The organism is Nocardia sp. NPDC051570 (assembly GCF_044454005.1).
Classification (GTDB): Bacteria; Actinomycetota; Actinomycetes; order Mycobacteriales; family Mycobacteriaceae; genus Nocardia.
Genome location: NZ_JBITDI010000018.1, coordinates 57672 through 112777, shown reverse-complemented (window position 1 = coordinate 112777; position 55106 = coordinate 57672). Strand labels below are relative to the sequence as shown.

At 67.5% G+C, this 55106-nt stretch carries 58 protein-coding genes (2 of these 58 cut by a window edge); 25 read left to right on the top strand and 33 right to left on the bottom strand.

Annotation, left to right across the window (positions count from 1 at the left end):
- The 3 genes in view from ACIA76_RS34675 to ACIA76_RS34665 are tightly spaced (at most 29 nt apart) and all read right to left on the bottom strand, a layout consistent with a single transcriptional unit that may run on beyond the window.
- Positions 1–335, bottom strand: the 5' portion of a protein-coding gene (locus ACIA76_RS34675) for a phospholipase D-like domain-containing protein (protein WP_397158127.1). Its footprint begins 229 nt before the window's first position; 335 of the gene's 564 nt are visible here — the first part of the coding sequence; it begins with the start codon at positions 333–335; the stop codon falls past the left edge of the window.
- A gap of 29 nt (positions 336–364) precedes the next feature.
- Positions 365–1081, bottom strand: a complete 717-nt coding sequence (locus tag ACIA76_RS34670; RefSeq protein WP_397158125.1) for a L,D-transpeptidase family protein — start codon at positions 1079–1081, stop codon at positions 365–367.
- An 18-nt stretch (positions 1082–1099) separates the two neighbouring features.
- Positions 1100–2044 carry an NAD(P)/FAD-dependent oxidoreductase gene (locus ACIA76_RS34665; protein WP_397158123.1) on the bottom strand — a complete coding sequence of 315 codons (945 nt, stop codon included), beginning with the start codon at positions 2042–2044 and terminating at the stop codon, positions 1100–1102.
- Positions 2045–2117: 73 nt separating this feature from the next.
- Here ACIA76_RS34665 and ACIA76_RS34660 point away from each other — a divergent pair, with 73 nt between their 5' ends.
- Both ACIA76_RS34660 and ACIA76_RS34655 read left to right on the top strand, forming a co-directional pair.
- Positions 2118–2642, top strand: coding sequence for a MarR family winged helix-turn-helix transcriptional regulator (locus tag ACIA76_RS34660; protein WP_397158121.1), 525 nt, complete (start codon positions 2118–2120; stop codon positions 2640–2642).
- 28 nt (positions 2643–2670) lie between these two features.
- On the top strand, positions 2671–3162 hold the full coding sequence (locus ACIA76_RS34655) for a hypothetical protein (protein ID WP_397158119.1): 492 nt from the start codon (positions 2671–2673) through the stop codon (positions 3160–3162).
- Between the two features lie 21 nt (positions 3163–3183).
- On the opposite strand, the gene ACIA76_RS34650 is transcribed toward ACIA76_RS34655, so the two are convergent.
- Positions 3184–3348, bottom strand: a complete 165-nt coding sequence (locus tag ACIA76_RS34650) for a hypothetical protein (protein ID WP_397158117.1) — start codon at positions 3346–3348, stop codon at positions 3184–3186.
- A 157-nt stretch (positions 3349–3505) separates the two neighbouring features.
- Between ACIA76_RS34650 and ACIA76_RS34645 the strand changes: the two genes are divergently transcribed.
- On the top strand, positions 3506–4036 hold the full coding sequence (locus tag ACIA76_RS34645; protein WP_397158115.1) for a GNAT family N-acetyltransferase: 531 nt from the start codon (positions 3506–3508) through the stop codon (positions 4034–4036).
- Between the two features lie 9 nt (positions 4037–4045).
- On the opposite strand, the gene ACIA76_RS34640 is transcribed toward ACIA76_RS34645, so the two are convergent.
- From ACIA76_RS34640 to ACIA76_RS34630, 3 genes are all read right to left on the bottom strand, one after another.
- The gene (locus ACIA76_RS34640; RefSeq protein ID WP_397158113.1) at positions 4046–4354 is read right to left on the bottom strand and encodes a hypothetical protein; all 309 of its coding nucleotides are present in this window, start codon (positions 4352–4354) and stop codon (positions 4046–4048) included.
- Positions 4355–4387: 33 nt separating this feature from the next.
- Positions 4388–6946, bottom strand: a complete 2559-nt coding sequence (locus ACIA76_RS34635) for a hypothetical protein (protein ID WP_397158111.1) — start codon at positions 6944–6946, stop codon at positions 4388–4390.
- A 235-nt stretch (positions 6947–7181) separates the two neighbouring features.
- Positions 7182–8186 (bottom strand): Gfo/Idh/MocA family protein, encoded by a 1005-nt coding sequence (locus ACIA76_RS34630; RefSeq protein ID WP_397158109.1) that lies wholly within the window; start codon positions 8184–8186, stop codon positions 7182–7184.
- Positions 8187–8573: 387 nt separating this feature from the next.
- Here ACIA76_RS34630 and ACIA76_RS34625 point away from each other — a divergent pair, with 387 nt between their 5' ends.
- Positions 8574–10265 carry a hypothetical protein gene (locus tag ACIA76_RS34625; RefSeq protein ID WP_397158107.1) on the top strand — a complete coding sequence of 564 codons (1692 nt, stop codon included), beginning with the start codon at positions 8574–8576 and terminating at the stop codon, positions 10263–10265.
- 140 nt (positions 10266–10405) lie between these two features.
- On the opposite strand, the gene ACIA76_RS34620 is transcribed toward ACIA76_RS34625, so the two are convergent.
- From ACIA76_RS34620 to pheS, 4 genes are all read right to left on the bottom strand, one after another.
- Positions 10406–12265: a Xaa-Pro dipeptidyl-peptidase gene (locus ACIA76_RS34620; RefSeq protein WP_397158105.1), complete on the bottom strand. Its 1860-nt coding sequence runs from the start codon at positions 12263–12265 to the stop codon at positions 10406–10408.
- Positions 12266–12676: 411 nt separating this feature from the next.
- Entirely contained in the window at positions 12677–12955 is a 279-nt protein-coding gene (locus tag ACIA76_RS34615) for a hypothetical protein (protein WP_397158103.1), read from the bottom strand.
- Between the two features lie 53 nt (positions 12956–13008).
- A complete protein-coding gene (gene pheT / locus ACIA76_RS34610) occupies positions 13009–15510 on the bottom strand; it encodes a phenylalanine--tRNA ligase subunit beta (protein ID WP_397158101.1) in 2502 nt (833 codons plus the stop codon).
- Positions 15511–15541: 31 nt separating this feature from the next.
- On the bottom strand, positions 15542–16603 hold the full coding sequence (gene pheS, locus ACIA76_RS34605; protein WP_397158098.1) for a phenylalanine--tRNA ligase subunit alpha: 1062 nt from the start codon (positions 16601–16603) through the stop codon (positions 15542–15544).
- A 188-nt stretch (positions 16604–16791) separates the two neighbouring features.
- Here pheS and ACIA76_RS34600 point away from each other — a divergent pair, with 188 nt between their 5' ends.
- Positions 16792–17508 carry a FadR/GntR family transcriptional regulator gene (locus ACIA76_RS34600; protein WP_397158096.1) on the top strand — a complete coding sequence of 239 codons (717 nt, stop codon included), beginning with the start codon at positions 16792–16794 and terminating at the stop codon, positions 17506–17508.
- 45 nt (positions 17509–17553) lie between these two features.
- Here the strand turns inward: ACIA76_RS34600 and ACIA76_RS34595 are convergent, their stop codons facing one another.
- Positions 17554–18972 carry an MFS transporter gene (locus ACIA76_RS34595; protein ID WP_397158094.1) on the bottom strand — a complete coding sequence of 473 codons (1419 nt, stop codon included), beginning with the start codon at positions 18970–18972 and terminating at the stop codon, positions 17554–17556.
- Positions 18973–19080: 108 nt separating this feature from the next.
- On the opposite strand from ACIA76_RS34595, the gene ACIA76_RS34590 reads away from it, so the two are divergent.
- Positions 19081–19650 (top strand): TetR/AcrR family transcriptional regulator, encoded by a 570-nt coding sequence (locus tag ACIA76_RS34590; RefSeq protein ID WP_397158092.1) that lies wholly within the window; start codon positions 19081–19083, stop codon positions 19648–19650.
- A gap of 239 nt (positions 19651–19889) precedes the next feature.
- Here the strand turns inward: ACIA76_RS34590 and ACIA76_RS34585 are convergent, their stop codons facing one another.
- A complete protein-coding gene (locus tag ACIA76_RS34585; RefSeq protein ID WP_397158090.1) occupies positions 19890–21047 on the bottom strand; it encodes a cytochrome P450 in 1158 nt (385 codons plus the stop codon).
- A gap of 114 nt (positions 21048–21161) precedes the next feature.
- Between ACIA76_RS34585 and secY the strand changes: the two genes are divergently transcribed.
- Positions 21162–22472, top strand: coding sequence for a preprotein translocase subunit SecY (gene secY, locus ACIA76_RS34580; RefSeq protein WP_397158088.1), 1311 nt, complete (start codon positions 21162–21164; stop codon positions 22470–22472).
- Positions 22473–22548: 76 nt separating this feature from the next.
- Entirely contained in the window at positions 22549–23379 is an 831-nt protein-coding gene (locus ACIA76_RS34575; RefSeq protein ID WP_397158086.1) for a LuxR C-terminal-related transcriptional regulator, read from the top strand.
- On the opposite strand, the gene ACIA76_RS34570 is transcribed toward ACIA76_RS34575, so the two are convergent.
- A complete protein-coding gene (locus tag ACIA76_RS34570; protein WP_397158084.1) occupies positions 23369–24685 on the bottom strand; it encodes an LVIVD repeat-containing protein in 1317 nt (438 codons plus the stop codon). The two genes, ACIA76_RS34575 and ACIA76_RS34570, sit on opposite strands and share 11 nt — an antisense overlap.
- 168 nt (positions 24686–24853) lie before the next feature.
- On the opposite strand from ACIA76_RS34570, the gene ACIA76_RS34565 reads away from it, so the two are divergent.
- Positions 24854–26326, top strand: coding sequence for an ABC transporter substrate-binding protein (locus tag ACIA76_RS34565; protein ID WP_397158082.1), 1473 nt, complete (start codon positions 24854–24856; stop codon positions 26324–26326).
- An 8-nt stretch (positions 26327–26334) separates the two neighbouring features.
- Here the strand turns inward: ACIA76_RS34565 and ACIA76_RS34560 are convergent, their stop codons facing one another.
- A complete protein-coding gene (locus tag ACIA76_RS34560) occupies positions 26335–26760 on the bottom strand; it encodes a hypothetical protein (protein WP_397158079.1) in 426 nt (141 codons plus the stop codon).
- Positions 26761–26781: 21 nt separating this feature from the next.
- On the opposite strand from ACIA76_RS34560, the gene ACIA76_RS34555 reads away from it, so the two are divergent.
- Both ACIA76_RS34555 and ACIA76_RS34550 read left to right on the top strand, forming a co-directional pair.
- Positions 26782–27189 carry a hypothetical protein gene (locus tag ACIA76_RS34555; protein ID WP_397158077.1) on the top strand — a complete coding sequence of 136 codons (408 nt, stop codon included), beginning with the start codon at positions 26782–26784 and terminating at the stop codon, positions 27187–27189.
- A 108-nt stretch (positions 27190–27297) separates the two neighbouring features.
- Positions 27298–27654: a hypothetical protein gene (locus ACIA76_RS34550; RefSeq protein ID WP_397158075.1), complete on the top strand. Its 357-nt coding sequence runs from the start codon at positions 27298–27300 to the stop codon at positions 27652–27654.
- Between the two features lie 287 nt (positions 27655–27941).
- Here ACIA76_RS34550 and ACIA76_RS34545 read toward each other — a convergent pair whose 3' ends face one another.
- The 3 genes from ACIA76_RS34545 to ACIA76_RS34535 all read right to left on the bottom strand — a co-directional run bounded on the left by ACIA76_RS34545 (position 27942) and on the right by ACIA76_RS34535 (position 31099).
- Positions 27942–28784, bottom strand: a complete 843-nt coding sequence (locus ACIA76_RS34545; RefSeq protein WP_397158072.1) for an SAM-dependent methyltransferase — start codon at positions 28782–28784, stop codon at positions 27942–27944.
- A 38-nt stretch (positions 28785–28822) separates the two neighbouring features.
- Positions 28823–30442 carry a prenyltransferase/squalene oxidase repeat-containing protein gene (locus ACIA76_RS34540; RefSeq protein WP_397158070.1) on the bottom strand — a complete coding sequence of 540 codons (1620 nt, stop codon included), beginning with the start codon at positions 30440–30442 and terminating at the stop codon, positions 28823–28825.
- Between the two features lie 198 nt (positions 30443–30640).
- Positions 30641–31099, bottom strand: coding sequence for a MarR family winged helix-turn-helix transcriptional regulator (locus ACIA76_RS34535; RefSeq protein WP_397158068.1), 459 nt, complete (start codon positions 31097–31099; stop codon positions 30641–30643).
- 114 nt (positions 31100–31213) lie between these two features.
- Here ACIA76_RS34535 and ACIA76_RS34530 point away from each other — a divergent pair, with 114 nt between their 5' ends.
- Positions 31214–32344, top strand: coding sequence for a hypothetical protein (locus tag ACIA76_RS34530; RefSeq protein WP_397158066.1), 1131 nt, complete (start codon positions 31214–31216; stop codon positions 32342–32344).
- An 89-nt stretch (positions 32345–32433) separates the two neighbouring features.
- Here the strand turns inward: ACIA76_RS34530 and ACIA76_RS34525 are convergent, their stop codons facing one another.
- Positions 32434–32910 carry a hypothetical protein gene (locus ACIA76_RS34525; protein ID WP_397158064.1) on the bottom strand — a complete coding sequence of 159 codons (477 nt, stop codon included), beginning with the start codon at positions 32908–32910 and terminating at the stop codon, positions 32434–32436.
- Positions 32911–33393: 483 nt separating this feature from the next.
- On the opposite strand from ACIA76_RS34525, the gene ACIA76_RS34520 reads away from it, so the two are divergent.
- Entirely contained in the window at positions 33394–33987 is a 594-nt protein-coding gene (locus tag ACIA76_RS34520) for a hypothetical protein (RefSeq protein WP_397158062.1), read from the top strand.
- 2 nt (positions 33988–33989) lie between these two features.
- Here the strand turns inward: ACIA76_RS34520 and ACIA76_RS34515 are convergent, their stop codons facing one another.
- Together ACIA76_RS34515 and ACIA76_RS34510 are read right to left on the bottom strand one after the other, a co-directional pair.
- Positions 33990–34985, bottom strand: a complete 996-nt coding sequence (locus ACIA76_RS34515; RefSeq protein ID WP_397158060.1) for a Gfo/Idh/MocA family protein — start codon at positions 34983–34985, stop codon at positions 33990–33992.
- A complete protein-coding gene (locus ACIA76_RS34510; RefSeq protein WP_397158058.1) occupies positions 34982–35677 on the bottom strand; it encodes a CPBP family intramembrane glutamic endopeptidase in 696 nt (231 codons plus the stop codon). The genes ACIA76_RS34515 and ACIA76_RS34510 overlap by 4 nt, the downstream gene beginning before the upstream one ends.
- Positions 35678–35769: 92 nt before the next feature.
- Here ACIA76_RS34510 and ACIA76_RS34505 point away from each other — a divergent pair, with 92 nt between their 5' ends.
- The 3 genes from ACIA76_RS34505 (at position 35770) to ACIA76_RS34495 (ending at position 39024) form a co-directional block, all read left to right on the top strand.
- Positions 35770–36609 (top strand): LLM class F420-dependent oxidoreductase, encoded by an 840-nt coding sequence (locus ACIA76_RS34505; protein ID WP_397158056.1) that lies wholly within the window; start codon positions 35770–35772, stop codon positions 36607–36609.
- Positions 36610–36682: 73 nt separating this feature from the next.
- Positions 36683–37162 carry a hypothetical protein gene (locus ACIA76_RS34500; protein ID WP_397158054.1) on the top strand — a complete coding sequence of 160 codons (480 nt, stop codon included), beginning with the start codon at positions 36683–36685 and terminating at the stop codon, positions 37160–37162.
- Positions 37163–37488: 326 nt separating this feature from the next.
- Entirely contained in the window at positions 37489–39024 is a 1536-nt protein-coding gene (locus ACIA76_RS34495; RefSeq protein ID WP_397158052.1) for a S8 family serine peptidase, read from the top strand.
- A gap of 162 nt (positions 39025–39186) precedes the next feature.
- On the opposite strand, the gene ACIA76_RS34490 is transcribed toward ACIA76_RS34495, so the two are convergent.
- The gene (locus ACIA76_RS34490) at positions 39187–39870 is read right to left on the bottom strand and encodes a hypothetical protein (RefSeq protein ID WP_397158050.1); all 684 of its coding nucleotides are present in this window, start codon (positions 39868–39870) and stop codon (positions 39187–39189) included.
- A gap of 500 nt (positions 39871–40370) precedes the next feature.
- On the opposite strand from ACIA76_RS34490, the gene ACIA76_RS34485 reads away from it, so the two are divergent.
- Complete coding sequence (locus ACIA76_RS34485) at positions 40371–41255, top strand: helix-turn-helix domain-containing protein (RefSeq protein ID WP_397158048.1); 885 nt, start codon at positions 40371–40373, stop codon at positions 41253–41255.
- A 224-nt stretch (positions 41256–41479) separates the two neighbouring features.
- Here the strand turns inward: ACIA76_RS34485 and ACIA76_RS34480 are convergent, their stop codons facing one another.
- Entirely contained in the window at positions 41480–42967 is a 1488-nt protein-coding gene (locus ACIA76_RS34480) for an alpha/beta hydrolase (protein ID WP_397158046.1), read from the bottom strand.
- 547 nt (positions 42968–43514) lie between these two features.
- Here ACIA76_RS34480 and ACIA76_RS34475 point away from each other — a divergent pair.
- On the top strand, positions 43515–44033 hold the full coding sequence (locus ACIA76_RS34475; RefSeq protein WP_397158044.1) for a cupin domain-containing protein: 519 nt from the start codon (positions 43515–43517) through the stop codon (positions 44031–44033).
- 75 nt (positions 44034–44108) lie between these two features.
- On the top strand, positions 44109–44786 hold the full coding sequence (locus tag ACIA76_RS34470; RefSeq protein WP_397158042.1) for an HNH endonuclease family protein: 678 nt from the start codon (positions 44109–44111) through the stop codon (positions 44784–44786).
- An 87-nt stretch (positions 44787–44873) separates the two neighbouring features.
- On the opposite strand, the gene ACIA76_RS34465 is transcribed toward ACIA76_RS34470, so the two are convergent.
- Entirely contained in the window at positions 44874–45344 is a 471-nt protein-coding gene (locus ACIA76_RS34465) for a GNAT family N-acetyltransferase (RefSeq protein ID WP_397158040.1), read from the bottom strand.
- Positions 45345–45426: 82 nt separating this feature from the next.
- Positions 45427–45555: a hypothetical protein gene (locus ACIA76_RS34460; RefSeq protein WP_397158038.1), complete on the bottom strand. Its 129-nt coding sequence runs from the start codon at positions 45553–45555 to the stop codon at positions 45427–45429.
- A gap of 167 nt (positions 45556–45722) precedes the next feature.
- Between ACIA76_RS34460 and ACIA76_RS34455 the strand changes: the two genes are divergently transcribed.
- Positions 45723–46334: a CAP family protein gene (locus ACIA76_RS34455; RefSeq protein WP_397158036.1), complete on the top strand. Its 612-nt coding sequence runs from the start codon at positions 45723–45725 to the stop codon at positions 46332–46334.
- A 42-nt stretch (positions 46335–46376) separates the two neighbouring features.
- Here ACIA76_RS34455 and ACIA76_RS34450 read toward each other — a convergent pair whose 3' ends face one another.
- From ACIA76_RS34450 to infC, 4 genes are all read right to left on the bottom strand, one after another.
- Positions 46377–47198 (bottom strand): TrmH family RNA methyltransferase, encoded by an 822-nt coding sequence (locus ACIA76_RS34450; RefSeq protein ID WP_397158034.1) that lies wholly within the window; start codon positions 47196–47198, stop codon positions 46377–46379.
- 35 nt (positions 47199–47233) lie between these two features.
- The gene (gene rplT / locus ACIA76_RS34445) at positions 47234–47614 is read right to left on the bottom strand and encodes a 50S ribosomal protein L20 (protein WP_397158032.1); all 381 of its coding nucleotides are present in this window, start codon (positions 47612–47614) and stop codon (positions 47234–47236) included.
- A gap of 67 nt (positions 47615–47681) precedes the next feature.
- Complete coding sequence (rpmI, locus tag ACIA76_RS34440; RefSeq protein WP_397158030.1) at positions 47682–47876, bottom strand: 50S ribosomal protein L35; 195 nt, start codon at positions 47874–47876, stop codon at positions 47682–47684.
- A 67-nt stretch (positions 47877–47943) separates the two neighbouring features.
- Positions 47944–48630: a translation initiation factor IF-3 gene (infC, locus tag ACIA76_RS34435; RefSeq protein ID WP_397158250.1), complete on the bottom strand. Its 687-nt coding sequence runs from the start codon at positions 48628–48630 to the stop codon at positions 47944–47946.
- 337 nt (positions 48631–48967) lie between these two features.
- Here infC and ACIA76_RS34430 point away from each other — a divergent pair, with 337 nt between their 5' ends.
- Complete coding sequence (locus tag ACIA76_RS34430; protein WP_397158028.1) at positions 48968–49318, top strand: DUF1844 domain-containing protein; 351 nt, start codon at positions 48968–48970, stop codon at positions 49316–49318.
- A gap of 1 nt (position 49319) precedes the next feature.
- Here ACIA76_RS34430 and ACIA76_RS34425 read toward each other — a convergent pair whose 3' ends face one another.
- Entirely contained in the window at positions 49320–49481 is a 162-nt protein-coding gene (locus ACIA76_RS34425; protein WP_397158026.1) for a LuxR C-terminal-related transcriptional regulator, read from the bottom strand.
- Positions 49454–50257, bottom strand: coding sequence for an alpha/beta hydrolase (locus ACIA76_RS34420; RefSeq protein WP_397158024.1), 804 nt, complete (start codon positions 50255–50257; stop codon positions 49454–49456). The genes ACIA76_RS34425 and ACIA76_RS34420 overlap by 28 nt, the downstream gene beginning before the upstream one ends.
- Positions 50258–50387: 130 nt before the next feature.
- Here ACIA76_RS34420 and ACIA76_RS34415 point away from each other — a divergent pair, with 130 nt between their 5' ends.
- Genes ACIA76_RS34415 through ACIA76_RS34405 form a run of 3 tightly spaced genes read left to right on the top strand, consistent with a single transcriptional unit; the run spans position 50388 to position 52616 of the window.
- Positions 50388–51086, top strand: a complete 699-nt coding sequence (locus ACIA76_RS34415; protein WP_397158022.1) for an alpha/beta fold hydrolase — start codon at positions 50388–50390, stop codon at positions 51084–51086.
- A 37-nt stretch (positions 51087–51123) separates the two neighbouring features.
- Positions 51124–51348: a hypothetical protein gene (locus ACIA76_RS34410; protein WP_397158020.1), complete on the top strand. Its 225-nt coding sequence runs from the start codon at positions 51124–51126 to the stop codon at positions 51346–51348.
- Positions 51345–52616: a hypothetical protein gene (locus tag ACIA76_RS34405; RefSeq protein WP_397158018.1), complete on the top strand. Its 1272-nt coding sequence runs from the start codon at positions 51345–51347 to the stop codon at positions 52614–52616. Before ACIA76_RS34410 ends, ACIA76_RS34405 begins: the two co-directional genes overlap by 4 nt.
- 1 nt (position 52617) lies before the next feature.
- Here ACIA76_RS34405 and ACIA76_RS34400 read toward each other — a convergent pair whose 3' ends face one another.
- Complete coding sequence (locus ACIA76_RS34400; protein WP_397158016.1) at positions 52618–53001, bottom strand: hypothetical protein; 384 nt, start codon at positions 52999–53001, stop codon at positions 52618–52620.
- A gap of 17 nt (positions 53002–53018) precedes the next feature.
- On the bottom strand, positions 53019–54671 hold the full coding sequence (gene murJ, locus ACIA76_RS34395; RefSeq protein WP_397158014.1) for a murein biosynthesis integral membrane protein MurJ: 1653 nt from the start codon (positions 54669–54671) through the stop codon (positions 53019–53021).
- Positions 54672–54781: 110 nt separating this feature from the next.
- Here murJ and ACIA76_RS34390 point away from each other — a divergent pair, with 110 nt between their 5' ends.
- Positions 54782–55106: the 5' portion of a pyridoxamine 5'-phosphate oxidase family protein gene (locus ACIA76_RS34390; protein WP_397158012.1), read on the top strand. Its footprint extends 185 nt past the window's final position; only the first 325 of its 510 coding nucleotides appear in the window; its start codon is at positions 54782–54784; the stop codon falls past the right edge of the window.

The window sequence follows — 55106 nt, the reverse complement described above, 5'->3', positions numbered from 1 at the left end:
GTGGCGTCGGTGACGAAACCCTTGGTGTGGCAGATGTATTTGGCTCCCGCGGTACTGGTCCCGATGGTCACCTCGATCCCGGCATCGACCAGTCGCTGGATCAGCGGCCGTTCGGTCGCGCCCGCGGACTGGGTGTGATCGAGGTACAGATGCAGCAGCACGCCTTTGCCATGAGCGGTGATCAGCTCATCGATCGCGCCGGGCAGGGTGAATCCGTAGGCGATGATCCAGGTCTCGCCGGGTCCGGCGACCAGATCGAGGAACCGCTGCCGGGCCTCGTCGTGATCAGCGGGCATGAGATAGCACGTGAACGAACCGTCGATGACGAAGCTCATGGCTGCAGGCTACTGCGTGGACGACTCGATCAGGTGTAGCCGATGCTGATTGCCGGTGTGCGCGCGGGATCGAGCCAGCGCAGCAGCGCGACCATCGACGCGCGCGGCACCTCCACACACCCCTCCGACGACTCGCCCGCGTCGACGTGCACGAAGAACGCCGATCCCGCGCCCGGCGCCGGATGATCGGTGTTGTATCCGATCACCACCGCGTAGTCGTAGCTGTCGCCCGCATCGCCCAGGTTCTCCCCCACGCGCTCGTCGAACGGGCAACTTCCCCGCGCACAGTGCTGATAGGTGTTGTAGTCCGCGCTCGCGGAATCGCTGACCCACCAATCGCTCTCGCCCACCTGCCGATACGGCATCCGGCTGCCCGGATTCGGCAACCGCCCGAATGCCGAGGGCAGCCCGAACGTCCCGATCGGCGTGCGGTCGAGTCCCTCATGGGTCGGGCCCACCCCGGCGACGCCCACCCGCACCGGCACCACGCCGAGCACACTGGTCCAGCCGTCACCATGATGGTCCCAGGCCTGCAGCGTGCCGCTGGTGCTCTTGGCCGAGGCCACCGTCACGGTGACGAGTTGCCGCGCACCCTCGGGGGCCGCCGGTGGCGTAGTGGTCGTCGGCGCGACCGAGGTCGGCGGGGCCTCCTCCAATCCGGGAAATCCGCATCCGCTCAGCAATAACGCAATTCCCGCGACGAGGACGATCAGTCGCCGGGCGCGACGCATCGCGACGATCAGCACGCCCGCAGCGTAGTTCAGCTACCGCGCGGCGACGGGCACATTCCCCGATCCCGCGAGGGCGCGTCGCACATCCTGATCGAGCAGGTAGTGGTTCATATCGATCGCGGCCCGCGAACCGGCCGCCGCCGCGCCGATCACCTGGGCCGGCGAATCGGCGACATTGCCCGCGGCCCAGACGCCATCGATGCTGGTCCGGCCCGCGCCGGTGACACTCACCCACCCGTCCTCGCCCACCGCGCAGCCCAGCCCGGTGAGCAGATCGTCGCGGGGGATGAAGCACGGGCCCACGAAGATCGCCGAGCGCGGGATCGTCTCGCCACCGGCGAGTTCGACACCGCGCAGGCGGCCGTCGTCGACGACCAGGCGCGTCACGGCACCGTCGAAGATTCGAGTGCCGCGGGCGGTGATGCGTCGGCGTTCGTCCTCGGACAGGGCGATCCGGTTCGGGAAGAAGATCACATCCGCGGACCATTGCCGGATCAGGGCGGCCTGATGCACGGTGAACGGCCGGTTATCCCCGCCGAGCACGCCGATCGCCGTGTCGCGGACCTCGTATCCGTGGCAGTACGGGCAGTGCAGCACATCGGTGCCCCACTGCTCGGCCACACCCGGGACAGACGGCAGCTCGTCGCGCAGGCCGGTCGCGACCAGCACGGCCCGCGCGGTGAATGCCGCCCCGTCCTCGCAGTGGATTCGGAAGCCGCCATCGTGTTGTTCGACGGAAGTCACTCGCGCACAGAGGATCTCGCCGCCATACGCGCTCACCTCCTCGCGCCCCGCGGCGAGCAGCGCCGCCGGATCCATCCCGTCCCGCGACAGAAAGCCGTGCAGATGCCGCGCCGGAGCATTACGCGGCGCACCGGCATCGAGCACCATCACGCGCCGCCGCGCGCGAGCCAGAACCGTTGCGGCACTGAGCCCCGCCGCACCGCCGCCGATCACGACGGCCTCGTATTCCCTCATCACAACTCCCCACTCGTTTGCCGGTAGGCGAAGCACGCTAGCATTTTGTCAACTAGTTGACAAAGAGGCGGCGATGACCACACTACGAGAACTCACCTGCGACCGCTGGACCGCACACAACCCGGCCCTGGACACCACCCCCATGCAGGTGGTCGCCCAGATCAAACGCATCGCCGCCCTACTCGACCTGGCCGTCGAATCCCTCTACGCCACAGCCGATCTCACCAGCGCCGAGGTAGGCCTGCTGGTCCCCCTCCGCTATGCCGAGGGCACCCTGACCGCCATCCGACTGGCCGAACACCTGAACATGACCCGAGCCGGCGTCAGCAAGACCCTCACCAAACTCGAACGCCGAGGCCTGCTCTCCCGCCACCCCAACCCCGCCGACCGCCGCTCGGCCCTGCTCCGCCTGACCCCCGAGGGCATCCGCCTGATCGATGACGTCTTCCCCCGCGAACTGCACGCGCACGGCGAGCTTTTCACCGGCCTGGGCCGCAACCGAACCCACGTCCTCGACGCCCTCGAACTACTGGCCCGATCGATGGAGAGCGGCCTCGAACCCGGACAGACCACACTCGAATCCCCTTCCACACGGTAAAGTCCGGGCGAGCGGAGAGGAACGACCGATGTACCAGCCCGGCTATCCGGTCCATGGTTATCCGAAGCCGCCGAGGCGGGCCTCAGGTCTGCTGGCGGGATGGTTGGGTCTGGGGTCCGGTGCGGTGCTGGCATATGAGATCGGCCCGTCGTGGCGGCACGCGCGGTCGCTGTGGTTCCCGGACTTCCTGCATGAGCTGTCCTTCGCGCTGTACACGACGGCCGCGATCCTGTTGGTCGTGGGCGGGATTCTGCTGATGCGGCGTGCGTTCGCCGGTCGGGTGATGGTGATCATCGGAGCGATCGCGATGCTGCCCGAGCAGCTCCGCGTCATGCTCGCGATCCGGCACGGATACTCCTACGGATACTCGATGGTGCACTTTCTGCAGCCGGGCCTCATCCATTGCGTGCTCGAACTCCTGGCTCCGGTCATCGCCGCCCTCCTGGCGATGACGCCCGCGACGGGGCGCTGGATCGCGGCGACCCACGCGCCCGCGTACGGCCACGATCGCCTGATATGAGCGCGGCAGGGTGCGTCCGAGCTACGCGGCCACCGCGGGCCCGGGCCCGCCCTGCAGATCCTCGTGCAGCGTGCGGTGGATCGCGCAGCGGTGCACCGGACCCGGGGTGATGAAGGCGGGGTCCAGCCGCTGTGCGAAGGTGAGGTTGTCTCGTCGCCAGCAATCGATGCACACCAGTTTGTCCATGGCCTCCTCCTCGGATCTTCGCGATCGAAGATGCTGTGCGAGTTGAATTCCCGATCTAGTACCCGAATCCAACCCTCGATACCCATCCGCTCACCATGCCGCCGCCGAATTGTTATGGCTGATCGGCGATATCGGAGGGTCGTTCTAGGCTGAGATCATGGTCGACGACGCACCCGGATGGATCCGGACCGAACGGCTGATACTGCGCAAGGTGACCTCCGACGACGTCGCGGCGATGCTGGACGTCCACGGCGATCCGGCGGCCAACGTGTTCCTGCCGGACCGGACCCGATCGCTCGACGAATGCCGCGAACTGCTGCGGATGTGGCTGCGCGACTGGGCCGAGCACGGCCTCGGGTACTGGGCGGTGGATACGGTGTCCACGCCCGAGACCATCGGCTTCGGCGGACTACGGCATGCGGAGAGCGCCGGGGAGCCGGTGCTGAATCTCTACTACCGCTTCCGGCCCAGCGCGTGGGGCCGGGGCTATGCCTCGGAGATGGCCGCGGCCGCGGTGTCCTGGGCGGAGCGAGCGCGGCCAAGCAATCCGGTCGAGATCAAGACGACGACCAACAATGCGCAGTCGCGGCGGCTCGCCGAGAAGCTGGGCTTCGTCGCCGTCCGAACGGTGCCCGAGAATGGCTACACCGATGTGTATCTGCGGCGGGAACGCCCCGCTGCCGACTGACGACGATCGTCACTTCCGGGCGTTGCCGGATTCCATAGCGTCCATCGAATCGGCGGCCGATCGCTGACCGCTGGCGTATTCGCCGAAGGTGGAGGCCATCTGGTCGATACCCACGAGCAGATTGTCGCGGGCCGCGACATAGCCCTTGTCCCCCTTGGCGAACTTGTTGCCGAAGCTGTCGTTTCCCCACGGCGTACCGGCCGCCGCCACCGCGGCACGCAGCGTGCCCAGCGTGCGCTGGATGCTGTCATGGATCCGGTCGCAGTCTCCCGCGGCTTGACGGAGGCGGTTGGTATCCACCTCGACGATATCGGCCATCCCTCGTACTTTCTGTGCGTTGTTTATCGGGTCCTACAGGGAGAAGGGCACATCGACGGAGGCGCCGGACTTGCCCCCGTCCGGATCATCCTTATCGACGGGATCGTCGGGTTGTTCGAGCACCCATGCCGAGGCGTCCGGCGCGTCCGGCGCCTCGAACGGGCCCGGCAGCGGCCCCCATTGCGGTTTCAACTTCGGGCGCGTCTTGCCCTTCATATCCTTGCCCGGGCCGAGGAACGGATCCTCGGGGCGAGCCGACGGATTGAGTTGTGTGCCTGGGGTGTTCGTGCTGCCGCCGGCGTGCGTCGAACCGGTGACGGAGGGCGCGGGGGTGCCACCGACCGAAGGGGCCGGAGTGCCACCGACGGGGGTGCCACTGACCGGGGTCCCACCCACCGAAGGCGCGGGGGTCCCGCCCACGGGTGTCCCACCCACCGGGGTCCCACCTACCGAAGGAGCCGGGGTGCCGCCTACCGAAGGAGCGGGGCTCCCACCCACCGAAGGGGCCGGGGTCCCACCGATGGGAGTCGTAGGACCGCCCGAAGGTCGCCACCCACCGTCGACCGACGATCCCCACGAGGTGGGTGTCGCCGCTCGACCGCCGACGGACGATCCACCGCCGACCGAACCCTCGGATCCGTGCACCGACGGCTGCCCACCGCCACCGGAACCCCCCGGCCCGTGCACCGACGACGGCGTCGAACCCCCGTACATCCCAATCAGATCCGACACCTCCCCATCGCTGTGCACCGACGACCGACCACTACCCGGCGGCACCGCATGCGACCCGTCGGAGGACATCGACACGGGCCGCGAATTCCCCGGCTCACCACCGTGCATCGAGGACGGTGCCGAACCCGAACCGCCGTACATCCCGATCAGATCCGAGACTTGCCCGTCACTGTGCATCGACGACCGGCTCGACGACGTCGAACCCCCATACATCCCAATCAGATCCGACACTTCCCCATCGCTGTGCGCCGACCGACCGCCGCCGGACTGCCCTCCGCCCGACCCCTCGGACGACATCGAGGCAGGCCGCGAATTCTGCGACCCTCCGCCTTCGGACCCGGCCCGGCTACCACCACCCTGCAAGCCGCCCCCCTCGGACCCGGCCCTACTACCGCCGCCACCTTGCGGTCCCGTATTCACGGCCGACGCGGGACGCGAAATCTGAGATCCCCCACCCTCGGACCCAGCTCTACTACCGCCGCCACCTTGCGATTCCGCACTCACGGCCGACGCGGGACGCGAAATCTGAGATCCCCCACCCCCGGACCCAGTCCTACTACCACCCCCACTCACCACCGACCCCGGTCGCGAAACCTGCGACCCACCACCCCCGGTACCAGCCCGGCTACCACCCCCGTGCGAACCATCGCTCGCGATCGAGGCCGGACGCGAATTCAACGACCCCCCACCACCGGAACCACCCCGGCTACCACCACCCGGCAGCGACTGCATCTCGAACGAAGACCCACCCGATCGCGTCGAACCACCACCCACCGACGCCCCGCCGACGGTCCCCGCATCCGACCGCGGCGTCCGCGGCGCGCCCGGCTTATGCATCCAGATCGGGTATCGCACATCGGATTCGGAGATCGGGCTCGACTTCGCGAAGGCGCCGCGCGCACCGCCGACGAGCCCACCGCGCGCCATACCGCCGACCCAGCCGGCCGGTGAACTGAACGACGACCAATCCCCCGTCGCCGCACCGACGGCGAGATTGCCGAATGTCGAACCCACCACCCCCGACGCCGCGCCGATGAACGCGCCGCGCCCGGTGCGGCCCCAGACATTGTTCAGCGACCGACCGGCCCACTTGTCGATGCCGTTGCCCAGATACCGCGCGAACTCACGCGAGGGCAGCGTTCCGGCCGCCGAGGCCAGAATCGACAGACCGAATTCGTTGCCGTCGAAGTGTCTGCGCTTACCATCGGCCATCTGGCCGAGCTGCACGGCCGCGTTCATTCCCGCCGAGGTGACCGCACTTTCGCCGAACTTGATCGCGTAGACGCCCCAGCCCTTCGCGGTCGGCAGCACGAATCGCCCGCCCGCCAACGTCTTCCAGAGATACCGTTTCTCCGCCGAGGCCCCCAGCTTGCGGGCCAGGTTCTGGATCGCCTTCTGCACGATGTCCTCGAACGCCCGCAGAAATGAGCGAGTGGTCGAGACGGCCGCGGCCTCCACAGCAGGCGCGGTGGGCGGAAACAGCCACGCCCAGGCGATCTCGGCCGCCAGCCAGCACAGCGAGATGATGATAGTGATCTTGGTCGCCTGCAGTTGGGTGCCCATATCGAAGCTCGAATCCGATATCTGCTCCAGCAGTTTGGCCAGCGATTCCAGCGATTGATCGCCGGATCGCAGCCCGTCGAACAGCTTGCCCATCGCGTCCGCGGCCTGGCCCTGCGGATACGCCTGTCTGGTGTCCGATTTGGCCGTATCGATCTCCGACAGCAGCGCATTCAGTTCCGCACTGGCGGATTTCCATGCCGACGAGATCGCCCACATGGCGTCCTCATCGCCGTCGGGCCAGCTCGATCCCGCGATCCATCCGAGCCAGCGCAGCCCCTCGGGCAGATACAGACTCATACCCCGAACTCCGGCTCATCGGTGCCAGCAAATCCCCAGTGCCACATGACAATGCCACGATCGCATGAACGAACTTCGCTGCGGAACCACCTCGTTCACTTGGTCGCGATGAGTTCATTCACCGGTCACCGCATGGCCGAATGCTCGTTGGGAACCAACTATTGACCTCGAGACCGCGCGAAGTTATAGAGCGCACGCGAATCGGGCGGAATCGCGGCTAACCACCCGCACATGATCAATCCCGGTGCGGGTCAGCGGTATCGGTGGGATAGACGACACCGATCTGCGCACGGATCTCATCCAATGTCCGCAGCACATCGAGCGTCTCGGCCAACGGCACGACCGGACTCTCGGTCAGCCCCTCGCGCAGGCAGCGATGCACCTCCAGCGCCTCGTGCGCCATACCGCGACCGATCAGCGGGGCCTCGACGAATTCGGCCGCCTCCGCACCGCGATAGATATGGAAACCGCTCGGCGCGAAGAAGTCTCGCCCCAGATCGATACGCCCCTCGGTACCGGAGACGACGGCGGAGCAGGGCCCGTCGACGGCGATGGAACTGGTGAGGACCGCCATCGCGCCGCCTTCGTGACCGAGCGTGACCGCGGCCGTCTCGTCGACCCCCTCCGGCGTCAAAACCGCACGCGCACTGACCGATTCCGGCGCACCCAGCACGAGTCGCGCGATCGTCAGCGGATAGATCCCGACATCGAGCAGACTGCCGCCACCGAGTTCGGGCGCACGCACTCGATGCCCCGGCGCCGCACGGAAGTTGTTACTGAAATCCGCTGTGACCATACGTGGTTCACCGATCACACCCGCCGCGACCACCTCACGCATCCGCAGCACGGCCGGAACGCATCGAGTCCACATCGCCTCCATCAGGAAAACGCCCGCCGCCCGCGCCCGCCGCACCAAATCCTCGCCCTGCACCGCGCCCAACGCCAACGGCTTCTCACACAACACGGCCTTACCCGCCTCGAGGCACAACGCACTCGCCGCGTGATGCGCGGCATGCGGCGTCGCCACATACACCACATCCACCTCCGGATCCCCGGCCAGCCCGCGCCAATCCCCATAGGCCCGCCCGATCCCGTACTCCTGCGCGAACGCCCGTGCCCCCGCCTCGGTCCGCGAGGCCACGGCAACAATCTCGGCATCCGGCAACAACCGCAGATCCCGGGCGAACGCATGCGCGATATTCCCGGTGGCCAACATCCCCCAGCGAATCTTCCGTTCCATCACCCCGCTCAGGGTACGGACTCCCCGCTCACCGACCCGACGAAGGCGAAGCCGCCGATCTCGGCAGTGTCGACCCGTTCGAGCAGCCCGCGATCGAGCACGGTGACAATCGGTTCTACCTGCGAGTCTGCAAGGTCACACAAAGTTACGTTGACGGCATGTCTCGAGTAGTCCAGTCTAAGCCACATGACTTACGGCAAATGTATAGCAAATGTAAGTCCATAGTGGCCGACACCGCCGGATCCGGCGGTGGCTCCTGGTTCTGGACGATCGGCGACCGAACCGTCGCCCACCGCACACCCGAGGAGTTCCGAAGATGTTCGATGCACAGAACGCACCGTTGGGACGCCGTCCATTCGAGACCTCGGCCAGGCTCGGGCCCGCGAAATGAGCCACAAAAAGGGACTTTTCGGTGAACGACTGACCCTGCTGTTCCATGCGGCCGGGACACCCCCGACCAAATCCGTTGTCCGCGCTGCCAATAACCGAACCAATGGCACAGCGATCGTCACCGAGCAGCGAATCAGCAGCTGGCGACGGGCCCACCGGGTTCCCGCGACCTTCGAAGCGGTGCGCCCGGTGCTCGAGGTGCTCATCGTCGAGGCCACCAAACGCAGCGGCGCCACGACCGGTCTCGATCCTTCGCTCCTCGATTTGCAGAGCTGGCGTGCGGATTGGGAGGCGTCTCGACCGGACGCCCCAGTCGCTGTCTGCGACCCGAATCGGGAGCCGTACCGTGGCCTCGCACCGTTCCGCGCCGAGGATGCCGACCTGTTCTTCGGCCGCGACTCGGCACTGAGCAGACTCAACGAGCTGGTCGAGTCCGCCGCATCCGCCGAGGTCTCGCTGGTACTGCTGGTCGGCCGTTCGGGCACGGGCAAGTCATCGCTGCTCAGCGCCGGGCTGCAGGCCCACTCGCGATCTCGGATACCGATCCTGCTCAGCCCCGGCGCCGATCCCCTCGCCGCGCTGCGTGCCATCCCGAGTTCCGGTGAAGGTGATCGGCTGATCCTGGTCGACCAGGGCGAGGAGCTGTTCACCCAGTGCGCGGACGAAACAGCACGCAGTTCGTTCGTCGATGTACTGCTCGCATTGGCGGTAACCGACGTGGTCGTGCTGACCCTCGATATCAACTATGTTTCCGACTTCCTGAACTATGACCGGCTCGCCAGCACGGTGCGCGGGCAGTCGATGCTGCTCGGCGCGATGACCGATGACGAATTGCGCGAAGCGATCACCGCCCCGGCCGGTGCGATCGGCGCGCGGGTGGACCAGAATTTGGTCGATGCCCTGCTGGCCGATGTCCACTCCGCAGCGTCCGCGGATTGCCGTGCCGCACTGCTTCCGTTGCTGTCGCACGTGCTGCGGGAGATCTGGTCGAAGCGCAAGGGTAAAACCCTGACACTGGAATCGTATCGGGCGGCGGGCGGTATCTCGGGCGCCATCGCGGCGACCGCCGAACGGGTGTGGTCCGAGCTCGACGACAACGAATACGACACTGCCAGAAGAGTTCTCGTTGCCCTCACCCTCATCGGACCACGCACCACCACCCGTAACAGAGTTCGCAACGACACCCTCGTCGGCGAGTCCACCGACCCGCGACGCACCGTGGAGATCATCGACAAGTTCGCGGCCGCACGCCTGCTCGTTCAACACGACGGTGAGGTCGAACTGTTGCACGATGCGCTGCTGACGGCCTGGCCCAGGATGACGGCCTGGCTCACCGAGGAAGGTGAATTCGCCCATGCCCGCCAGCGCATCGAGGAAGACGCACGCGCCTGGTCGAGCAGCGATCGCCCCGCGACGCTGCTCTACGAAAAGGGACGTCTGGACAACGCGATCGAACTCGACGCGCGGACGAATTCACTGAACCGCCTCGCACGTGAATTCATCGCCGACTCCGCGCGCGCGGCGGTACGCCGCACGCGGACGCAACGAATCCTGGTCGGCGCCATCGCCGCACTCTCGTTTGCGGTGATCGCATTGATCGTCATGGTCATCGTCCAGCACGCCACCAGCGATGAGCCCTGCACGGAGCGGACCGCCGCCATCGTCCACGCGGCCGAGCTCATGCACTGACGGTCCTCCCGACGCGATGTGCGCACCGCACGATGGGATTCCCAACGTTGCTGCGCGGCAACGCCTTCGGGAGCATCGTTGGTCGGCGGTTGCCGTCGCCCCGTCCCCGGCTGGCTTACCGGGAACGGGGCGGCGGGGCGCTAACCGATCGCGGCGTCGAGGGCCTGCTGGCCGCCCACTATCGGGAAGGAGACCTGAGTGGTGGCGAGGTTGATGGTGAAGCCGGGGCCGGGTTGGGGGCGGAGGGTGAATTCGTTATCGCTGGACAGGACGACTATGCCCAGGCTGTGGTCCTTCGGGAGGATGTAGTCGTGGGGTTGCATGGGGACCTGGATGCGGTATTCCTGGCCTGGGGTGATGGGGGTGGTCTTATCGATCTCGTCGCGGTTCTGGGGGTCGGTCCAGCCGCGGGTGACGATGCGGGAGGTGCCGTCGGGGGCCCGATCCACCAGGAGCGCGGTCACATTCGCGGCCTCGCGTTTGAATGCCGCCTGCAGGGTGACCCCGACCGTGCCGCTGATGCGCAGCGGGGTCTTGGCGGGTTTGGCGTAGTAGGCCAGGCGGTTGGGTGAGCTGGGCGCGGCGACCAGATCGGCCGCGAGCTTGGTCGCATCGTCATCGATGGATTCGACGACCGGGCGATCGGTGCGCGGTTCGACGGGGGCAAGGCCGCCGGTGTCGTTACCGCCGGGTTGCAGCGACGCGGTCGCGGCCTTGGTGCCGGGTGCGGGCCAGTCGGCCTCGTTCACCCAGGACTTGTCCTCGCGCTGGATGGTGGCCTTGGGCTCCTTGTCGATACCGTTGTCCTGCCCGAGCAGATACCGGCTGAACCAGCGGTTCACCGTGCGCAGCCACTCGTCCCTGCGCAAGCTGATCGGATCGACGTGACCGGACTGATGCAACCAGATCTTATGCGGCACACCGGCTTTGGAAATCGCCTGATACCACTGGGCGACCTGGGTGGTCTTGACGTTGAAGTCGTTGAGCCCGTGCACCGACAGCACGGCCGCATGCACCTTGCCGACGTTGTTCAGATAGTTGCGCTCATTCCAGAACCTGCTGTAATCACCGGTGATGCGATCCTCATCCTGCTCGATCTTATCGATGACCGGCTTGCAGACATCGCGATCGGCCCGGGTGTAGACGTAATTGGCGAGCACGTCGAGATCCTCGCCCTGATAGGTCCCGGGTGCGACCACGGCACCGTTGGCCCGGTAGTAGTCGTACCAGCTGCTGATCGCGCCGATCGGCACGATCGCCTCGAGGCCGGGCACCCCGGTGGTGGCGACGGCGATGGGCAGGGTGCCGTTGTAGGACACGCCCATCATGCCGACCTTGCCGCTGGCCCAGCGCGCGAGGACCGGCTTGCCCTGCGCGTCGCGGGCGTAGGCGCGGCCGTTGAGCCAGTCGATCGGCGCTCGCGCGCCGATGGTTTCGTTGCGTGCGCCCGAGGTCGGGCAGCCGGTGGATTGCCCGGTGCCCAGCGATTCGCCGTACATCACGGCGAATCCGCGCGCCAGGAAGTAGCTCTCATAGGCCCAGGTGATCTGCCCGTCGCGCACGGTGATCCCATTCGCCGCGAGCTCGTCGCCGGATCGCCCGCGCACCGGGCCGGGCGGCAGCGCCATGCGGGTCTGCCCACCCTCCGGCGTGTAGAGCTCGACGTCGACGTCGTGATTGGTGACATCGTTACCGCCGGAGAAGTACGGACTCGCCTGATACACCACCGGAAGCCTGCCGCTGGCCCCGGCCGGGCGCACGACCTGCACATGCACCTCGTCGTCCTTGCCGTCGCCGTCGCTGTCGACCGGGGCGCGCACCCAGACGTCTTGGCGCACGGCCTCGGCGGGATCGAATGCCGGTTGCGCCTCGCCGCCGGAGATCACGGGCGCGGCCGGTATCGGTGCGGGCGCCGCAACCGCCGTCGCGCCCGGCAGTAGCAGCGCCGCCGCCGTGGCGAACAGGATGATCCGATGTGATGGTCGCCGTCTGGATGTCATGATGCCCTCCTGATACCCGATCACGACGCTCCCCCATAGAGCCCCCGAAATCCCCACCGGCTCAAGGGAATTGCCTGGAAAACCCAGGGTAGAGGACCGGCCGAGCGGCGATGGGCCGAATCCGATCAACGGGATCGCTCCGCCATATGAACAGTCGGACACCAGGATTGGATCGCGGGCGCGAACTCTGCGCGACCGCAGGGGAATTCGACCGATCAGCTACCGACGGGCGGTCCGGCGCAGGCCTCGGCGCGATCGGCCGCGACCATCGGATCACGCTGCGGTGATCCGGATTCGGCGCACCGCCACCCGGCGCGCGGACCCGATCGCGCGCCGGGCGATCGGGATATCCGAATCCGCCGGGCTATCGGAAGATGGTGGCGTGCCCGTCCCCCGGCGCCGATAGGGGTATCACCGCGACGGGGACGTCCGGTCGCTGAGCCGCCGGATGCGCGGCAGCCCGGCCCCGCGCCGGACACTGCCGACGCTGCGGCGATAGACCTCGGCGGTGATCGTCGCGCCGAGGGAATCGGTCACGACGAAGTACTCGCCACCGATACCCGCTGCGGCGCGGGCGATCTCGTCGATCGACCCGTGGATGTCGCCGGCACCGATCATGCTCAACGTCATCTCGATCGTCCCCACCGAATCGAAGCCCTCCGACGGTGCGGTGCTGAGTTCCTCTGCCATCGAACGCACCGACCCACTGTCGGCCCGACTGCAGCGGAAGTCAATGCCGAGGCTCAGCCGCGCAACACCGCGCCCACGGCACCCGCCGCGGCGGCCACGGCGGAATCCCGTGCCGCACTGGCCTCGTCCTCGGTCAGGGTGCGATCGGCGGCGCGGAAGCGCAGGGCATAGGTGAGCGATTTGCGCCCCTCGCCCGCCTGCGCGCCCTCGTACACGTCGAACAGCGCGATCCCCTCGAGCAGTTCACCCGCGCCCGAGCGCAGTGCCGATTCGACCGAGGCCGCAGGCACGGTCTTGTCGACACTCACCGACACGTCCTGCAGCACGGCCGGGAACGGGGAAACCCCGGGCGAGAGCCGGATTTCGCGCAGCGGCAGCGCGTCGAGATCGAGTTCGAGCGCACAGGTGCGCGGCGGCAGACCGGCGCGCTCCAGCACCGCCGGATGCAGTTCACCGGCATGTCCGACGACCGTGCCGTCCACGACCAGCTCCGCACAGCGGCCGGGATGCCACGGCAGATACGCGGCCGCGCGGCGCTCGATGCGCACCCCGGCCGCCTCGGCGACGTCGTCGACCAATGCGAAGGCGTCGGCCGCCTCGACCGCACGACCCGGACCCCACGGACCGCGCGGATCACGCCGCCCCGACAGCACGGCCGCGATGTGCACGGGCTGCTCGGGCAGCGAATCCAGCAGGGCCGCGATCTGTTCGGCGCTCGGGCGTCGATCGACCGGCAACGCCGCGACGGGGCCCGTCTTCGGCGTCGGCAGGACGACCTGCTCGATCCCGTAGATCGCGAGATCGCGTTCGCCGCGAGAGATGTTGCGAGCGGCCACTTCCAGCAGTGCGGGCAGCAGCGTGGTCGCCAGCTCCGCGCGCTCCACGTCCAGCGGGTTCAGCACCCGCAGAGTGGTACGCCGCGAGTCATCGGCGGCCAGGCCCCAGGTGTCGAACGCCGCGCCCGGCATGAAGATCGGAATCGGCACCTCGACGGTCCCGGCGAAGGCCAGCGCCCGGCTCACCGCCCGGCGGCGACGCTGGGCGGGCGTGAGACCGCGCCCGGCGGGAGCGTTCGGCAGCACCGACGGGATCTTGTCCAATCCCTCGAGCCGCAGCACCTCCTCCACCAGATCGGCGGGGTGGACCAGATCGGGCCGCCAGCTCGGCGGGGTGACGATCAGCTGTGCGTGACCGGCTTCGCTGACGCCCACCTCGACGGTGGCGCCGATCTGAGCCAGCCGACGCGCGGAGGTTCCGGTCGCGTAGCTCACCCCGGCCATACGATCGGCCAGGTCGATATCGATGCGGATCGGCTGCGGCGCGGACGTCGGCACGCGGACGTCGGTCAGCACGGATTCGACTGTGCCCCCGGCGATCTCGGCCAGCAGCGTGGCAGCCCGGTCGAGTGCGGCGAGGTTGAGTTCCGGATCGACGATCCGCTCGTAGCGCTTGGCCGCCTCCGAGGGCAGCTTATGCCGGCGCACGGTACGGGCGATGGCCACCGGATTCCAGGTCGCGGCCTCGAGCAGGATGTCGGTGGACTCGCCACTCACCTCGGTGCTCGCGCCGCCCATCACACCGGCCAGCGACTGCACGCCCGAATCGTCGGCGATCACCACATCCTCGGCATCGAGCGTCCGCTCGGCGTCGTCGAGGGTGCGCAGCGTCTCGCCCTTGTGCGCGCGGCGAACCACCAGGGCGCCATCGAGTTTCGACGCGTCCCAGGCATGCAGCGGCTGCCCCAGCTCGAGCATGACGTAGTTGGTGACATCGACGGCCGGGGAGATCGGGCGCACACCCGACAGCAGCAGTCGCCGCTGCAACCACCACGGGCTGATCGCCTTCGGATCGATACCGGTCACCCGGCGCGCGGCGAACCGCGTGCACAGGGACTCGGGATCCAACCGGATCGACCAGGCCTCGGTCTCGTCGTCGGGCCGCGTGCGCACGGCTGGGTCCGCGTAGTCGAGGTCGTAGGCGCAGGCCAGTTCACGCGCAAGACCACGCACCGAGAAGGCGTAGCCGCGGTCGGCCGTGGGGGCCAGCTCGATGACCGTATCGCCCAGTCCCAGCAGCTCGTTGGCGTCGACGCCCGGCTCGGCGGTACCCGGCTCGAGCACCAGGATGCCCGAGTGATCCTTTCCGATGCCGAGTTCGGCGACCGAGCAGATCATCCCGTTGGAGGTGTGCCCGTAGGTCTTTCGCGACGAGATCGTGAAACCGCCGGGCAGCACACCGCCCGGCAGCACCACGACCACCAGATCGCCGACCGCGAAGTTCGTTGCGCCGCAGACGATCTCCTGCAGTTCGGGCTTACCGATATCGACCTTGCAGAACCGGATCGGCTTCTTGAACTCGGTCAGCTCGGTGATCTCGGCGACCCGCCCGACCACCAGCGGATACTCGATATCGCCGCCGATCCGCTCGAGCGTATCGACCTCCTCGACCTCGAGCCCGACCCGGATGAACGCGGCGTCGAGCTCTTCGGGCGTCACCGACCACGCGGGGGTGGTGCGCTGCAGGATCTCGGCCAGCCAGGACTGCGCTACTCGCACTTGACGTTTCGCTTCCTTGTGTAAGAGACGGTCAGGACTGGATGCCGAACGGCAGCGTGAAGCGCACATCGCCCTCGACGATGTCGCGCATATCCGGAATGCCGTTGCGGAACTGCAGGGTTCGCTCCAGGCCCATGCCGAATGCGAAGCCGCTGTAGACCTCCGGGTCGATGCCGCTGGCGATGAGCACCCGCGGATTCACCATGCCGCAGCCGCCCCATTCGACCCAGCCCGCGCCGCCCTTCTTGTCCGGGAACCAGACGTCGAGCTCGGCGGAGGGTTCGGTGAACGGGAAGTAGCTGGGGCGCATGCGAGTTCGCGTATCCGGTCCGAACAGCGCCCGCGCGAACGCGTCCAGGGTGCCCTTCAGATTGGCCATCGTCAGACCCTTGTCCACGGCCAGACCCTCGACCTGGGAGAACACCGGGGTATGGGTGGCGTCCAGCTCGTCGGTGCGGAAGGTACGGCCCGGGCACACCACATAGATCGGCAGATCACGCTCGAGCAGCGAACGCACCTGCACCGGCGAGGTATGCGTGCGCAGCACCTGCCGCGAACCCTCGGGCGCGATATGGAAGGTGTCCTGCATGGTGCGCGCCGGATGGTCGGGCAGGAAGTTCAGCGCGTCGAAGTTGAAATGCTCGGTCTCGACCTCGGGACCCTCGGCGACCTCCCAGCCCATCGCGACGAAGGTGTCGGCGACGCGCTCGGACAGCGCGGTGATCGGGTGCCGAGAACCTACGGCCCGCCGCCGCGCGGGCAGCGTGACATCGATCGACTCCGCGACCAGCACGGCCGCGTCGCGCTCGGCCTGCAGCTGCGCGTACCGGGACTGATAGGCCTCCGACACCCGGCCGCGCGCCACATTCACGCGCTTACCCGCCTCGGCCTTCTCGTCCTTGGGCAGCGAGCCGAGCGAACGCTGGGCCAGCGAGATCGGCGACTTACCGCCCATATACTCGGTTTTCGCGGTCGCGAGCGCGTCCAGGTCGGGGGCAGCGGCGAACGCCTTCTCCGCCGCTTCGGCCGCGGCCGAGAGCGATTCCTCGCTCAGCGCCTCGTTCTGCTCGGCTGGTGCGTTGTCCTCGGCCACGATGGTTCGTCTCTCCCCTGCTGCTCCGGGTCTCGGGACGGATTGCCCGCCCCTATTGTTGCTGGTCGCATCGTAGGCGATGCGACCAGGCCGCTTCACCTCGATTTCCGCTGCTCACCCGATCGGATAGCGAGTCGAATTGGTCTGACCATTTGACCTCTGACCACCGCGAACCCTACCGTCGAGACATGGCATTGCGGCGCATCGACCGGCGAACCGTCGCCGATACGGTGTTCGAGCAGTTGGTGGCGGAGGTGCTCGACGGCGACCTCGCCCCCGGTTCGGCCCTTCCGGCCGAGCGGCAGCTGGCCGAGACGCTGGGCGTCTCGCGACCGACCGTGCGCGAGGCCCTGCAGCGGCTGTCACATGCGGGACTGGTCGAGGTGCGCCAGGGCGGGGCGACGACCGTGCGCGATTTCCGCCGCTACGCCGGATTGGACATGCTGCCACGGCTGATCGTGCGCAAGGGCAGGCTCGATACCGCGGTGATCCGCAGCCTTCTCGAGACGCGGTCGACCATGGGCCGCGAGGTCGCCGCGCAAGCCGCCGATCACACCGGCTCCCGGATCGCCGGTGAGCTGCGCGAGGCGGTGGAATCACTTGCCCGGGAACAGGATCCGATCGCCCAGCAGCGGGCCGCCCTGCGGTTCTGGGAGATTCTCGTCGACGCCGCCGACTCCGTCGTTCTGCGGCTGTTGTTCAACGACCTGCGCACGGCCTACGAGCCGGCCATGGCCGCCCTGGCCGCGGTCATGGCCGCCGAGGCGACCCGGATCGACCGTTACCGCACCCTCGCCGAGGCGGTGATCGACGGTGACCCCGCGACGGCCCGGCAGTCCGCGGATGACCTACTGTCCGGTGCGGCAACGGAATTCGTCCGGCGCATGCGGGAGGTACAGCCATGAATGTCACCGCCCCCATCCCATGAACGGAGGCACGTACCTTGCCGCTCAGTGCGCCTGCGTGATCCGGCGCGGAAGCGCCGCCGTGGCCACCGCGCCGATCGCCACTATCACCGCACCCACGCGAAGGGCGGGCAGCAGTCCGGCGACGTAGTCGGGGCCGCTGAGATACGAACCGTAGGAAGCGAAGATCGACGCGAGCACGGCCACTCCCATCGCGACCCCGACCTCCCGGATGGTGCTGTTGGTCCCCGACGCGATGCCCTGATCCGCCGGGGCGGCGCTGGCCATCACCACGATGGATCCGGGCGCGAGGGTCAGCCCCATACCCACCCCGGCCAGCACGAACGCCCCCACAATCGTCGGGTAGGAGACGTGCACGCTCACGACGGCCGCCATCCACGCGAGCCCTGCGGCCAGCAGCGCCTGCCCGGCCACCAGCAGCGTGCGGGCGCCGACACGGTCGACCACCAGCCCGGCCAGCGGGGCCACCACCATCGGAGCCATGGTCCACGGCAGGGTCCGCACCCCGGCCGCGAGCGGCGAATAGCCCTGCACCACTTGGAAGAACTGCGCCAGCAGGAACACCGATCCGAAGACACCGGCCGCGAAGGCGAAGACCGACAGGTTCGCCACGGTGAAGGTCCGCGAGCGGAACAGCCGCAGCGGCAACATCGGATGCGCCGTATACGCCTCCCACGCCACGAAGGCGACGAGAAGTCCTACGCCACCGAGCAATCCGCCCAGCACACCCGCCGAGGTCCACCCGTCCCCCGCGCCGTGCACCACGCCCCACACCATCGCCAGCACTCCCCCGGCTGACAGCACCAGCCCGAGCGGATCCAGATGCCGTGTGCCACCGAAGGATTCGCCCAGCGTCCGCGCCACCCACGGCAGCACCAGCACACCGATCGGCACATTGAGCCAGAAGATCCACTGCCAGCTCAGCCCGTCCACGACCGCGCCGCCCACCACCGGCCCGACCGCGACGCCGAGGCCGGAGATACCGCCCCAGATGCCGATGGCCGCGCTACGCGCCCGCTCCGGCACCGCCGCCGACAACAGCGTCAGCGACAGCGGCATCACCGCGGCCGCGCCGAAACCCTGAATCGCCCTGGCGGCGATCAGCATCCACGGCTCGCTCGCCAGCGCGCACGCCGCCGAGGCCACGGTGAACAATGCGATACCCGCCAGGAACAGCCGTCGGCGACCGAGCCGATCGCCGAGCGCGGCGGCCGTGAGCAGCAGCGAGGCGAACGACAGCGTGTAGGCGTTGACGAACCACTGCAGATCGGTGAGCGAGGCCCCGAGTTCGGTGCGGATGACCGGCAGGGCATTGGTCACGACGAGGTTGTCCAGCGTGACCATGAACATCGGAATGCCGACCGCCGACAGCACGGCCGCGAGCGATGCGCGTTTCAGAGGGGCGATGACATGCGAGGATGCGCCGTCGACAGTGGTGGTCATAGGTTCGAATCCTTTTGTTGTTATCCACTGATAACTTGCTGACAGCAATGTATGCATCGGCTGATAACATGTCAAATGGCCACATCCGGACCAGACGAGGAGACAACCGTGACCGCGGCGCGCACCCGATTGACCGCGACCGAGCGCAGCGAGCAGGTGCTGCGCGCGGCCATCACCGCATTCTCCGAATCCGGTTACACCGCAACGAAAACCGATGAAATCGCGCGACTGGCCGGGGTCTCGCAGCCGTATGTTATCCGGCTGTTCGGCAACAAACAGCAGCTGTTCCTGGCCGCCACCCACCGCATCTGCGATCGCATCGAGGACCTCTTCCGCGCCGCCCGCGCCGAGGCCGCTCCCGACGCGTCACCGCAGGAGGCCCTGGACGCCATGGGCGACGGTTACCACGCTTTCCTTGCCGAACGCGAACTGCTCCAGCTGTTCCTGCACGCCTTCTCCGCCAGCGGCGACCCCGCCATCGGCACCGATGTCCGCGACCGCTTCGGCCGCATCTACCATCTGGTCCGCGAATTGACCGGCGCCACAGCCGACGACGCCCAGCGCTTCATCGCCGAGGGCATGCTGCTCACCGTCCTGTCGGCCATCCAGGTGGTCGGCCTCGACGCCGTCCCGACCCCGTGGGCCGGGGAGATCATCGACTGCTTCGGTTCGAACTGAGCCGTCCGCGGCGGAGCGGACTGGATATCATGACCATGATCGATAGCCCCTCCGGCAGGGTCGACTTCCACCAGCATCTCCTGCCGCGCGAGATCCTCTCCGATCCCCTGCGCGGCAGCCGATCTCGTCACCAGCGGCCACAAGCGCCAGTACCCCGACGTCCGAATCATCCTGTCCCACTCGGGCGGCAGCACCCCGTTCCTCGCCTCCCGCGTGGCCGGACCGGCCCCTGCCCAGGTTCACCCCGCGCTGACCCGCAGCGTCAGCGGCCCGCGATGCCGGAAACCGGAGCGCCAGCGGATGTCCTGTTCGTCGTCGAGCACGCGCAGCCGCGGCCATCGGGCGTAGAGCTGGGCGAGTACCGTCGCGGTCACCGGGCGAACGAGGCCGGTGCCCAGGCAGGTGCGGAAGCCGTGGCCGAGGGCCAGATGCGGGTTCGGGGTGCGGGCGAGGTCGAGTTCGTCGGGGCGCGTGAACTTTTCGTCGTCGTGATTGGCCGAGGCCAGGCAGAACAGCACGGACTGTCCGGCGGTGATCCGGTGGCGACCGATCTCGAGATCGGTCACGGCGAAGCGCGGGGCCGCCACGATCTGCGGGGACAGGTAGCGCAGCAGTTCGTCCACGGCCACGAGCCGATCCGGACCCGACAGCACCATGGCCGCCTCCGTCCCCCCGGTCGAAAGGCTCAGTACCGCACCGCAGATCACGTCGACCAGCACCTCGTACCAGACGAACAGCAGGTAGAACAGCACCGCGACGATCGCGTCCGGCCCGATCGCCTCGGATCGGACCAGCCGGACCAGCATCGTGTCATCCTCGCGACCACGGCCGTAAGCGATCGCGGCCGTGATGATCTGCCCCATGCGCCGCAGCGTCTCCCGCGCCTGCGGAGCGGCCCGCGGGCGCAGCGTCGCCCGCGCCCAGTCGAGCAGATCCGTCCGCACCTGTTCGGGCAGTCCGAACAACCGGCCCAGCACGGCGGCGGGCAGCGGCGTCACCACCCGCTCGACCAGGTCGAATTCCCCGCTCGCATCGACCGTTTCGAGATAGGCGGAGACGATCTCGGCCGCGCCCTCGTCCCATTCGGCCAGCCGCCGAGGGTGTAGTTCGGCGGTCATCGCGCTGCGCAGCCCCGCCACCACCTCGGGCTCGCTGCTCTGCAGCATATCCAGCGGCGGCGGCACATCGAAGCCGCGATAGTCCCGTTCGTCCGCATAGCGCGGCTGCGGCGAGAATCGGTTGTCCGCCAATCCGTTTCGCACATCGTCGAACCGTGTCACCAGCCAGGCGGGCGGACCGTCGGGTGTGACGACCCGATGCACTCCGCCCTCCTCGCGCAACGACCGCAACACCGCCCACGGATCGCGCGCGAAGTCCTCCCCGAAGATTCTCAGCACCCCGCCATCATCATCGATTCCCGCACCGGCGCGCCATCTCCCACGGTCGGGGGAGATCGAATTGCGCTTCGCGGCCGACGTGGCGGGGGCGGTGATCTCCGTACCGTCAGCGCCGTGCTGTCCACCCTCCTACCGGCCCTGCGCACCCCGGAGCTACGCCGCAAGATCCTGTGCACGCTCGGACTGCTCGGGCTGTACCGCCTCGGCGCGACGCTGCCCTCCCCCGGCGTCGACTATCCGGCGATCCGCACCTGCCTGCACATCGTGTCCGGTGGCGACGCCGCGGGCATCTACCAGCTCATCGATCTGTTCTCCGGCGGCGCGATGCTGCAGCTGTCGGTCTTCGCGATCGGCATCATGCCCTACATCAGCGCCGGGATCATCACCCAGCTGCTGACCGTGGTGATCCCGCGGTTCGAGCAGTTACGCAAGGAGGGCAACGCGGGCCAGGCCACTCTCACGCAGTACACCCGTTATCTCGCACTGACTTTGGCCGTCTTACAGGCCTCGGCGCTGGTGGCCCTCGCAGCGCACGGACAGCTGCTGCGCGGCTGTCCCGCCCAGATCCTCGCGGACACCTCACTGTTCGGCATGGTGGTGACCGTGGCGGTGCTGACCGCGGGCGCGGCGCTGGTGATGTGGATCGGCGAGCTGATCACCGAACGTGGTATCGGCAACGGCATGTCGCTGCTGATCCTCGCCGGTATCGCGGCGCGAATTCCGAGTCAGGGCACCGCGATTCTGGACAGCCGGGGCGTGGGGGTCTTCGCCGGGGTCTGCGTCGCGATGTTCGCGATGCTGGTCGGAGTGATCTTCGTCGAACAGGGCCAGCGGCGAATTCCGGTGCAGTACGCCAAGCGGGTGGTCGGCCGCAAGCTGTACGGCAATTCGTCGACCTATCTGCCGCTGAAGGTCAATCAGGCCGGTGTCATCCCGGTCATCTTCGCCTCCTCGCTGCTGTATGTGCCGACCCTGCTCGCGCGGCTGGGCCCGCGCGGTTCGAGCACCTGGCAGGAGCTGATCCAGAAGTACCTGGCCGCTCCGGGCAATCCGGTCTACGTGACGATCTACTTCGCGCTGATCCTGTTCTTCACCTACTTCTACGTCGCGACCACCTTCGATCCGGCCGAACGCGCCGAGGAGATGAAGAGATTCGGCGGCTTCATCCCCGGCTACCGGCCCGGTAAGCCGACCGCGAAGTACCTCGGCGCCGTCCTGAACCGAATCACCCTGCCGGGCGCGGTGTATCTCGGTGTCGTCGCGGTGCTGCCGAATCTGGCGCCGCAGCTCGGCGCGGGCGGTCCGGCGCAGGGCCTCGCCTTCGGCGGCACCTCGGTGCTGATCGTGGTGAGCGTCGGCCTGGACACGGTCAAACAGATCCAGGCGCAGCAGATGAACAGGAACTACGCGGGCTTCCTGCGATGATCACTCCATCGGGGGAGCTCGGATACTCCCGATTGCCGATATACGCCGACGGCCGCGGGCTCTACTGTCGAAGATCATGGCCCCGACTACCTCGACGCGCCCGCTGCTGCGGGTGGTGTCGTCGCTGCTGCTCGCGATCACCGCCACGATGCTGTCGGTCGGATACGCGCACGCCGAAGCCCCGCCCGCCGTCCGGCGCGACATCGGGGAGCTCGATACCGTTGCCGCCGCACCACATTCGACGATCTCGGTACTGCTCGCGGGCGACCACGCGGTGTTTCGTTCGGGCCTGCGCGCGGTGATCGGCGCCCAGCCGGATCTGCGCTGCGTCGCGGAGGTCGCCGACCCCGCCGCCGCGCTCGGGGACATTCGGCGGTTACGACCCGACGTCGCCATCGTCGACCTGGACATGCCCGGCCTCGACGACCCCACCCTGGACTCGGTCGCGGCGCTCGGCGGCGCGACCCGGATCCTCACCCTCGCCACCGGCGAGACCGACGAGAACCTGTACCGCGCACTGCGTCTCGGCGCGAGTGGATTCCTCACCAAATCGCTGCCGTCGCGAGATCTGGTGTCCGCCATCCGAACCGCGGCCCGCGGCGAGGCCCTGATCGATCCGCGGGCGACCCGCCGGCTGATCACGCGGCTGACCGACGGTATCGAACCCTTCCCCGCCGCACCGGAACTCGCGACGCTCACCGCACGCGAACACGAGGTGCTGCTCCTGATCGCCCGGGCCCATACCAATCCCGAGATCGCCCGCATCCTCGGCGTGGGCGAGCAGACGATCAAGACCCACGTATCCAATGTGCTCGCCAAACTCGGCGTCCGCGATCGCGTGCAGGCCGTGGTCTACGCCCACACCCGCCGCATCGTGCCCCGGGATCCGATCTCGGTCAGGCGGTGAGGTCGAGGATGTCGATGCCGCGGTTGTTGTCGGCGATGTAGACCAAACCCTTGTGCCAGTACGGCGCCCACGAGCGCGCGTCGGCGGGGCGGTAGTAGGCGATCTGGGTCGGGTTGGTCGGATCGCTGACGTCCAGGAATCGGGTGCCCTGCGCGTAGAACGACTGCACCAGCACCTTGTCCTGCACGTCGAAGTAGTGCGCGGAGCAGTCACCCGACAACGGATCGCTGCCCTCCTGCCCGGCCACACCCCAGGTGCCGACGGTGTTGAGCCGGAACGGTTTCTCCGGTGTCGAACGCCAGCCCTCGCCGTCGTAGGAACCCTCCAGCGACGCGATGACCAGCACGCCGTCGCCCGCGCACCCGTCGGCGAAGTTCTCCTCGGTGGCGTAGATCAGATTGCCGTTGCCGAAGCGCCCGGTGCCGCCGCCATCCTTCGCGCGGCCGTTGATCGGGCGAAAGCTGTTGTGCATGAACCGCGACGGCGCCGCCGTCTCCGCGATCCCGCCGCCCGCATAGGGAATCGGCGAGATCGCCGAGGCCGCGCGGTTCTCGCCGGTCACCGGATCGACGTGCATGCCCTGGGTCCAATATCCGCGCACGCCACCGCGTCCGGACACCCAGGCGACACCGGACTCGTCCACTTGGACGTCGTGCACGTAATCGGTCTTGCCGTCATTGCGCGCCAGCTCGATCGGGTCGGGGAAGACCTTCGGGTTGCGCGGGTCGCTGATGTCGGTCACCCACATCGGGCGCCCGCCCCAGTCGGCGGGCATGTTGTCCGCCTTGGCCGGTCCACCGGTCCACAGATAGCGGCAGTCGTTGATGCAGCGGGTGGTGTGCCCGGCGGGCACCTTGACGTAGCTGAGCACCGACGGCTTCTCCGGAACGGCCAGATCCACCACATAGATCCCGGATTCGCCGGTGTGGGTGTCGCCGCCGAAGGCGCGTGGATCCCGGGAGAGGAAGGCTCGCTTGCGCACCGGATCGACCTGGGTGTCCTCGGTCTCCCACATCCCCGGCATATCGAGGCGCCCGATCAGCTGGGGCGCGGCCGGATTCGCGGTGAGGTCGTAGGTCTTCAGGCCGAATTCGCCGGAGACGACCATGATGTCCCGGTTGCCGTACGGGAGAAAGCTCAGCGAGATCGCGCCCTGCGCATCAGGGAGGTTGCCGACCACCTTCACATTCTTCTCCGCGCCGGGCGTGCCCGTGACCTGCCCGGCGCCTCCGGGCGGCCCGTCCTCCCCACAGGCCTGGGCAGGCAGCGTAGCCGCGGCGAGGCTCGCCGCCACGGTAACCATCATCAGGGATGAGCGAAACAACCAGCGGCGCACGACTACCTCCCAGTGAGTCGTAGATTTATCTCACTGTAGATGCGAACGCGCGGCCGGATCGATCCCCCTGTGTCCCGATACCCCTACTCGGACAGCGACTTCCGAGACGTCGCCCGGTGGGCAGTCGATGATGTTGGCATGCGTCGCACCGCTCGCCTCCTCCTCGCATCGGCCGCGTTGCTGCTCGGTGTCACCGGCTGCTCGCACACCTCGCCGCCGCCCGAGCCGGGCGTGCTCACCGTCGGCATCGGCGATCCGGCCCATCTGCTGCCCGCGGACCTGCGCGATCAGGCGGGCCGAACGCTCGTCGGCGCGCTGTGGACACCGCTGGTCGACTACGACGCGGCCACCGGGCGGAGCATCCCGCGGGCCGCAGAATCGGTCTCCACCACGGATCGAACCACCTGGGAGATCACGGTGCGCGCGGGCGGCCGGTTCCACGACGGGACACCGGTCACCGCGAAATCCTATGTGGACACCTGGCACACGGTGGCCGCCGAGCACTGGGCCGGTTCCGGCGCGCTCACGGAGGTGTTGCGCGCCAAGGAGATCAGCGCGCCCGACGAGCGCACCCTGCGGATCGTGCTCGATCGGCCCTTCGGTCAGGTACCGGCCGTGCTGGCGTCGCCCGCGCTGCTTCCGCTGCCGGAATCGGTGCTGGCATCCCGTGATTGGGCCGGATTCGAGGCGAATCCGATCGGCAACGGGCCGTTCCGGATGGCGGAGCCGTGGCGGCCGGGTGTGGGCGGACGACTCGTGCGGGTCGACGCCGCGCCCGGCAAGGCGCACGAGATCCGGTTCCGGGTGGGCGATTTCGCCACGCAGTACGACCGGGTGAAGGCGGGCTCCCTCGACCTGGCCACCGAGGTCCCCGGCGACCGGCACGACGCCATGCACCACGATTTCGCCGACCGGCATGCGATGTGGCCGCTGCCGGAGGCCGGCTATCTCGCATTCCCGGTGTCGGACAGGCGTTTCGCGGATGCGGCGGCGCGCCACGCCTTCGCCATGGCGGTGGATCGCGCGGGCCTGGCGGCGGGTCCGCTCGCGCAACAGGTCGATCCGGCCGCGGCGCTGCTGCCGCCGGGCATCGCGCCGGGCGAGCGGTCGGGCACCTGCAGACCGTGCACGCACGACCAGGCCGCGGCGAAGGCACTGCTCGGCCAGGCCGCCTTCACCGGCCCGGTCACGGTGTACTTCGGTGCCGGACAGGGGAATTGGGCCCGGCCGCTCGCCGATCAGATCGGGACGGCGCTCGCACTACAGGTGACCGCGACACAGCGCGACGATGCCACCGGCGAATCCGCCGACGGTCCCGTCGCGATGACCCGGTCGCCGAGCACGTCGAGCCCGCAGGAGCTGCTCGCCGGGCTCGCGCGGGCCGCCGGATACACCGATGAGGGCTTCGCGCACCTGCTGGCCGCCGCCGATGCCGCCGACGCCGGGACCGACAGCGGCCAGCTGTATCGCCTCGCCGAGAATCAGCTGCTCCGCGACCTTCCGATCGCGCCGCTGTGGTCCGGCCACGGCCATGCCGTCTGGTCGCAGCGGGTACACGATGTGACGGCGACCCCGCTGCGCGGTGTCGACCTCGCCTCGATCTCGGTATGAACGGCCGGTCAGGTCACGATACGCACCGGCTGCGGGCCGGTGCTGGCCAGCACGGATGGCCCCTGGGAAAGCGTCACTGTGACCGAACCGCCGGATTCGTTGGGCAGCACGCGGCCGGGTGCGATGAGGTGGCCCTCCCAGCTATGCGGGGCGCCGTCGCAGCCGACCCGGACCGGCCCGTCGAGCTGGATGCCCATCGGGCCGCCGACGCCGCCACGGAACATCTGTTCCAGCGAGCCGTCCACGACGGTGATCCCGGCGGTGCCGCCGCCGTCACAGGCGGCCGATCCCTTGATGGTCAGGGTGGTGACGTTGTAGCCGAGTTCGGGTTGGACACTGACCGTCGCGGGCCCCTCGGCGGATGCGGACGCGGCGATGATCGCCCAGCAGCCGGTCGCGGCGGCCAGAACCGGTAGAGCGCGAGTGCGGAACATGGTGGACCCTCCTGTCGATACGTGATCGCGCGGATTGCCAACGCGTTCATGATCGCAGCGGCCGTCGGGGGCTACCTCGGCGGGTCGCTCAATCCCGAGGTGGTCGGGGTCGGCGTGGCGGAGGTGGTCCTCGACGCGGGGACCGATGATGGTGTGCTGGACGGTGTTCGGGTCGGCGGGCGCGCAGGGGTCGGGGTCGCGGCGATGGTCACGGTCCGATTGTCCGGCAGCGGCAGGGGGAGGCCCGGGGACGGTGGGGTGCACGAGGTCGTCCGGCGAATGGGCGGCGGGGATGTGATCGGCACGGGGGCAGGAAGATTCGGCCATACCCGCGGGCGCAGAATGCCGCAGGGGATCGGTGGGCGGCCCTTGACGTACAGGAACAACTCGAACCGCAGCCCCACACGGTTGGTCGGAGGCGGCGGGTAGTACGGCGGCGGGTAGGGCGGCTGGTACGGCGGCGGCGGATAAGGCGGCTGATACGGCGTCGGCGGATAAGGCGGCTGGTAGGGGGGATAGCTCGTCGTATACGGCGGGATGCTGGTGTCGGTCGTCGTCGACGGCGGAACCGTGGTGTCCGTCGTCGTCAACGGCGGTGTGACGGTATCGGTTGTCGTGGCCGCCGGGGCGGGGTCGGTCGTCGAATCCGGCGATTGGCTCGGGTCGGTGGAATCGACGCTCGAGGAGACCGGCGATCCGGTGGGATCGGCCGACGACACCGGCGACGGCTCGGTGGGATCGGACGGCGAATTCGGCGAGTCGACGGGAGCGGGCGCGTCACTCGCGGTCGTACTCGGCTCCACCGACACCGGCGGAGTCGGATCCGAGGAGGTGCTCTGCTGCGGCATCGACTCGACGGTCGTCTCGGTCGACTCCGCGGCCGCCACCTCCTGATCGGGAGTTCTCGGCGCGACGACGGGGGCCGCCGACGCGGACGCCATCAACCCGACCACCGCCAGCGCGGAGATCGTCACGGGAGTAGACAATCGCATCCGGGCAACCCTGGTTGACGAAAACCATTGCCGGATACGGCGATACGCATCGGCCACGCAAGCATGGTAGAAGACCGCGATACCGCCTGTCCGAATTCCGGACACCAGCCCCTACTGACGCGAATCGCCCTCGGCTACCCGAGAATCGAGGGCGATCGAACGCCGAGGCCCGCGGCCTCCGCCCGCCGATCAGGGCTTACGCCCCACGCCCGCCCAGATCCAGGCGGGACCCGCGGAGGATTCGACCTCGAACCGCGGTTCCTCGGCGAGTTCGGGATGCCAGTCCTCGAGGGTGACCACGCCCGGCTCCACGAGTTCGGTTCCGGTGAACAGCCTTTCGATCTCGGCGCGGGTACGCGGAACCATGGTGATTCCGGCGTGCTCACAGGCCTGCACGGCCTGTTCGGTGGCCGCGGCATTGAAATCCGCGGTGGGATGGCTGAGCGTCAGACTGCTGCCCGAGGGCACCGCGTCCAGCAGCCGCCCGATGATGCCGTGCGGATTATCCGAATCACGGAAGTACATCATGATCATGGTCAGCGTGATGGCCACGGGCTGGCTCAGATCGAGCGTGTCGGCAAGCACCGGATCGGCCAGAATCGTCTCGGGGTCATGCAGATCGGCGTGGATGAACGCGGTCTTGCCCTCGCGCGTGCTGGCCATCAGGGCGCGAGCATGGGCGAGTACCAGCGGATCCTTGTCGACGTAGACGATGCGGGCCGCCGGATCGACCTCCTGGGCCACCTCATGGGTATTGCGGGCGGTCGGCAGGCCGGTGCCGATATCGAGGAACTGGGTGATGCCCAGTTCGGCGATCGCATAACGCACCGCACGACCGAGGAACCCGCGGTTGTGGCGCACCATGCTCCGAATAGTGGGGACGTGCGCGGCGATCTCGTCGCCGAGCGCGCGATCGGCCGGATAGTTGTCGACACCCCCGAGCCAATAATCGTAGAAACGGGCCTCATGCGGCTTGGTGGTGTCGATGGTGGTCGGCAGGCGTGAACCAGTCCTACCGCGTCTATCCGACATAGTGCTCCCCTCTCCGCGGGCGTGGCGACTCGCCGTACCTAGGACGACAAGGATATTCCGTCGATGCCGTTGCAGGCCGCAAATCCACACCGAACCGGTAACGGATCATCTTCACGGGGGCCCTCGCCGAGGCGGCGGGCGAGATGGCCGAGTGCCAGCAGCGTGAAGATGTCCGCGAGAACCGGAATCGTGAATCGCAGCGGCCGTGGCCCGATCGAGTCCGGGATGGACGCGATACTGCCGTCCTCGCACTGAGCGGCCAGCAGATAGGCCGCCGCGCGGGCCGCGGGGACCGGATCGTCCTGGCGGCAGACGACGATGAGGGCGTAGGCCGTGCTGATCGGATCGCTCGGCTCCTCCTCCTGCTGGCCCCAGCCGCCGTCGGCGTTCTGCCCCGCCAGCACCAGCGTCATGATTCGTTTCACCATCTGCTGCGACGCGACGGGCAGCGGGCCCGGATTGCGGGTCGCGGCGAGCAGGGCGCGGAAGATGGTGTGCAGCCGGCTACTCGACCAGTCCGGCGGGAAGGATCCATCCTCGTATTGCTGATCGGCGAGGAATTCCAGTCCGGCGGTGATGATTTCATGATGGCGTTGCCACTGCGGGGTGAACGCGTCCACCGCGGCGGCGGTCATACAGGCCTCCGACTCCGCCCCCGCGATGTAGGTGGGGAATCCGCCGTCGGGATTGTGCACCGCCCGCAGCGAGCGTTCTCCCCGGCGGATCGGTTCGCGGTACCGGTCGGCATCGAGGGCGTACAGGAATTGGAGGGCGACCGAGGTGTCGTCGACATCGGTCTGCCGGGACAGATCGGTATAGGACCAGCCGCCACCGGGCTGTTGCTGGGCCAGCAGATGCGCGGCGATGGCGTGCAGGGTCTCGGGCGGCGCGGAGGCGGCGGCAAGCGCGACACCGGCGGTGGCGGTGCACCAGGTGTCGGTATCGGTGATGAACGGCATCCCACCGTCCGCACGCTGATGGGCCATGGCCGTGGCCACCCCTTCGGCCACAACGTCTTCGGTATGCGGCAGCCGGTGCAGGGCATGCAGCGCCCACAGATTGATGAGAACGTTGCTCTCCCAAACCTCGCCCCGGCGTTGGGTTTCCAGCAGAATCCGCACATCCTCGTCGCTGATCAGATCGTGGCGCCCGGCGGCATCGGCGAGAACGATCTTCACTGCGGTGACCTGCACCCTGGCCCAGCAGTGCAACCCCGTCAGATCGAAGGCCCGCGGATCGAGCGGGCGGCGCGGCGCGAGATCGTAGAGCGCGAAGGTCGCATCGAACATCGCCTGCTTACGAGCGCCGGTGAATCCGGGCGCCTGCGCGAGAAACGCCTCGGCCAGTCCGGCAGGCGGCCCCGCCGCCCCCGCCCGCGTGAGCGCCAGGTCCACCAGCAGCCGATCCAGCCGACCCGTCGCCCCCTGCGCCCGCAGATACCCCACCAGACGCTCCCGCCGCTCCCCCTGTAAACCGGTGCGCTCCAACAGATTCAACGCCAGCACGGATTCCAGAATCCGACTACGACAAGGATCGCGAATCGCCCCGTCGGAACCCACCCGCGCCATCAGAGCGGACCGCAATCGCGCGGTAGCGGTATCGAGGGAATCCGGAAACAACTCCCGCCCCCAATGTGCCTGGGCCGGGCCAGATATCACAGGCCTCATCGTCCGCCCTTTCACCACCACGCCATTCCGGGCCATCCCACGCCCGGGGCCAGCACAAACCGGACACCGAACGCATTATCAGGGTAGTCGAAAAGAATAGGCTTCCAACACGATTCGGGGTATATACACCAACTCCAGTTGGACTCCGAGACCAACAACGCACGACCACAGCCGGACATCTCCGGTGAATCAGCCAGGGAAACGCTCGATCTCGTCCTCGGTCTGCCGAGTGGCCGACTCGAGGAACCGCAGTAAGGTCGCCAACTCCGCCTTATCGAAGCCCTCGAGGTCACGGCGATGGTGCTCGTTGAGGCTGTCGTACAGGCCGCCGACGCGTCGCACCGCCCGCTCGTCCGGCACGATGAGAACCTTCCGGCGATCATGGTCGTCGGGTACGCGACGGGCGAATCCCGCCTGCACCAAACGCTCGATCATCCGCGAGGCCGAGCCGCTGGTCAGATTGACCCGCCTGGCCAGCTCGCCGGGTGTCGCCGGACCCTGATTGGCCAGCACGTACAGCGCCTGCAGATCGGTCCAGGTCATCCCCAGCCGTTCGGCGATCATCCCGTTGAGCTGGATGATCGGGATCTGCCACCGGGCAATGGCCCGCAGTACCTCCGACCGCAGATCTTCCCGTGATCGAGTCATGCGGCCAGCATACTGCGCCGCGCAGTCGATGCGTAGCGAAGACTCTGCGTATTGCAGTCACTGCGCTACGCAGATACCTTGAAGGTGGCCTCATCGCACAGACAGGGAATCACCATGTCGGACGCCCCGATCGTCAACTGCCCGTTCTCCATACGGACCCACCCCCTGCACGCCCCCGATCCCGAGCGAGCCGCCCTGCGGGCAGCGGGGCCCGTCGTCCGGGTCGAGGCCCCGGCGGGCGGGCCGGTCTGGATCGTCACCGATGCCGACCTTGCCCGAAAGGTCCTGGCGGACAACCGTTTTGCCAAGGATCCAGCACTCGCCCCACCGCATTGGGACGCTCGCACAGCAGGTCTCGAGCCCACCGCCGCCGAGCAGATGTCGGTGACCACGCTCGACGGCGCGGCGCATACCCGTCTCCGGCGAGTATTCGCGCCACTGTTCGGCACGGCGCGGCTGCGCGCGGCCTACCCGCGGATGCGGACCATTGCCGATCAATTGCTCACCAGCGTGGGCCCGGGCGAGGTCGATCTGTTGGCCGACTTCACCACCCGATATCCACTCACCATCCTGTGCGATCTGCTCGGCATCCCCACCCACCACATCGACACCGCGATCGCCGCATGCCGCCTCATGCACACCGACTACCCCGCCAACGTCGGCCCGGCGATGTCCGGCTTCGCCCGCCTGGCGACCGCCGCGCTCGACCACACCGACGGACCGGCCGCCGAACTCGCCCACCGCATGCCACCCGGCGCCACCCCGAAAGACCTTCACTATCAGGTCTTCACCCTCCTGTTCGCCGGCCAGCTCACCACCGACCTGACCATCGGCTTCCTCATGGCGCGACTACTCGGCGACCCGACCGCACCCCATGACAACGACGAACTGATCCGCGAAACCCTCCGCAAGCACCCTCCGGCGCCCTTCACCCTGTGGCGGTTCACCACCACCGATCTCGACCTGGCAGGCACTCCCCTCCCCGCCCGCTCCCCCGTCCTCATCGACATCCAGGGCATCAATACCCAAGGCGGACAAGGGAACAACGACCTCACCTTCGGCGCGGGCCCGCACTACTGCCTCGGAGCCCAGCTGGCCCACCTCGAACTGCGCGCCCTCGCCGAAACCCTCCGCACCGACTACCCCCGGGCCCGCCTCACCGTTCCCCTCGACACCCTCCGCCACAGCACACCGGGCGGAATCATGGGCGCCAGGCTGCACGCCCTTCCCGTCGCACTGCGCTAGCGTTTCGGGCAGTTACCCGCGATCGGCTCGTCGTTGAACACCTTCCGGCCGGCTCCCCCGGATGGGTGAGCCAGCCGGACGCACTCGATTCAGTCCCGGGCGCGCCTGGGACCCGGCCAGCTGTCGTCGACGACGAGCGAGAGGTCGTAATGGCCGGGTGATCCGTGTCCCGGGTCGGCCCATTGACAGGCGACCGCGCCTTCGATTTCATGCGCGTGGCCCGTCCATTCGGCGACCCAGGACGCATAGGTGAGTCCCTTACACGCGGCCTGTACCGCGGGCCAGGTCGATCTGTTGCAGTAGATGGTCGGTCGCTTCACACCGGCCGCCTGCCGCATTCTGATCCAACCGGGGGCCTGATCCGGACGGCTGTCCCCTTGTTCGACGTCGAGCACCTCACCGGCATCGGCATGCGGGTCGACGGCGATATGCACCTTGATCGCCTTGGGAAATCGGGCCCAATCCGACTGGGACCATTTGAATCTTCCATCGATATAACCGGCCACCATTGCCGCGTCGGCCGGAATGTCCTTCGCGGACGTGGAATCGTACATAGTGCGAGTCATTTGCGTACCTCATCCGTGGTGATAGGTGATTACCGAGCACACGAGCGAGAACGATCGAAGGAGGCTCCCCTCCCCGATCCCGACCGCGCGACTGATTGCGGTCCGATCTTCACTGTGCCCCGTACCCGACGAATTCACATGCCCCGATTTCCACCGTTTCCGGCTACAGGTGGGCAAGCAGCAGTGTGATCAGCTGATACCGGCACGAACCAGGCCACCGCCGCCGGGATAGGGGCGATCATGAGGATCGTCGCCGATGCCAGCGTGGTCAGGGTGAAGCCCATCGACCTGCGCACCGGTAGTGGCGGGCCACCTCTCGGCAGCCCCGGCGACGACGGCGAGAATCGCGCCGCTGCAATCTCCCCTCCTCCGCCCACACCTGCGAATACCATCAGGGCGTCCAACCGAAATCGGTGGCACGCCGACGACACTCGGCGGCTACCGCACGACCAGGCGAGAGACGTGCGTCGCGTGGGAGGCGAAATGGCACGAGACGGCTCGACGACGGTGCGAATCCTGCGCATCGCGCCGTGGGCTCGCAATCCGCTGATGCGGCTGTCGGATCGCGTCGAGGGGCTGGTCGGCATCCTCGCGGTGCTGTCGATGCTGGCCGCCGTCCCGGTGGCGATCTGGTGCGGCGCGGCCGGACATCACGCGGCCGCGGCGCGAATCCGATCGGAGAACTCCACGAAATCCGCCGTGGCGGCGGTGATCACCACCGCCCCGGACCGGCCGTCCGCCAGCGAGGTGGCCACGAATCTGTGGCACGCCCACGCGCGCTGGGAGCGCCCCGGCGGCTCCGCGGAGGCGGTGATCGATGTCCTGGGCACGACGAAGCCCGGTGATCGGATCACCCTGTGGCTCGGACCCGATGGCCATCCGACGACACCGCCGCTGTCGGCCGATGTGGCCGTCGCCCAGGGCACCGGCATCGGATTCCTGTCGGCGGCCGGAATGTGGATCGGCACAAGCGGATTCACCTGGTTCACCGGCCGACTACTCGCCCGTCGCCGCGCCGCCGAATGGGACCGCGAGTGGCGCCGGATCAGCCCCGCGATCGGTCAGGACAAGCAGTAGTGTCAACTCGGTTCGCGCAGCGGCAATCCCGCGGCGCGGTAGATCGCATCGATGACGGTCATATTCTCGACGGAGTCCCGCGGTCCGGTCGGCACCGGCCCGCCGCGCAGCACCGCATCGGCGAAGGCGTCGAGCTGATAGGCGTAGGTGGTCCGGCGGGGGAATCGTTCCGCCCGGCTGTTATGTGCCAGCCGCACCGACAACTTGCCGAACAGTTGCGGCGCAACAGGATTGAACAGCTTCATCTCCCCGCGTTCGCCGACGATCCGGGCGCTGATCCGCAGCAGTTCCGACGACCACATCGAGCAGCTGATCCGGCCGGTGTGGCCGCTGGGGAAGCGCAGCTCCGCGGTCATGGCGCGATCGATCCGCGGATCGCGCAACTTCGCCTGTGCCGAAACGACTTCGGGAGTCTCGCCGCCGAAGACGCGGGCCATGTGGATCGCATAGCATCCGGCGTCCATCAACGCGCCGCCCGCGAGCCCGTAGTTGTAGCGGATATCGGAGAACTTCGGCAGCGGAAACGCCAGCGTCGTCTCCACCCGCACCAGCTTGCCCAGTTCGCCCGAGGCGATGATCTCCTCGGCACGCCGCGTCATCGGATGGTAGCGATAGTGGAACGCCTCCATGACCACCCGGCCGGAATCCTCTGCCAGATCGGCGATTTCGCGCGCCTCGGCGGCATTGGCGGTGAACGGCTTCTCACACAGGACATGTTTGCCCGCGGCCAGCGCCGCACGTGTCCACCTGCCGTGCAGGCCGTTGGGCAGCGGATTGTAGACGGCATCGATATCGTCGGCCGCGATCAGCTCGTCGTAGCCGTTGTACACCGTCCCGATGCCGTGTTTATCGGCGAACTGCCTCGCCCGCAACGGATCTCGCGCAGCCACGGCGGCGACCACCACACCGGGATCGGCCGCGGCCGGTTTGATCAGCGCCGTCGGCGCGATCCGTGCGGCTCCCAGGATTCCGATTCGCAAAACTCCGGTATCGGTCACCTCCGCGATGCTAACACCGACCCACCGGGCCGGTCGCTCAATCGGATTCGGGCGGCGGGCGCCGCGCCGTGATAGAAGTACCGGCCCAGGCCGACGGTGAAGACGAGCATCCCATACACCGCATGCTCGGCGGAGGCGGTCGCCAGCGACCGGGTGCGCAGATATCGCATCCCGAAGATCCAGCCGCCGAATCCGCTGGCGACCACGGAGAACCAGTTGCCGAAGATGATGTGCACATAACCGAACGCGGCCGCACTGGCGGCGACGAGACCCTTGCCCTCACCGAATACCGGCGCATACCGATGGAACAGGAACGACCGGAAGATCAACTCCTGCGGATACACACTCAGCGCCGGATACAACACCATCACCGCGAGCCACAGCCACGGATTTCGCCGCGGCAGATCGAACAGATCCTCCCGCCGCACCGCCGCGGTCGCCGCGGTGAGCGCCAGCGCGCTCGCCCCCGCCGACACCGCTATCGAGCGCGCCTGACCATCCAACGCCTCGGCCCGCCACAGCGAGGCCCGATCGAATCCGGGCGAACGCCGCAAATACACCGCGGCCCCGCAGGCCAGCGCGAGCAACGCCGGAATCGGCGGCCTACCGCGCAACACCGCGTTGTACACGGTCGTCCCCCCGAAGAACAGCGCCACATACTCGGCACCCAGATACACCCGCCGCATCCGCATGCGAACACCTTAATTCCCGAAGGCCCGCGACACCCGTCGACGAAGGCCCGCAATATCGGCCGCGAGCGCCGCCGACCCGTAGGCTGGCGGGCATGCGCTTCGCATTCAAAACCTCACAGCAGCACACCAATTGGGAAGATCTGCTCGCCGTCTGGCGGGAGGCCGACGATATCGAGATCTTCGAATCCGGCTGGAACTTCGACCATTTCTATCCGATCTTCTCCGATCCGACCGGGCCCTGCCTGGAGGGCTGGATCACCCTCACCGCACTCGCACAGGCCACTCGCCGCCTGCGGATGGGCACCCTGGTGACCGGCATCCACTACCGGCATCCGGCCGTGCTCGCCAATATGGCCTCGACCCTGGACATCATCTCCGGCGGGCGGCTCGAACTGGGCATCGGCGCGGGCTGGAACGAGCAGGAGTCCGGCGCCTACGGCCTCGAACTGGGCAGCGCCCGCGACCGCAGCGACCGCTTCGAGGAGGCCTGCGAGGTGCTGGTGGGCCTGATGTCGAAGGAGACCACCACCTTCGAGGGCAAGTTCTACCAACTCACCGAGGCCCGCAACGAACCCAAGGGCCCGCAGCGCCCACACCCGCCGATCTGTATCGGCGGCAACGGCGAGAAGCGCACCCTGCGCACCACCGCCCGCTTCGCACAGCATTGGAACTACCTCGGCGGCCCCGTAGAAGAGTTCATCCGCAAGCGCGACGTACTCCATGCCCATTGCGCGGATATCGGCCGCGATCCCGCGCAGATCACGTTATCCAGCCATATCAGGCTCGGTGAGAATGGCGAATTCGGCCCGGCCGTCGAACAGATCGCGGCGCTGGCCGAGGCGGGACTGGATCTGGCGATCGTCTATCTGCCGACGCCGCACACCCCGTCGATTCTCACTCCGCTCGCGGAGGCGCTGGCCCCACTCGCCTGAATATGACCCCGATTACCGACCGATTGATCGGTCGCTGAGCATTCACACCGCAATGATCGATAAGTGACGTCTCATGCGAAACGGCGTATGTGCGGCTCTCGATGGTTTCGAACGTCCGGACTTTCGGACGTTCGAAACCCCTTCGAAGAAAGGCACATTCAACATGAAGCGTTTCTCACGGCTGACCGTCGGCGCGCTGGTGATCGGCGCCGCGTTCCTGTCCTGCGCCACCGCACAGGCAGATATCGCGCTGCAGCCCGAAGCGCCCAGCACCGCCAAGGTGGTCGATGCCAGCGGCACCGGCTCGGCTGGCAGCGACTTCAGCGCGATCCTGCAGGCTGGCGCGGGCAGCTCCCATGGACCCGCGGCGGTTGCCGGTGGCACCGGCTCGGCCGACAGCGGCTCGGGTGCACCCGCGCCGGTTGCCGGTGGCACCGGCTCGTCCGGCAGCAGCTCCAGTTCACCGGAGGGGGCTGCGGCTGGGGCCGCTGCGGCCCAGGCTGCGGCGTGCGCCATCATCAAGGCGGCGGACCCGGGCGCTGTGTGCCCGTAATTCCGGGTCGTAGCCGGTGACAGCCGATTTCGGCTGATGCCGTGATCTCGGCTCGCACCACCCGGACGAGCACAGACCCGCAGTCGGGGCGGGTTACGCATTCCGGCTGGGTGGTGCGGGCGATCGCGCGACGGCAATCAGGTTCCCGCCCCGCCGCATAGTTGTCATCGCTTTGGCGCGGTGATGATATCTGTTCTGCTTCCGTTCGGAATCACTGTGGCCGTACGATTTACATGGCTACGCGGAGACTTTGCCGCCTCGATGAATCCCGTTGCAGGACAACCCGTTCTGCCAGGAGACCGGAGCCTTTCGGAAGGAAGGATCTCATGTCGGATTCCACTCATATCCCGTTACCCGGAAGCTGGCTCCCCTCGATCGCCGATGTCACGGACCTCGGTCCGGTAGACCCGGACGAGACGATCGGATTCACCCTCGTCCTGAGGCGTCGAGAGCCGCTGCCCATCCGGTTGATCACCGGTGGGGAGACGGTGACTCCGGCAGAGTTCGCCGCGCGATACGGCGCGGAACCTGCCGATATGGCGCTTGTCACTTCGACTCTCACCGCTGTGGGCGGGCAGATCGTCGGCGAGTACATCTCATCGCGACGCGTGCAGGCGACCGCTTCGGCATCGGTGGCGCAGCTGCTGTTCGGCGCTGAACTGCGCAGGGTTCGCGGCACGGATCCAGTGGCCGGCAACCCCCCGTGCGAGTTCCGCATTCGTCACGGAGATCTTCAGCTGCCCGCTCTACTGGACGGTGTCGTCATCGCCGTCCTCGGCCTGGACACCCGACCGGTGGTGCGGCCGCATGTGCTGACCGCCGTCAGCCCGGCCGCGTCCTACGTGCCAACGCAATTGGCGTCGGTGTACAGCTTCCCCGCCGGGAACGGCTCCGGCCAGACGGCGGCCATCCTCGAATTCGGCGGCGGCTTCAATACCGATGACCTGGATACGTATTTCGCCAGCGCGGGCCTCAACACGCCGAGCGTCACCGCGGTGGGCGTCGACGGTGGCCAGAACAACCCGGGAACAGACGGTGCCACCATCGAGACCACCCTGGACATCGAGGTTCTGGGCTCTGCGGCAAATGGAGCAGCTCAGCTGGTCTACTTCGGGCCCAACAGCGAACAGGGTTTCGTCGACGCGTTGAGCCAGGCGGTCCATGCCACTCCCACGCCGGCCGTGGTCAGCATCAGCTGGGGCGGTCCCGAGGAATCATGGTCCGAACAAGGCCGTCAGGCAATAGATTCCGCCTGCAGCGACGGCGCCGCACTCGGCGTCACGGTGTCCGTCTCAGCGGGCGACGGCGGCAGCGGCGACGGTGTCGGCGACGGGAACAACCACGTCGATTACCCGGCCTCGAGTCCCTACGTGCTCGGTGTCGGCGGCACGACGCTGAATCTCGACTCGGGCGGTGGAGTGGAATCGGAGACCGTCTGGAACGACGGGCCGAACTCCGCTACCGGCGGCGGCGTGAGCACTGTCTACCCGGTGCCGTCCTGGCAGGCCGACGTGGGCGTGCCGGGCTCCGGACGCGGTGTGCCCGATGTCGCGGCAGACGCCGATCCGCAGACCGGATATCAGATCTACGTGAACGGAAATACCGAAGTCGTCGGCGGAACCAGCGCCGCAGCCCCGCTGTGGGCCGGTTTGGTATGCCGGTTGGCACAAGATCTCGGAAGCAAGCAGGGCCTGCTGCCAGCGGCGCTCTACCGCGGTGTGGCGAAAGGCCAAGCAGCGCCGGGCTTCCGGGACATCACCGCGGGCAACAACGGGTCCTTCTCGGCAGGCCCCGGCTGGGACGCCTGCACTGGACTGGGCGTTCCCGTGGGCACCGCGCTACTGACCGTGTTGGGTGGATAGCACCGACGCTCTGACGAACCCGTCGATGGAATCGCCCGCGCGATGATCGACGTCGCTACTCGGCGGCCTCCACACCGGCACGCGTCGCGCCGACCGCACGCGGTAGCGCCCGGGCGCTACCGCACGCCGCACTGTGCACAGTGAAAGCCCGCTGCGGGCAATTCATTTCGTCGACGGCACCGGAGGCTGGTTGATCGCGCCGAAGAACAGGATGGCCGCGGCGATGGCTACCGGGACGCCGAAGGCGATGGTGCCGATGAGGCCGCCGATCGCCCCGCCCGCGACGGCGGTGACCAGACAGCCGCCGAGGAAGCCGGGGACCGCGAGGACGCCGATGGTCGGGACCGCGGCGACAGCGCCGGCGGCCAGGCCGCCCAGCAGGCAGCCCAGGCCCGCGCCGATGGCCGTGCCGATCAGGGCGCCGAGGGCCGTGGCGACGCCGACCTCGGTGGAGAAGTGCGAGAGGGCGTCGTTGAACTGGTCCGAACCGGGGTTGAGGTCGACCTGGGTCAGCATCGGATCGGGCGCGGGAATCGCGGCGGCGGGGTCGACGCTCGGTGTGATGCGGGCCGTGCGGCCGTCCACGCTGGCCGCGATCGGCCAGCGTCGGCCATTGCGCTCGTAGACCAGCGGAATGCCGCCGACCACCACATTGCCCGGATCCCGGATCTGCAGCTGGCCGTCGGCGACCACGAGGGACCCGGCATCGATGCTCAGAAGTACCGAGTCACCGGAGAGACCGGCGCTGTAATGCAACTCTTGCGGCGGCTGAGCATGCACAACCGCCGCAGTACCCACCAGAGCTGTTACGAAGAACGACAGAACCGCGACAAGCCTTGCATTCACCGAGATACCCACAATCACCGCACGGAGGTTTACTCGATGAAACAGGGCAACCATGCAGCTAATCAATGCATTGTGACGCACATTACCGAATGGAAGCATTAGGCGGGCGGGCGCGAATCCGCACGGCGCACCCGAGCACGGCCGGGATACCGATACCCCGAAGCCCGCACTACCTCGAGGTACCACGCCGAGATCGCCCGCACACAGCGCAGTTTCGCGGTCCCGGGCACCGCCGAATCGAATTCCTATATAAGAACCCGGATTTCAGTCGGCCCACGCGGACGAGCCGACCGGTCGCGCAGCGATCGATTATCGGAAGACCGTAGGACACAACCACTTTGAATTCCTTCCCATTGCCGAATCAGAAGCGGAGCACTACCTGTAGTGATACTCTTCCGATCAGCAGGGCGGGGGGTTTCGGCGGCTTCACCGCTCCTGTTTCCAATCGGTTCCAGAACGAGGTTTTCCAGAATTCAGGCCAATAGATAGCGAGGGTAACGATGGCAGGCTCGACTCTTGCAAGCAGGACATTCGGGCGAGAGCTGCAGAAGTACAGGGAACGAGCAGGGCTGGCGCAGTACGCGGTCGCGCGAGCCGTAGAGACTTCGCCGCAAACGTATGGGCGCCTAGAGGACGGTGTGAAACGTAATGTCACGAGCCTCATGCTCAACGCCATCTGCGACAAGCTGCGTGTGAGCGACGCGGAACGGCGACAACTGCTCACGCTCGCTGAGGAGGTACGCGCCGAACGCAAGTCCGAAGGTGGTTGGTGGCGTGCGTACTTCGGTAACAAATGGGAAGGCTTCGAGTACTTCCTGCACTTGGAGGAAGCCGCCCGAAGACTGACCCAGCGACATAGCAACCTCATCCCCGGCCTTCTGCACGCATATGAGTACAGACAACAGCTCATCTGGGCGGAATACCCGAACTGGTCGCCCGAACAGATAGCGGGCCGCATGGCGATCGCCGAGGAGCGTCAACGCCGACTCCGCGAGCAGCGATTCGAGTACGAGGCATTCATCCCGGAATCGGTACTGCGCCAGCTGACCGGCGGCCCTCGAGTGATGCACGACCAACTGCATCACCTGGTCCATCTCTCAGACCTGCCGAATGTCACCATCAGGGCCATACCCGCCGGGGCGACGGATCCCATGGCCGGTCTCATGGGCACGTTCCTCTGCCTGGACTTCCCGCCACTCCCCAACACCGGGCTCACCCCGACGTCCGTCGTCTTTCTCGAGCAATTCGCCGGTGCCCTGTACCTGGAGACAGAGGATGAGGTCGTCAAGTACAAGGACGCGAGCGAACGACTTCGGCGTCTGACCCTGGGCACATCAGAAACCAGAGATCTAATCCTGGCGATCGCAAGGGAACGCTCGTCATGAATGTCGAGTCATCCACTTCAATGGTTCGAATGTCAGCGACCACGTAGAGGTTGTGAACGACACCCGGTGGGACGCAAGCCATTAGTGAGCTTCCCACCGGGCATCCAGGGCGAGATGATCCATCTCTTCTGACCTGTTCTCCCCCACCGAATGGGACGCCTTCACCCAGCCGTCACCAACGGCCGATTCGACCACTCGGTCACCATGCTGAAGAACCGTCAGGATCAGTCCGCGTGGCAGGTGAGATCGGTGGCGGGCAGGGTGCCGTCGCGCAGGTAGGTGTCGACCGTGTCCGCTACGCAACGATTGGGGAAGTGGCCATAGATTCCGTGGACGCGGACATCCTGGAGGGTGATCAGCCGGGAGCCGGTCAGCGCACGATGGAGGTCGACACCCTCTTGGTATGGGGCGCGAGTGTCGCCGGTGGCCTGCAGAATCAATGTCGGCGCCGAGTTCTGCACGATGGTCGGCGCCTCGACCGGCGCGGGCCAGAACGCGCAGCTGGTGATGTTGTTGACATAGGGACCGAACACCGGCTGGGTGGCCCGGCTGGCCTCGATATTGCGCCAATACCAATCCGGATCGCGCGGGGCGGCGACATCACCGCACCACACGGCATCGTGACCGGAGATCTCCTGCGGCTTAGCCGTCAGCCGGAGGGCGAGAAACTGCTCCAACTCGGGAGTTGGCTGTACCGGATGACCGGCGGCGGCATCGGCCAAAAGCCGGACCTGGCTGGCGAGTTCGTCGTAGCGACGCTGATCACTGAGCGATTCGTGCAGCAGTACCGGAATCCAGTGATCGTCGAGATCGTAGGACCCGATCCGGATCGGTGTGCGCGCCGCCTGCCGGATCAGAGTGGTCACGGTGGCGCGGACCTCGGCACGTGTGACGCCCAAACGGTATTCGTCATGGCGTGCGGCGGTCCGGTCGGCCCAGGCGTCGAGCGCTGCCTCGTCGGGCGCGCCGATGTCCTGCATCAGCCCGACCGGGTAGCGCCGCGGGTCGATGGCGCTGTCGAGCACGACCCTGTCGGTGCGGTCGCCGAACATCTGTGTGTAGACCGCTCCTAGGTACGTGCCGTACGAGCCGCCGAGATAGCTGATCTTCTGCTCGCCGAGCGCACCGCGAATCACATCCATATCGCGTGCGGTGTTGCGAGTAGTGATGTAAGGCAGCTTGTCGTGCTCAGCCGTCTGACAGCGCGCCGCCAGATCCGCCTGTGTCGCAACGGATTCGCCGAAGCTTTCGAGATCCACCCCCGCGGACTGCAGTCCGAGCCCGATCGGCCAGCCGCAATGCACGGGTGCCGACCGGCCGATACCGCGCGGGTCCATCCCGATCAGGTCGTATCGGTCCCGCACGTCCGGCGCCATCGCCTCGGCGAGGTAGAGCGGGAGGCCCAGTCCGGGCGCACCGGGGCCGCCGGGATTGGTCAGCATGATGCCTCGGCGTTTCGCCGGATCGGTGGCGGACAGTCGGGAGATCGCGACGGTGATGGTGCGGCCCTGCGGCTCGACGTAATTCAGCGGCACCGTCACCTCAGTGCACTGCGCGCCGGCCTTATCCAGTGCGTCATCGCCACACACATGCCAGTCCAGGTGCTGGCGAGAGAAGCGATCCAGATCACCGGCCGGAACCGAACCCACCGGCACAGCCCTGGCTACCCCCAGCCCAGCCAGGGACCCGACCACGAGCGCGGCGACGACCATCAAAACACCCCGCCGTGTACCCGTACCGTCCGATCTGCGTCGCCGAAAAATGCTCGCCCGCATGCCGTTACCTCTCTCTCCACCACACAACCACGATCAGCCGGATACCAACGGTAGAGAACCCGCACACGCATTCCTATCCGAGAAAACCCGGAATTCGGCGTACCCCCACAGGGATAGGACGTACCCCCACAGGGATAGCTCGCCCGCGCTGTCAGCCAACGCCACCAAAGCATGAATTGGAGCTCTCCGTGAAAACGCGGAACCTCAGTGCTGACTGTGGGTCCCTCACAATTGCAGGGGCACATCGAATTCCGGGTCTTCTGGGATAGGCGTACGTGTCCGGATTCTCTACCGTCGATCGCGACTGATCGTGGTCATGCGGTGGAGAGAGGTAACGGCGCTTACCCCGAAGCAGTCGGCCTTCACCGAGCGATGACAGGATCTCGATTGGTGACAGTGCACGACCTGGACATGGTCGACGACCGCGCACTAGCCTGCTCGAAGCGGATGAAATGTTCCGCTTCGATCCGAAGGAGCGACCATCGTGACCCTCCCCTCGCCGATCCCCCCGGACGATCCCCAACGTCGGCTCGCGGTCGTGCGACCGGAGACCGACGACGACCTGCAGTACATCGCGCTGGCCGGTGATGTCTACACAATCCTGTTGTCGGGCAAGCAAACCGACGGCCGATACTGCCTGATCGATATGCACGTGCCGCCCGGCGGCGGCCCGCCTCCGCACCGGCACGACTTCGAGGAGATGTTTACGCTGCTGGAGGGACAACTCCGCTTCACCTTCCGTGGCGAGGAGGTGGACGTGAAAGCCGGAGAGACAGTCAACATCCCGGCCAACGCACCGCACTTCTTCCGTAACGTCTCCGACCAGCCCGCGCGCATGCTGTGCATGTGCACTCCCGCCGGTCAAGAGGAGTACTTCCTCCAGGTCGCCGTCCCGATCGAGAGCCCGACCGCACCGCCACCACAGCTCTCCGAAGCAGAGCAAGCCGCGAGCCGCGAAAAGGCGGCCCAACTGGCCGCTCAGTATCGCACCGAATTCCTGTAGCACCGCGAATTCCGTTGTCGCCCCGGCCCGGACGGTGGGGCACAATGAATTCCATTGCTCGGCAAAGGAAGTTCGATGAGGATCGTCGTCACGCTGTCGGTATCACTGCTGGCAGCGGTCTCACTGTTGTGCGGATGTAAGGCAACTACCGGGCCCGTGGCGGGCGCCGGACCGGTTCCACCCGGCCCGATCAGCCCCGCGACCGCGGAACAGATGTTGGCCCAGTTACCGATCAAGGGCCGCGCCCCCATGACCGGCTACAGCCGAGATCAGTTCGGCCAGGCCTGGACCGACGACAACAGCGCCCCCGGCGGCCACAACGGCTGCGACACCCGCGACGACATCCTGCGCCGCGACCTCACCGACGCGAAACCCGCCACCGGCTGCCACATCACCTCCGGCACCCTGCACGATCCCTACACCGGGAAATCGATCGTCTTCGTACGCGGCCCGAAAAGCACTGTCGTACAGATAGATCACATGGTCCCCCTGGGCGACGCCTGGCAAACCGGCGCCCAGCAACTCCCCGCCGACCGCCGTCGAGACCTCGCCAACGACCCCCGCAACCTCCAGTCCGTAGACGGCCCCACCAACGAGCAAAAGGGCGACGGCGACGCCGCCACGTGGCTACCACCCCAAAAGCCCTACCGCTGTGCGTATGTCGAACACCAGGTCGAGGTGAAGTCGATCTACGGCCTGTGGGTCACCCGAGCCGAACACGACGCCATCGACGGCATCCTGCACGACTGCTGAGCACGCCGCCGCCGATCGGCATGCGGACTATGTTGAGCGGCAATACATCTCGACCGAGTGCCGCAGCAGGGAACGTTGCCTGAACCCTCAGTCGAGTCTCTTGAGCATCTTGACCGAGGTCGTCTCGTAGCCGAGCGACTCGTAAAGGCCTCGTGCACCCGTGTTGAACCCGAAGACGTTGAGACCAAGGGTATGAGCGCCCTGGGCCCGGGCGTATTCCTCGCCGAGGATCATGGTCTGTCGCCCGAAGCCCCGGCCACGCTTGTCGGCGTCGATGACGATATCCCAGATCCACCAGGCGTCGGCGTTGCCGCTCGCGTCCGGCCCGATCCAGAGGTAGCCGAGGATTACCCCGGCGTCATCGACCACGTCGAAGACCGCGTGCCCCGGGCCCGGTGTACCGGAGGGAAAGGAGCGAGCCATGCTTTCGTCCGCACGCCGGTAGGCATCCTCGGGCGTCTGCCCCGCAGCGACAAGATCTTTGGCGTACTCGTCTCGACCGCGCTCGAGCCAGGCAGGGAAGAGTCGGGCGTCCATATGGCGGAGGGCTACAGACATCGAATCAGCCTTCCACACACCGACGTTGGAGCGGTATCGGTTCGGGTTTCTCCTGGGCGGCGACGACGGTGAGCGGCGGTAGTCAGCGCGGGAGCTGGTTGAACAGCCGGACGACTTCTTCGCCCATGGCGCGACCGGCGTCGCATTCGCGGGTGCCGATGCCGATGATCTCGGAATGCCCGACGCGGTCGTCGACCGGAGTCCGGGCCATCCGGTATGAGGTTCCGTTACGAACTAATGGCGATCAGGGCGAGAGGCACGGTCAGCAGGCCGGTCAGTTCTCAACACCCTGCCACGACCAAGATCTCACCTGTTCCGGTCGAGAAGGATTACCGTTTCGGACGAACTTCCCGACCGCTATGCGTTGAAGGAGATCGTATGCATCGTAATCACGCCCGTTCGGCTGCGGTTGGTTCGTCGACGATTACTGTGACCAGGTCGAGATGCCCAGCAGCGGCATGTATCGGGGTAGTCGCTGTCCTTCTGGGGCTGGCAACTCCCGGATCAGCATCGGCAGCCACTCACCAGGACTTCACGACCGAGGCGTTCCAGAACGACTGCCTGAACGCCCACAACATGTACCGCAAACAGCACGACGCGTCCGCACTGACAATCGACCAGAAACTTGTCGCCTTCGCCATAGGACGCGCCAAAACACTCGCCATAACCGAAACCATGAAGCACGACGCACAGGGTTACGGAGAGAACCTGGCCTGGAAATGGTCCAGCCGCGGCGCCAATCCGGTGCCGTGCACAGTACCGGTAAAGGAGTGGTACAGCGAGGTCAAGGAAGTCGACTGGAGCGATCCGGAGAGCCTGCCCAAGGCACCCCGCTTCACCCAGGTGGTCTGGCGCGCCACGACCAAGCTGGGATGTGGACAAGCCGCCACAGTAAACGGCAGGCAGGGGGGCGTCTGGACGGTGTGCGTCTACGATCCCGCAGGGAACATGCCGGGCAAGTTCAGCGATAACGTCCACCGCAGCAGCTAGGCAATGTCTCGAAGTGGAATGAGGGCGGGTTGGTGCCCGCCCTCATTCGTTGGGCTTTACGAACTCACCCCGAGCGTGCTGCACCCGCGCATTCGCATACAGGCAGATCGCCGCAGCCGCAGCAAGATTCAAGCTCTCAGCGCGCCCATGGATAGGAATCCGGAGGCGATGGTCCGCGCGTGCCGCGACCTCGGGGTCCAGGCCGTGGGCCTCGTTGCCGAACAGCCACGCCACCGGGCCGCGCAGGATGTCCTCGGCGTCGTCGAGGTCGAGCTCGCCGCGGGCGGTGGTGGCCAGCACCGTGATTCCGGCGTCCTTCAGCGCGGCCAGCACCGTATCGGTATCGCGTTCGCGGGCGATCGGGACGTGGAAAAGGCTTCCCGCGCAGGCGCGTACGCATTTGCCGTTGTGCGGGTCCACCGAATCACCGGCCAGTACAACGCCGTCCGCGCCCACCGCGTCCGCGACTCGGATCAGGGTGCCCGCGTTGCCGGGGTCGGACATCTCGACCGGGACGGCAAGCATTCGGGGGGACGACGAAAGTACCTGCGGTAGTGGAACATCCACCGAGCGGCAGACCGCGACCAGACCGGGTGGGGTGACCGTCTCCCCGAGCTGTTCGGCGGCGCGCTCGCTCACCAGCGTCGCCCGCACGCCGCGCGCGACCGCGCCCGCGACCAGCTCGTGCTCGCGTTCGGCGGCCCGCATCGAGTAGAACAGCTCCGATACGCGCTCGGTATCCAGCGCCGCCGCAACGGAATTCGCGCCCTCGGCCAGGAACAGGCCGGTCTTGCGGCGCTGCGGGGCGCGATGCAGCTTGACAGCGGAAACGACCCGTGGGTTGCGCTCGGAGAGCGCATCCACGGGTCGTTCCGAATCGTGTTGTGTCACCTGATGAATCAGGCAGCCGGGGCGTTGACGTCCTCCGGCAGCGCCGCCTTGGCGACCGCGACCAGGCCGGCGAAGGCCTCGGCGTCGGACACCGCGAGCTCGGCGAGGATCTTGCGGTCCACCTCGACACCCGAGGCCTTCAGGCCCTGGATGAAGCGGTTGTAGGTCATGTCGTTCGCGCGCACCGCCGCGTTGATGCGGGCGATCCACAGCTTGCGGAAGTCACCCTTCCGCGCCCGGCGGTCCCGGAACGCGTAGGTCAGCGACTTGAGCTGCTGCTCCTTGGCCTTGCGGTACAGGCGCGACCGCTGGCCGCGGTAGCCCTTGCTGGCCTCGAGAACGGTACGGCGCTTCTTCTGAGCGTTGACGGCCCTTTTGACGCGTGCCACTGGTCAGTCCTTGTTCGATGAGGGGCGCTCGCGGCGCCCGGAGGGATGGTCGGTTGGCAGAGCCGGCTCAGATACCGAGCAGCTTCTTGATACGAGCGACGTCGGCCTTCGCGACCGGCTCCGTACCGTCCAGACGACGAGTCCGGGTAGAGGGCTTGTGCTCGAGCAGGTGGCGACGGTTCGCCTGCTGGCGACGCAGCTTGCCGCTACCGGTCACCTTGAATCGCTTCGAGGCGCCGCTGTGGCTCTTCATCTTCGGCATGGATTCCTCAATCTGTGTCGTACCGGCGGGCACGCGAAAAGCGCGAATCCGCCGGTGCTGTATCGGGTTACTGCGGAGCCACTCCGTCTACGACCTCGGGGGCCGGAGCGGCCTCGGGGGCCGGAGCTTCTCCACCGGTGGCGGGCGTGGCATCACGCTGCGACGATGCCGCCTGCTGTGCCTTTGTCCGCGTCTTCGCACCCTTATGCGGTGCGAGGACCATTGTCATGTTTCGGCCGTCCTGCTTGGCCGAGGTCTCGACGAAACCGAATTCGGCGACGTCGGACGCCAACCGCTGCAAAAGCCGGAAGCCGAGTTCGGGCCGCGACTGCTCGCGACCACGGAACATGATCGTGACCTTGACCTTCGAGCCGGCCTGCAGGAAGCGCAGGACGTGTCCCTTCTTGGTCTCGTAGTCGTGGTCATCGATCTTCGGGCGGAGCTTCTGCTCCTTGATCACGGTCTGCTGCTGGTTCTTCCGGGACTCGCGTGCCTTCTGCGCCGTCTCGTACTTGAACTTGCCGTAGTCCATGATCTTACAGACCGGTGGGCGCGCATCCGGTGCGACCTCGACCAGGTCGAGGTCTGCCTCCATGGCGACGCGCAGTGCATCTTCAACACGCACGATCCCAACCTGCTCGCCGCCGGGTCCGATGAGGCGGACCTCGGGTACGCGGATGCGATCGTTGATGCGGGTCTCAGTGCTGATGGGGCCTCCTAGGTCAAGCGGTGTCGTCCAACGACCGCAAGCTATAGCTGCAACCCCATATCCAACACGAAAGCCCCGTCGCGGTATTTCACCGCCACGGGGCCCGAATGTAGACCGGCCGCCGACACGAACGAGTCGCATCGACCCTGTGCTGGGGAAACCCCGCACGAGGAACCCATCCAAACTGATGGGCGACCGGACCGTCGAACCTGGCGTGTCGCCGGTTGACGGTGGGAGTCGGGCTCCACTTAGAGCCCCAGACCGATCTGAAGAACGGGACCGGGGCGGTCGTCGCAGGACAGCTTAACATCCCCCTACGTGAACCTCCCAATCGCCTGCCCCCGCGACCGGCCGGATCGGTTCCGGATGCCATGCTACGGGCATGAGTGAGGCGTCGCTGAACGAGTCCGAGACCGTGCGCGAGCTGGCGGATGTCCCCGCCGTCGAGGTGATCAGCCGCGCGGCCGTGATGCTGATGAGTTCGGCCGCGGAGAAGCTGGGCCTGGCCGATGAGGACCCCGAGGCCAGCCCGCGCCGGGATCTCGACGAGGCCCGCCGCGTCATCACCGCGCTCGCCGGGCTCGTCACCGCCTCGGTCGAATACCTCGGTCCCCATGCCGGACCCATCCGCGAGGGCCTGCAGTCGCTGCAGCGCGCGTTCCGCGAATCGTCGGCCTATCCCGACGAGCCGGGCAAGGGACCGGGCGAGAAGTACACCGGCCCGGTGTACTGAGTCATCCGTCGGCAATCTCCTGATTGCTCGCACCCTCGGCGATCAGGTCGAGCACCTCACGTTCGCGGAGTGTCAGGTCCGCTTGGGGGGCAACGGTTCTCGGTGGCGTGGCGACCGCGGGATCGGCCTCATACCTCAGGATTGCGGCATGCGGCGCAGCCAATCCAGGGCGGTATCGGCCACCCGGGGCCAGCCCCGGTCGATGGTGAGCGAATGTCCGCGATCGTCGAAACGTCGATATTCGGTGATCGCACGGGATTTGCGGTACCGGCGATGGGTCGCGCGGGTCAGCAGATCGGGAACGGAGTGGTCGAACCGTCCCGACAGCAGCAACAACGGTCCGCGCGTCTCGTTGCGAGTCCGCACGGCCGCAGGGGAATTCGGCAGCACATTGGCCAGAGCCAGCTGGAACACCGGCCGAGCCGGACTCGGCACCGCCCAGCGCTCGTACAGCGCATCGGACTCCGCGCGCGAGACCGTATTGGTGAAGGCGTAGCGAAACTGCTTGGGGGTCAACGACACCGCCCGCGTGGCATTGCGCGGATCGCGCAGCACCGGCAGTACCGCCCGGCCCTGTGCCGGGCTGATCGCCGTGACGCCCTTGATCTGCGCGGGCGTGATCGCCACCGCCGCGGCGCCGAGCCCCTGGCCCAGCAGATGCTGCACGAAGAAGCCGCCCATGGAGTGGCCGACCAGGATCGGGGGCCGGTCCAGCTCGCGGATCACCCGGGCGTAGGACGCGAGGATCTCGCGCACTCCGATTCCGGCCTGCGCGCCGGGATCGGCCCGCGCGGCCTCGACGGTGTCGGCGACGTGCGGCCAGTCCGGCACGATCGGTTCATACCCCTCGTCCGCGAATCGTTCCGCCCACGGCTGCCAACTCGTGGCATGCAGCCACATACCGCGCACGAATACCACCGGACCACGATCACCTGCCATCCAGGACCTCCCGATTCGCGCGATTCGAATGTCAGCGGCGAATATACAGCAGGTCGCGGGAGTTTCCTTGGCGCACAGGGGCCATGAAAACCGTGCCCGACGCGGTCGCCGGCATGCGATGCTCGAGGTCATGGCGATACTTCTGGTACCGGGTTTCTGGCTGGGCGCGTGGGCGTGGGACGACGTGGCCGAGGAGTTGCGCCGGCGCGGTGACGATGTGCGGGCGCTGACGCTGCCCGGATTGGATCCGGCCGATCCGCGGCGGCTGGAGGTGACGCTGCGGCAGCAGGCGGAGGCGATCGTCGAGGCGGCGAGCGAACCGACGGTGCTGGTGTCACACTCCGGTGCCGCGGCCCCGGCCTATCTCGCGACCGACCTTGCGCCGCACCGATTCTCGCACGCGATCTACGTCGACGCCGCGCCGCTGCCGAACGGCTTCGTGCTGATCCCGCAGCTGCCCGCCGCCTCCCGCGAACTACCGCTGGCGGACTGGCCGGAACTCGAGGCGGCGGGTAACAGCCTGCTCGGCCTGGACGAGGCCGCGCTGCGCCGCTTCCGCGAACGCGCGGTCTCCGAACCCGCGAGCATCGCGACCGCACCGCTGGAACTCAGCGATTCCCCTGCGCGCCTGGACATTCCGACGACAATCATCTGCAACAGCTTCAGCGCCGCACTGGTGCGGCAACTGCGCGACGAGGGTTCCGAACCGCTGTTCGCCGAGCTGACCCGCCTGCGAGCCGATTACGTCGACCTGCCCACCGGCCACTGGCCCATGTGGTCACGCCCGGTGGAGCTGGCCGAGCTGATCCACACGATCGCCGCCCACTGATCCCCTACCATGCCAGACACGGACGATCAGGAGCGGCATGGGTGACAGAGCGGATCTGGAAGCGGAACTAGGCGGGCCGCTGGCGGCCACCGGCGAACTCGCCGAACGTGAAATCACCGATCTGCTGGTGCTTTTCCATGCCGCCCGCGAACACGAGACGGCGGCGCTGCGCGAGGCGATCGAGATGATGATCGGCGCGCTGCCGCGACCGGTGCGGGGGATCACGAAGAAGATCATGTTCGGCGACCGGCTCGACCGATGAGTGATCCGATCACTCGCGCGCAGATCGTATTGCTCGCTCGCACCCTGCACGTACCGCCGGAGCGGCTGGCGCATCTGGAGCGACTGGGCGCCGAAGGGGTGCACGAGATCGCGCAGCGTATGGCGGCGGCGCTGTTCGATCGGCATGCCGAAACCTTCTCGCGGATCAGCACATTGGTGCCGATCATCCCGCTGACCATCTCGATGCCGTTGGTGCAGCGGCTGGTCCCGCCGATGCTGGCCGGGCGCGCGGCGGGTGCGGTCGGGGTCGATCATCCGAAGAAGGCGGCGGAAACCCTTGCGCTGCTGGATCCCTCGTATGCCGCCGACTGCGCGCCCTATCTGGATCCGCGCACAGTGGGCATGCTGGCCGAGGTGGCGCCGCCCGAACCGGTGGCGCGCGTGGTGGCCGAGATCCTGCGCCGCGGCGACTACATCACGGCCGGACCGTTTCTCGCCTATGCCACCCCGGCGCTGATCGAGGCCGTCGAGCGCGGCGTGCACGATGACGCCGGGCTGATCTTCTCCGCGGCCTACGCCTTCTCCGCCGAAGCCATCAGCGCCGTCGTGCGGCAACTGCTCATCGGTGCGGGACAACGGATTCCGCGGATGATCCGCACCGTGCTCGACGGGCCGCCGGAGCTGCAGGCCGCGGCGCTGACGGTCTTCGCGCGCTGCGATCCCGATATCATCGCCGCCATCGGCGACATCCTGTTCGCACTCGGCTCCGACTCGGCGCTGAGTGCCGTGATCGATACCGCCGTCAAGGTCGGCGCGGTGCCGGAGCTGTTCACCTTCACCGGTCATCTCACCCCCGCCGCCCTGGACCGGATGGCCGCGATCCCGGTCATCGCCCAGGAATCCGCGCTGCCCGCGTTGATCACCGCGCTGGACGGCGAGATTCGGGCCAGCCCCTGGCGCGGCGTGTTCGCGCTGTTGGGTCATACCGACGCCGACACCCGCCGCCGGGCCGCGCGCATCCTGGCCGGGCTGTCCCCCGCGACCCTCGCCGACCTGCCCGCCCATGCCACCGAGGCCGATCTGTGGTCGCCGCTGGTGGAATTCCTCGCGACCGCCGACGCCGAGGTGCAGTCCCGCCTCGGTGCCGTCTGGGCCACACTTCCGCCCGAACGCCGCGCCGGATTGCATTGGCATCTCGACGATTACCGCGACGACCCCCGGTTGAGCGTGCTCGTGGCCGCGCTGCCGTCCGAGTCGGTGGCGGAGGTGTTCTTCAAGCGCCGCCGCCTCGGACGGCGGCGCGGCTAGTTCAGCGCGGCGATTCCAGGCGGTCCAGCAGATGACGCGGCCCGACGGTGGTCGCGCCCAGCGCCTCGACCCGCTCGCGCAGTCCGCGATCGGCGGTGACCACCGTGACCGATCGGGTTCCCGCCCGCAACGCCGAGTCGACCACGGCGACGATCGCATCGTCGCCCGATCCCTCGGCCGCGACTACCTCTATCCGCGGATCAGCCTCCGTGGCAGCGCTTTTCGCCGCACCCTCGAGGACGACCACCAGGCGGGGCAGCTCGTCGCCCAGCGCGGACAGCCGCGCCAGCAGTCGGCGCGCGGCACCGGCGCGATCGCGCCACCAGCCGTCGGGCCGCGAGCCGATCACATTCGCCGCATCCACCACCAGCATGTCGTCGGTCATGCCGCCCGGCCTTTCTCTCACGCGATCGCCAATGTTCGGGCATGGCGGATTTCGGGGATACCGATCGCCTTGGCGGCGAGCAGGAATACCGCCAGGCCGATCGCCGCCCCACCCGCGAGGGTGAGCAGGCGCGCGATCGTCGGGTCCGAGACCAGGTGCCGGGTATAAGCCATGACAATCAGACACGCCCAGCCCGCCAGGGCCGAGGCCCAGACCACCCGCGTGAAAGTGACTGCCACGGTGGAGAATCCGAGCAGACCGTAGCGGCGACGCAACAGCAGATGTCCCGCGAGCGCGCCGACCACATAGGACGCCGATCCGGCGACGCCGAGCATCACCACGACGACGTGATCGGGCAGCACCGCCGCCGACAGGGCCAGGACCGACACCTTGGTCGCCACCATCGCCAGATTGATCATCGTCGGGGTGCGGGAGTCGTTGTCGGCGTAGAACACTCGCATCTGTAGCATCACCAGGGCGAACGGCGCCAGCCCGAAGGCCGAGGCGGCGATGGCCGCGCCGATCAGCCGGGCCGATGCCGCATCGACGCGGCCGGTGAACACGAGCGTGGTCAGCACCGGTCCGAGCAGTGCCATCGCCATCGTCATCGGAATCATGGCCACGGCCAGATATCGTGCGCCCCGGCCGAGATCGGCGATCACGGCCGGGCGGTCACCGGCCGCGGCGGCGCGGGAGATGCGGGGCATCAGCACCGTCAGCAGCGAGGCCGCGAGTATGCCGTAGGGCACCTGGAACAGCGGTTCGGCATAGGTGTAGACGGAGATGCCGCCGTGATCGGAGGCCACGCGCATCGTGACCGCCACACCGACCTCGCTGATGGCGGCGTAGCCGAGGATCCAGCCGAGCAGCGGCGTCGCGGCGCGCACCGGACGCCAAGTGTAGGGAATCGGCCGCACCCGCCAGCTCCAGTGGAATCCGTTGTGCCGCAGGGCGAATACCACCCAGACCGCCTGTCCGGCGATGCCCGCGGTGGTGCCGAGCCCGAGCGTGAGTACCTGCGTGGTCGTCATCGCGGCCGGGGTCAGGGTGACCGGGCCGGGCAGCAGGACGAAGATCCCCGCCGTCGCAAGGACGATCACGTTGTTGACCACCGGGGCCCAGGCCGCCGCGGCGAAGCTGTCGCGAACGTTGAGCACGGCGGTCAACAGCACCGTGATCCCGTAGAAGAAGATCTCGGGCAGCAGCAGATAGGCGAACAGGGTCGTGAGATGCCGCTGATCGGGATGGGCGACGAGCAGGCGCACGAGCAGCGGGGCGCAGAGCACGGCGACGAGGGTGAGCGCGGCCAGGCCGAGGACGGCCGCCACCATCACCCGCTGGGTGAACTCCCGGGAATGCCTGCGCCCGAGGCGACGAGCCCGCATCAGGACCGGAACGACGGCGCTGGCGAAGACGCTGCCGAGCACCAGCTCATAGACCATATTCGGCATGTTGTTGGCCAGATTGTACGAATCCCCCACGGCCGCGGCCCCGATCGCGGCGGCCAGCACGAGCGTCTTGGCGAATCCGGTCACCCGGCTCACGATCCCGGCGACCGCCAGATGCCCCCCGGCCCGGGCGACCGTCCCGGATCGCGGACGCACCGGTGCGCGCTCCGGGCCCGACAGCACCGGAAGCGGCTGTGTCGGAAGATTGCCGTAGTCGATCACAGATCCCCCCTTCTGAGAGTGAACGTCGTCTCGAATGTAGACGCCGCGCCGCGCGATGAGTTTCGCGAGCGTCCCCCGTCAGTACCGATATCCGATCGAGGAGGAGCACTGTGGAGATCGAGACCGTGAATCTGGATATCTACGGCAATGAGCCGCTGCCGTGGCCGCGCGCGCAGCGCGCTCTGGCGGGCTTCGCCGCCGGGCCGGAGGACACCGTATTCCTCAGTACCTGCGGGCCCGACGGGCGGCCGCATACGGCCGGTGTAGGGGCGGTGTGGCTGGACGACGGGGCGTATGTCGTCAGTGGGCGATCGACGCGCAAGTCACGCAACCTTGCCGTGAATCCCGCCTGCACTCTGGCCTTTCCGCTCGCGGGGCTCGATCTTGTCGTCGAGGGCACCGCGGCCGTCGTCACGGATGCGCGAATCCTGGAGC

Excerpts from the sequence above, each read along its gene's own strand:
- ACIA76_RS34665 (WP_397158123.1), bottom strand. The coding sequence starts at position 2,044 with ATGAGGGAATACGAGGCCGTCGTGATCGGCGGCGGTGCGGCGGGGCTC.
- ACIA76_RS34660 (WP_397158121.1), top strand. The coding sequence starts at position 2,118 with ATGACCACACTACGAGAACTCACCTGCGACCGCTGGACCGCACACAAC.
- ACIA76_RS34655 (WP_397158119.1), top strand. The coding sequence starts at position 2,671 with ATGTACCAGCCCGGCTATCCGGTCCATGGTTATCCGAAGCCGCCGAGG.
- ACIA76_RS34650 (WP_397158117.1), bottom strand. The coding sequence starts at position 3,348 with ATGGACAAACTGGTGTGCATCGATTGCTGGCGACGAGACAACCTCACC.
- ACIA76_RS34645 (WP_397158115.1), top strand. The coding sequence starts at position 3,506 with ATGGTCGACGACGCACCCGGATGGATCCGGACCGAACGGCTGATACTG.
- ACIA76_RS34640 (WP_397158113.1), bottom strand. The coding sequence starts at position 4,354 with ATGGCCGATATCGTCGAGGTGGATACCAACCGCCTCCGTCAAGCCGCG.
- ACIA76_RS34635 (WP_397158111.1), bottom strand. The coding sequence starts at position 6,946 with ATGAGTCTGTATCTGCCCGAGGGGCTGCGCTGGCTCGGATGGATCGCG.
- ACIA76_RS34630 (WP_397158109.1), bottom strand. The coding sequence starts at position 8,186 with ATGGAACGGAAGATTCGCTGGGGGATGTTGGCCACCGGGAATATCGCG.
- ACIA76_RS34625 (WP_397158107.1), top strand. The coding sequence starts at position 8,574 with ATGAGCCACAAAAAGGGACTTTTCGGTGAACGACTGACCCTGCTGTTC.
- ACIA76_RS34620 (WP_397158105.1), bottom strand. The coding sequence starts at position 12,265 with ATGACATCCAGACGGCGACCATCACATCGGATCATCCTGTTCGCCACG.
- ACIA76_RS34615 (WP_397158103.1), bottom strand. The coding sequence starts at position 12,955 with ATGGCAGAGGAACTCAGCACCGCACCGTCGGAGGGCTTCGATTCGGTG.
- ACIA76_RS34600 (WP_397158096.1), top strand. The coding sequence starts at position 16,792 with ATGGCATTGCGGCGCATCGACCGGCGAACCGTCGCCGATACGGTGTTC.
- ACIA76_RS34595 (WP_397158094.1), bottom strand. The coding sequence starts at position 18,972 with ATGACCACCACTGTCGACGGCGCATCCTCGCATGTCATCGCCCCTCTG.
- ACIA76_RS34575 (WP_397158086.1), top strand. The coding sequence starts at position 22,549 with ATGGCCCCGACTACCTCGACGCGCCCGCTGCTGCGGGTGGTGTCGTCG.
- ACIA76_RS34570 (WP_397158084.1), bottom strand. The coding sequence starts at position 24,685 with ATGATGGTTACCGTGGCGGCGAGCCTCGCCGCGGCTACGCTGCCTGCC.
- ACIA76_RS34565 (WP_397158082.1), top strand. The coding sequence starts at position 24,854 with ATGCGTCGCACCGCTCGCCTCCTCCTCGCATCGGCCGCGTTGCTGCTC.
- ACIA76_RS34560 (WP_397158079.1), bottom strand. The coding sequence starts at position 26,760 with ATGTTCCGCACTCGCGCTCTACCGGTTCTGGCCGCCGCGACCGGCTGC.
- ACIA76_RS34550 (WP_397158075.1), top strand. The coding sequence starts at position 27,298 with ATGCTGGTGTCGGTCGTCGTCGACGGCGGAACCGTGGTGTCCGTCGTC.
- ACIA76_RS34545 (WP_397158072.1), bottom strand. The coding sequence starts at position 28,784 with ATGTCGGATAGACGCGGTAGGACTGGTTCACGCCTGCCGACCACCATC.
- ACIA76_RS34535 (WP_397158068.1), bottom strand. The coding sequence starts at position 31,099 with ATGACTCGATCACGGGAAGATCTGCGGTCGGAGGTACTGCGGGCCATT.
- ACIA76_RS34530 (WP_397158066.1), top strand. The coding sequence starts at position 31,214 with ATGTCGGACGCCCCGATCGTCAACTGCCCGTTCTCCATACGGACCCAC.
- ACIA76_RS34525 (WP_397158064.1), bottom strand. The coding sequence starts at position 32,910 with ATGACTCGCACTATGTACGATTCCACGTCCGCGAAGGACATTCCGGCC.
- ACIA76_RS34520 (WP_397158062.1), top strand. The coding sequence starts at position 33,394 with ATGGCACGAGACGGCTCGACGACGGTGCGAATCCTGCGCATCGCGCCG.
- ACIA76_RS34510 (WP_397158058.1), bottom strand. The coding sequence starts at position 35,677 with ATGCGGATGCGGCGGGTGTATCTGGGTGCCGAGTATGTGGCGCTGTTC.
- ACIA76_RS34505 (WP_397158056.1), top strand. The coding sequence starts at position 35,770 with ATGCGCTTCGCATTCAAAACCTCACAGCAGCACACCAATTGGGAAGAT.
- ACIA76_RS34500 (WP_397158054.1), top strand. The coding sequence starts at position 36,683 with ATGCGAAACGGCGTATGTGCGGCTCTCGATGGTTTCGAACGTCCGGAC.
- ACIA76_RS34495 (WP_397158052.1), top strand. The coding sequence starts at position 37,489 with ATGTCGGATTCCACTCATATCCCGTTACCCGGAAGCTGGCTCCCCTCG.
- ACIA76_RS34485 (WP_397158048.1), top strand. The coding sequence starts at position 40,371 with ATGGCAGGCTCGACTCTTGCAAGCAGGACATTCGGGCGAGAGCTGCAG.
- ACIA76_RS34480 (WP_397158046.1), bottom strand. The coding sequence starts at position 42,967 with ATGGTCGTCGCCGCGCTCGTGGTCGGGTCCCTGGCTGGGCTGGGGGTA.
- ACIA76_RS34470 (WP_397158042.1), top strand. The coding sequence starts at position 44,109 with ATGAGGATCGTCGTCACGCTGTCGGTATCACTGCTGGCAGCGGTCTCA.
- ACIA76_RS34465 (WP_397158040.1), bottom strand. The coding sequence starts at position 45,344 with ATGTCTGTAGCCCTCCGCCATATGGACGCCCGACTCTTCCCTGCCTGG.
- ACIA76_RS34460 (WP_397158038.1), bottom strand. The coding sequence starts at position 45,555 with ATGGCCCGGACTCCGGTCGACGACCGCGTCGGGCATTCCGAGATCATC.
- ACIA76_RS34455 (WP_397158036.1), top strand. The coding sequence starts at position 45,723 with ATGCATCGTAATCACGCCCGTTCGGCTGCGGTTGGTTCGTCGACGATT.
- rpmI (WP_397158030.1), bottom strand. The coding sequence starts at position 47,876 with ATGCCGAAGATGAAGAGCCACAGCGGCGCCTCGAAGCGATTCAAGGTG.
- ACIA76_RS34430 (WP_397158028.1), top strand. The coding sequence starts at position 48,968 with ATGAGTGAGGCGTCGCTGAACGAGTCCGAGACCGTGCGCGAGCTGGCG.
- ACIA76_RS34420 (WP_397158024.1), bottom strand. The coding sequence starts at position 50,257 with ATGGCAGGTGATCGTGGTCCGGTGGTATTCGTGCGCGGTATGTGGCTG.
- ACIA76_RS34415 (WP_397158022.1), top strand. The coding sequence starts at position 50,388 with ATGGCGATACTTCTGGTACCGGGTTTCTGGCTGGGCGCGTGGGCGTGG.
- ACIA76_RS34410 (WP_397158020.1), top strand. The coding sequence starts at position 51,124 with ATGGGTGACAGAGCGGATCTGGAAGCGGAACTAGGCGGGCCGCTGGCG.
- ACIA76_RS34405 (WP_397158018.1), top strand. The coding sequence starts at position 51,345 with ATGAGTGATCCGATCACTCGCGCGCAGATCGTATTGCTCGCTCGCACC.
- ACIA76_RS34400 (WP_397158016.1), bottom strand. The coding sequence starts at position 53,001 with ATGACCGACGACATGCTGGTGGTGGATGCGGCGAATGTGATCGGCTCG.